Source organism: Streptomyces sp. NPDC048197 (assembly GCF_043202395.1).
Taxonomy (GTDB): Bacteria; Actinomycetota; Actinomycetes; order Streptomycetales; family Streptomycetaceae; genus Streptomyces; species Streptomyces siderophoricus.
In genome coordinates, this window is the sequence record NZ_JBIDAJ010000020.1 from 1 (window position 1) to 55,629 (window position 55,629).

The following is a 55,629-nucleotide window of genomic DNA, read 5'->3' on the forward strand; positions in this document are numbered from 1 at the left end:
CTGGGGGGGGGGGGGGTTTTGGGGGGGGGGGCCGCTGGTTTTGTTTGGGGGGGGGGGGGGGGCCCCGGGGGGCGGGTTTCCGGACGTAAAGCGAAGCAGTCCGGAAACCCGCCCCCGGAGGACCGAACCCGGCACCCACCACCCACCAGGCGCCCCCGGCCCTAAACCCACCCCCGCCGAAGGCGGAAAAGACAGCAACCACCACGGTGGGAAAGCCGAAAACGTACGGCGCTAAATAAAGAGCGCCGCGACCCGATCCGGCGCTACGGGGCGGGAGTAGAGCCACCCCTGCCCCGTGTCGCAGCCGATGCGGCGAAGCCGCTCCGCCTGTTCGGCGCTTTCGACGCATTCGGCGGTGACCGTGAGCCCGAGGCGGTGGGCCAGTGCCACCAGCGCCTCGACGATCATCTCGTCGGCCGGATTGGGGTGTTCCTGGGAGCGGAAGCCGCGGACGAACGACCCGTCGAGCTTCAATACGGAAACCGGGAGGCGGCTGAGGTAGGCGAGGTTGGAGTAGCCGGTGCCGAAGTCGTCGATGGCGATCCGTACGCCCATGTCGCTCAGCGCCTGCAGGGCCTGGAGCGGGCGGCCGGCGGAGCCCATCACCGCCGACTCGGTCAGTTCCAGCTGGAGCAGCTGCGGCGGCAGCCCGGTCTCGGCGAGGATCCCGGCCACGTCCGCGACCAGGTCGGAGTCCCAGACCTGACGTACGGCCACATTGACGCTGACGAACAGCGGCCGGTCGCCGGGGTGCGCCAGCTGCCAGGCGCGGGCCTGGTGGCAGGCGCGTTCCAGCACCCACCGGCCCAGTTCGACGATCGCGCCGTTCTCCTCCGCCAGCGCGATGAACCGATTCGGCGACAGCGTCCCGAACTGCGGGTGCCGCCACCGCACCAGCGCCTCCACGCCCTGCGCCCGGCCGTCCCCCAGTCCGACCAGCGGCTGGTACTCCAGGGTGAATTCGCCCCGGTCGACGGCCGGGCGCAGGGTGCTGGAGAGGGCCTGCCGGGTCATCCGGTGGGCGTTGCGCTCGGGGTCGAAGAGGGTCCAGCGGGCCTTGCCGTCCTCCTTGGCCCAGTACAGCGTGGTGTCCGCGGCCTGCATCAGGCCGGTCGCGGTGGTGCCGCCGGCGGCCCGTTCCACCACGCCGATGCTGGCCGACACCGACAGCCGCTGTCCGGCCAGGTCGAACGGGCGCTGCAGCGCGTCCAGCACGCGCTGGGCCAGCTCGGCCAGCTGGTCGGTGCCGGTGGAGTCCTCCACCAACAGGGCGAATTCGTCGCCGCCGAGCCGCGCCACCAGATGCCCGGGGCGGCCCGTACCGCGGTCGTCGTCGGTCTCCGCGCAGCGCATCAGTCGCTGTGCCACCGCGCTCAGCAGCCGGTCGCCGACCCGGTGCCCGAGGGTGTCGTTGACGGCCTTGAAGCCGTCCAGGTCGAGGTAGCAGAGCCCGATCCGGCCGGTGCCGGTCGCGTCGAAGGCGGCCGTCTCCAGGGCGGCGGCGAGCCGCTCGAAGAACAGCGCCCGGTTGGGCAGCCGGGTCACCGGGTCGTGCATCTGCAGGTGCCGCAGCCGGGCGAGCAGGTCGTGGCGGTCGCTGATGTCGGCCACCGACAGCAGCATCCGTTCCTCGCCGCTGAGCGGTTCCGGCGTCAGCGGCTCGACCGTCACCTCCACCCAGACGGAGTGCCCCTCGGGGTGTTTGAGGCGGCGGGTGCAGCGCAGCCGGTCGCTTCTGCCGCACAGCACCTCGCGGTAGGCGGTCCACACCCGGGGGTCGGCGCCCAGGTCGGTGAGGTCGGCCGCGGTCGCCGCCACCAGGCCGTCGGGGTCGGCGCCGACCAGCTCGCCGAAGGCGGGGTTGGCGGCCAGGACCAGTCCGTCGCGGTTGAGCACGGCCATCGCCAGGCGCCCCGCGTGGAAGGCGGCGCGGTAGTCGCCGAGGGAGGCGGCGGAGTCGTCGTGGCGGCCGGCCGGGGTGGGCCGGGCGTCGTCGGATTCTTTGGGGGTGCCGTTACGTTCCGTCACTGAGGGCAGCGTCGCTCCGGGCGTGCGGCCCGGGCCGTCGGGGTGTCCGCTCACTGCTCGCTCCCGCTTGGCGCTTGTCTCGTGATGGAGGGGGGGTCCCGCGCTGGAAAGTGTGGCGATCATAGAGGCTGGCACGAGGGCCGATCCAGCGACGCAGCCGTGCTCCCCGGCCCACATGACGGAACTTCAGCCATTTCTGCCCGGCTCTGTTCGCGGCGATTGCCCTCTTGGTCGATTGTGACTGTCCGTTACGGCACGCGGAGACGCGCCGGTCACTCGTCCGGGCCCCGGAAACAGGACGAATAGCATTAAATCGCCACAGGGTAGATGAGGTCCCCGAATCCGTCCCTGGAGGTACGTGTGCCGCGCGCCCAGACGCCCGACGGGGGCGATCGCCGTCGCCTGCGGCGCCTGGCGGCGATCCTCACCTCGCTGAGCGCGCTGATCGCCACGTCCATCGTCGCCGGGCCCGCCACCGCCTCGGAGGCCGCCCTCCCCTGTGCCCTGGGCCGCAGCGAGGCCCATCACTCCGAGGGCCTGGACAACTGGAACGGCTCCTACACCCGCCCGGACCGCCCGCTCGACGCGGTGCTGATCTACCTCTCCTTCCCGGACTCCCGGCCGGCCGCCACCCCGCAGACGCTGGCCCGCGACTACTTCCCCGCCACCTCCGCCTTCTTCGAGCGCGCCTCCTACGGCCGCTTCCGGCTGCGCCCGCACGTCCACCGCCCCTGGGTGCGGATGCCGCGCTCGTCCGTCGCGTACGGCATACGGCGCGACTGGGACGCCGGACGGCGCGCGGCCTATCTGCGCGACGCGGTCGCCGCCGCCGATCCCTCGGTGGACTTCGGCCGCTACGACGTGGTCTATTTCGTCGCCGATCCGGAAGCGCCCGGCGTCGATTCGGACGCCACCAAAGTGGTCAACCTCGATCAGCCGATGCACGCCGACGATCACGAGCTGCGCCGGTTCGTCACCGTCTTCGAGCAGAGCCCGCCGGACCGCAACGTCCTCGCGCACGAGACCGGTCACGTTTTCGACCTGCCCGATCTGTACCACCGGCCGCAGAGCGGCAAGGGTGACTGGGACACCTATGTGGGGGACTGGGACCTCATGGGCAGCCAGTTCGGACTGGCGCCCGACCCCTTCGCCTGGCACAAGTGGAAGCTCGGCTGGATCGCCGACAACCAAGTTGACTGCGTCGACCTCGCGCGCCCCGGCCTGTACTCGCTCCGCACCCTGACCGCCCCCCTCGAACCCCGCGGCCAGCGCCGCCCGCGGCTGCTGGTGCTCCGTACCGGCCCCGACAGCGCGCTGGCCATCGAGGCACGCAGCGCCCAGGGCAACGACCGCGCGCTGTGCAGCGAGGGCGTCCTCGCCTACCGCGTCGACAGCGCGACCGCCTCCGGCTCGGGCCCGGTCCACGTCCTCGACGGCCACCCCGCCACCTCCGCCTGCTGGGGCACCTCCGTCTACCCGCCGCTCGCGGACGCGCCCCTGGGCGTGGGGGAGAGCATGGACGACGCCCGGGACGGCGTACGGATCCAGGTGGCCGGGCGGAGCGGCGACGGCGACTGGGCGGTCAAGATCGGCCACGGCTGACGGCCGGGGCGCATCGGTCCGTGCCCATGACGAAGGCCCCCACCTGAGGTGAGGGCCTTCGACCGTCTGTGCGCCGCCAGGGACTCGAACCCCGGACCCGCTGATTAAGAGTCAGCTGCTCTAACCAACTGAGCTAGCGGCGCCTGCTGACGGGGAAAACATTAGCATCCTGATCGGGGAGGACAAAAATCGGTTTCCCAGGGGCCTGGGCCAGCGCCGAAACGCGGGGCTGACCTGCGGCTTCCCCTGCGGCCGCGGCTGCCTCCCCGGCCGCCGGGCGGGCCGCGCGGACACAGGCCCACAGCAGCACGTCCGGCCCCGGCAGCCAGGGCCGGCGGACGTCCGGAGCCACCAGCCACCGGGAGCCCGCGACGGCGTCGTCGTCGGCCGGCGCGGTGATCGACTGCGGGGCGCCACGCGGGCGCGTACGGGCGGCGGGGGCGGGGTGCGGGTGCAGCGGCGGGATGGTCACCGCGTCCCCGGTGCCGTGGCACAGCAGCGGCGGGACGGCCGCCGCCCACTCCTCCCAGACCAGCAGTGCCGGCAGCCGCTGGGCGGTGCCCGGCGCGGCGAACAGCAGGATCCGCCCGCGGTGCGCGGCCACCGGCCCGGAGCCGGGGCCGGCGGACCACAGCCGGTCCACCATCCGCCGCCCGAACAGCGCCGGGGCGTTGATCACGTCGAAGGCCGTCCCGCACGGCAGCACGCTCGGCGCGTCCGGGTGCAGCGCCCACTGGGCGTGCAGATCGTCCGGGTGGGGGCCGGCCGAGGCGAGCCAGTCGGCGCCGGCGAGGGTGACGTACGACGTGGCGGCGTGGGCGGGGGTACGGGCGAGGTCGGGCAGCCGGTCACTCATGGGGACAGGTCTATCGATACGGCCCGTACCGGCTCGGCTGATTGCCGGAAATCGGGACAGCGTGGCACGGGACCCGGTACCTTGCCCCTTCGCATATGCCAGCGGCTCATGGTTGGTGACCATGAGCCGTCGTGGGGCGTCTGTGGCGGATGTGAACGAGCGGACGGGTCGGTCCCGCGGCGGTCGGTCGACGGGCAGGGTCCAGGGACAGGTCAGGGCCAGGGCAGGGACCGGGTCAGTCCATGTCGCCGAGCAGCGTGCTGCCGCTCCGCATCAGGCTGCGGCCGAACTCGATCATCTTCTGCGCGTAGTCCTCGGTCCACTCGGCCTGCTCCGCGAGCACGGCCAGCGGCAGCCGGTCGAACCGGCTCGGATCGGCCAGCTGGGCGGCGGCCAGCGCCTGGAACTCCGTGGCGCGGTCGGCCGCGGCGCGGAAGGCCAGGGTCAGCTCCGTCGCGCGGCTGAGCAGCTCGCGCGGGTCCTCTATCGACTCCAGGTCGAAGAAGTGCTCGGGGTCGGCAACGGCCTCGGGTGGTTCGAAGAGCAGCTGCGCGGGCTTCATGCGCCGTGGCCTCGGTGCCGTACCACGGGGGTCGGGAGCCGGTCGCGGCTCGGACATGTACGTACCTCCAGATCGTGTGCCGCATTCCATTGTCCCGCCTCGCGCAAGTGCGCCCTGGGGCGTGAGGTGCACGGAGGGGGTGCCGGTGGCCCGCGGGCCCTTTCCGCCCGGACCGCGGGCCGGGGTTCTCAAGGCCGCCAGGCCACCCGGTGCTCCTGCAGGTGCGCGAGGACGGCGTGGTTGGCCTCCCAGCCGTCCGGGAACTTCACCGTGACGCCCAGGCTGACCGGCTCGGTCGAGGGGTGCTCGTCGAGGAGGTCCGCGACGCCGGCCCGGCAGACCACGATGCAGGCGTGGCGGTGCCGGGAGGCGAGTACGCACAGCCGGCCGGTCTCCAGATGGAACGCGGTGGCGTCGGGGCGCCCGGAGAGCGGGTGCAGGACGACGGTGACGTCGAACTCGCGGCCCTGCAGGCGGTTGGCGGTGTCCACCGTGACGTCGGACACGCCCAGCTCGGCGAGCGCGGCGCGGACCGCGGCGGCCTGGTCGCGGTGGGCCGTGCCGACCGCGATCCGGGCGGCGGTCAGCGGCCTCGGCTCCGGCGCGTGCTCACCGCTCGCCGCGCCGCCGCGGTCCAGCAGCCGCCGCACCACCAGGGCCACCGCCCGCACCGCTTCCGGGTCCGTCCGCGGCGTCCGGCGGGCGGGCAGCTCCAGCAGGCCCCACCCGGACCCGGCGGCCTCGTCCAGGACCCGGTCCACGCCCGAGCCGTCGCCCGGCACCCCGAACGCCAGCCGGCGCTCACCCGGCCCGGTGCCGCTGCGGAACGGTGTGTACGGGTAGAACGCGGCGGAGACCAGGGGCGCGGCCGAGGCGGGCAGCCGCCAGGAGACCGGCAGGCGGTGCTGCGGCAGGTCGGGGTTGTGGGCGAGGAGGGTGGAGACGGCACTGGCCGACGGGTCGTACGTCAGCCCGGCCCACTGCTCGGCGCCGACCACGCTGAACGGGTCCAGCTGGCCGGGGTCGCCCACGAACAGCGCCCGCTCGAAGAGCCCGGCCACGCTCAGCAGCGCGTCCGACCGCATCTGGTACGCCTCGTCCACGATGGCGTGCCGCCACGGCTCCTCGACCTTGGTGTAGGCCCACTTCGCGGCCGTCGACACCACGACGTCCAGCCCGGCCAGATCGGCGATCTTGGCGGACGTCCGGACCGCCGGCAGCTCGGCCAGCGCCGGGTCGAACGCGCCGGGCTCACTGCTGTGCAGCCGGCCGACCGGCAGCTCGGGGTCCTTCTCGGCGAGCCGCAGCACCAGGTCGTCGACCTGCGCGTTGGTCTGCGCGACGATCATCAACGGGCGCCCGGCGGCGGCCAGTTCGCGGGCCGCGCGGACCACCAGGGTGGACTTGCCGGCACCCGGCGGGGAGTCGACGACGACGCCGCGGCGGGTGCCGTGCAGAGTGTCGCGCAGGATCGCGGCGGTGGCCGCCGCGGCCGCCACGGAGGGATCGGCGTCCCGGGTACCGGCGCCGGCGGCGGTGGGGGGCGGGTCCTGAAGGGCCGTCATTCCGCGGTGATCTCCCAAGGCGTGGCGGGCGGGGCGGTCCGGGGGCGGGTGTGGGTGCGGGTCACAGGAAATCCTCCGCGGTCACCGGGTCGGCGGTCTCGTGCGGGGCGTCGGCGGTGGCGGACGGCGGGCCGCCGTGCGTCCACGGGATGTCCTCCGGGTCCGGGAGTTCCGGACCGCCGCGCGGGGCGTGCTCGAACAGCGTCCAGCAGACCGGGTCCGCGGGCTCGGGGACGGAGCCCGGCTCCGGGGTCCGGCCCCGGCCCATCCCGCCGGTCAGCCGCACCACCAGCACCTCCGGCTCGCCCGGCGCGTACGCCACGAACTCGGCGGGCTGGGTCCGGCCGTCCGCCAGCGGGCGGTAGAGCTTGGCGCCGGCGGACAACAGCGGGCGGTCGGCGGTGCGCAGCGTCACCAGGGGGCGCGGCATCGGGCGCTTGCCCTCGGACATCGCCATCTCCACGGCGGTCACCGTGCCCTCGAACGCCTCCCCGGCCAGCCGGCGCCCCGCCATCACCAGCGGGTCGTCCAGGGCCTCCTGGGCGTCCAGCTGCGCCTGCGCGGTCTCCCGGGCGGCCAGCTTCTGCGCGGCGGTGACCGCGTCGTCCCGCCGGGGCTGCGGGGGTTCACCGGCGCGCACCCGGTCGCGGTGCGCCGTGTACGACCAGCGGTCGCGCTTCCAGCGGTCGGCGACCCGGGCGCCCTCGGGGAGCGCCCGCAGCAGGTCGATGCCGCGCCAGACGGCGTCCCAGGTCGGCCGCAACTGGCCCTCCAGCAGGGCGCGCAGCTCCTCCTCGGCGCCCGGCAGACCGGCGTCGTAACGGGCCATCGCGGGCGCGAGCAGGCGGTTGTCGAACGCCGGGTCCGTGGCCGGTCCGGCGGGCGGGCACCGCAGCTGGCCGGCCGCGTCACGCGCCGACTCGGCGAACTCGGCGGCCTCCCGGCCGGACCTCCCCGGCGGCGGGTCGATCCAGGCCAGCAGCGCCCCCAGGTGCTGGTCCTCCAGCACGCTCTGGCCGGTCGCCCAATGGCGCGCCAGCAGCCCCGTCATGGGCAGCAGCAGACCGGCGCCGGGGACCCGGGCGCGCTCGCCGAAATGCGTCAGCCAGCGGCCCAGCAGCGGGACGTGCGGCGGCGCCGGATGGGGCGCCTCCGGATCCTGCTCGGCGGTCCGCCGGAACCGCATCGAGCGGCCCAGCAGCCGGACGTACTCCACACCGGCCGCGCTGGGGACGATCAACTGCGGGGCGTCCGCGCACAGTTCGACCTGCACCGGGACCTTCTTGCCGGTCTCGGGGTCGGTCTCCTTGCGCTCCTCCCACTCCACGGCGTCGGCGAAGCCGTCCACGTACGGGAGCACGGTCTCGGCCAGCTCGGCCAGGAACGCGAACCGCAGATCGCGGTTGCGCGGCTGCGGGACGGCCAGCAGGGCGGGCTTCTCGCGGTCGGTGCCGACCAGCGCGCCCAGCGGGGCACCGGCCTCGCCCGCGGTCGTCAACGGCACGAGGACCAGCGGGTTTTCGGAGAGGTGGCGGTGCCGGACCGTACAGCGCGGGCGGGCGCGCCCGGCGGCCACCGCCTCCATCCGGGCCAGCGTCTCGATCAGCGACATCTACGCCTCCTCCGCTCGCGGGCGGGGCACACCGGGCTCTTCCGCCGTCGCCCGCGGTACGTGGCCCCCTCCCGCCGGCGTCTGCGGTACGGCGGCGGCCGCCAGGGCTTCGGCGCGCAGCGCGGCGGCCCGGCGCAGGGCGAGGACGGCCGGGTCGTCGGGGCCGGCCGGGTCGTCGCTGCCGTCGCCGGTCCGGTCCTTGGGACGGGCCGCCGCCAGCACCTCCTCGATGGTGCGCAGGGCGCCCAGCTCACCCCGGACGCCGCGGCCCAGTGCCTCCACCGCGCCCTCCTCGCGGGCCTGCTTCCGGCAGTGGAAGGCCAGCTCGCAGGCGGCCAGGCACTCGGGGGCGTAGGCCGCGCCGACCGCCTCCACCGCCGCGGCCAGCTCCTTCGCCGGGCGGGTCGGGGTCTTGCCGTCGTCCGCCATCCGCAGATCGAAGGTGGTCCCCTCCGGGAGGGCGGCGGCGATCTCCTCGACCCGGGTGAGCCGGCCCAACTGCCGCCGGGTCGTGGACAGTTGCTTGCGGACGTCGACGGCAGCGGCCGTGGGGAGGTTGGAGAAGTCCTTCGGGCACACCAGCAGCACCCGGTCACGGACCCGCACCGCGCGGCCCGTGTGCGCGGCGGTGTGCCCGGCGACCTGTTCCAGGGCGAGCACGTACACCGCCGCCTGGCGGGCCGCGGCGCCCACCTTGGCGGCGTCCGCCGAACCGTCGATCATCGGGAAGGACTTGATCTCCACGACCGTCCAGCTGCCGTCCGGATGCACCACCACCGCGTCCGGCTCCACATAGGCGGGCGAGCCGGCCACGTCGACCGCCAGCATCGGATGGTCGAGCAGCGTCCACCCGCCGGCCGCGGTCGCCTCGCGCAGCGCCAGCGCCGTACGCGCCGCGCGGCCCTCCGGCCCGGCCGCGGACAGGTCCGGCGTGGCCGCTGCCCCGGGCCCTTCCGGCTCGGGCGGTGGGCCCCCCGGGTCGAGCCGCTCCCGCACCAGCCGCAGCAGCTCCGCACCGCCGTCCGCCTTCACCCGGGCCTCGAAGGCGTTGCCCCGCACGAACGCGAACTGCGACTGCCCGTACCCCGCGGGCGCACCGAGGGCCCCGGCCAGCGCGCCCTTGTCGACGCCCGCACCGTCCAGCAGCGCCCGGCGCCGGCAGCCGGGATTGGCGGCCAGCGCGGCGAGCGCCCGGGCGTCGAGCGACCGGGGGCGTACGCCGGGGCCGCGCAGCTCGCTGAGCCGCTGGCGCAGGCTCGATGACGGCGGCGCCTGCCCCGCCGGAGGACCGGTCGCCACGGCTCGACTGTCGCGGAAAACGTTCACCTGCCGAAGTCTCGCATCCGGCACCGACATCCAGCACCGGCATCCGGCACCGGCATCGACACCGACCTCCGGGACGGGCATCGGGAGCGGGGGCCCGGAGCGGCGGAGGCGGCCGCGGCAGTGGGGGTGGGTTCGGACAAAACGCCCCCATGGGCGATGATGGAAGGCCCGCGGTCAATGCCGCCCGCGCCGAACGACGAATGAGTGAGTGGCCGAGAGATCGGCGAAAGGTGCGACCCATGGCAGCGCGCATAATCCTGGCCCGGCACGGGAAGACCGAGTGGTCCGTTTCCGGCAGGCACACCGGGCGTACGGACATCCCGCTGCTGGACGAGGGCCGGCGCGGCGCGAAGCTTCTCGGGGAGCGACTGCACCACGCGCCCTGGGACGGCCTGCCGGGCGTCGAGGTCCGCACCAGCCCCCTGGTCCGCGCGAAGGAGACCTGCGAGCTGGCCGGTTTCGGTGACCGGGCGCAGGAGTGGGACGCGCTGATGGAGATCGACTACGGCGCGTACGAAGGGCTGACGCCCGCCCAGATCCAGGCGGCACGGCCGGGGTGGCTCATCTGGCGGGACGGCGTGCCCGAGGGCGAGACGCTGGCCGAGGTCTCCGCGCGGGCGGACGAGGTCGTCGCCTGGGCGCGGTCGGCCGACCGGGACGTGCTGGTCTTCGCGCACGGGCACATCCTGCGCGCCCTCGGCGCCCGCTGGCTGGGCCTGGACATCTCGTTCGGCGCCCGCATCCGGCTGGAGCCGACGTCCCTGTCGGTGCTCGGCTGGGCCTACGGGGAGCCGGCGATCGAGCGCTGGAACGACACGGGCCACCTGGGCTGACGCCGGTCACCTCCGACTCGGCCGGGGATCGGCGCCACGGCCGGCCCGCACACCGGCTCCCCCGGCCCCCGACCCCCGGCCCGCTAGTCCGCGCCGACCACGCCGACCGCCTCCACTGCCCCCACCGCCCCCACCGCCTCACCTTCACCTTCACCCTCGCGCTCACCCTCCCCCGCCGCCGCGTGCCGGGACAGGAAGTCGGCGACCGGGGGGAGGGTGTGGTGGGGGCGGAGGGTGTGGGCGGTGGTGGCGAGCAGGGTGCGGATGCGGGCGGAGCGGACCTGGGTGAGGAGGGCCAGGACGCGCAGGCCGGCCGCGGCGGCCTCCTCGGGGGCGCCGTCGGCGGCGAGGTCGGCGGCCAGTTCCGCGGTGAACAGCGCGATGTTGCGGGTGAAGTGCGGGTCCTGGAGGGCCACCGCGCGGTGCGCGTGCTCGGCGGCGCGCCCGGCGTCGCCGAGGGCCGACCAGCACTGCGCCTCCAGGCCCGCCAGTTCGGCCTCGCCGTAGAACGTCATCCACTCGGGGTCGCCGTCCCGCGGCCCGCCGGCGAACAGCCGCTCGGCGCGGGCCAGTGCCTGCTCGCAGCCGGAGCGGTCGGCCAGCCCCGCCCAGCCGCCCGCCTCGCGCAGCGCCAGCAGGGACAGCAGCCGCGGCGAGGCGAGGTGCTTGGCGGCCTGCTGCCCGGCCTGTGCGGCGCGCACCGCCTCGCGCGGGCGGCCGGCGTCGCGGGCGAGGAAGGCGGTGTTGCAGAACGCGTGCGCCTCCAGGGCGGCGTCGCCGCAGACCCGGGCGGTGGCCAGCGCCTCGGCGTAGTGGGAGCGGGCGTCGTCGAAGCGGCCGGAGTCGTGGGCCAGCCAGCCGACGCTGATGGCGAGTTCACCGGCGCCGGTGTGCAGCCGGTCGGCGACCGAACGGTGCCGGACGTCGGCCTCCAGCAGGTCGTAGGCGGCGCGCAGCGGCTGGGTGGCGCGGTGGTAGATGCCTTCCGCGCCGTGCCGGTCGTCCAGCAGCCGGATGTGCCGGACGGCCTGTTCGACGGCGGTGGCCTCGGCCGCACCGGCGCGGCCGCCGGCGGGTGGGCGGGGCGGGGGCACCCGGTCGGATGCGGCGGCGGCAGCGGCCTCGATGGGGTGCAGGGCGGCGAAGCCCAGGGCTGCCGCCGGGCCGCCGGTGATGAACGCGCGACGCAGCACGTCGCTCTCCTCGCAGATCTGGATACGGGTATCGCGGTGGTCGGGGTCGGTTGCCAGGGGCGCGGCGCTGACCGCCGCCGTACGCGCCCCCCGTCCGCGTACCGCCTCGCGCGGCGCGAAGCCCATGTCGGGCAGCGTCAGCCCGGGGAACATGTGCCGGAACACCCGCTCGTAGGCGTAGTTCGGACACCGGATCTCCCCGGACTCGACGCGCCCCACATAGCGGGCGTCGCACGAGACCTGCTCACCGATCTCACGGGCGGACCGTCGGACCGCCGCCGCGAACTCGCCCGGGGACAGCCGGCCGCGCAGCTGTCGGAAGGCGGTGTTCGGGCGGGCGGGTACGGTACGGGACGACGCTGATCGTGCTGCTGGCGACGCCATGGCGGACCCTCTCCGTGCCCTCTCCGTGCCATCTGTGTGGCGATGCCGCGTCCTGGCGGTGCGGCGGGACGACCGTACCGGCTGTGACGACACCGATACGCACAGTTTGGCTACAAACCGGATATCTCACGCGTGATCTGCCATGAACTGCCATCCTTTGCAGCGTTACGCCGCCGTAGCTGTTGACACCCCCGACCGTTGAATTCGGTGTAAAGGGACTGCGGCTGCAGGAGGAGGGGTTTTCCGTGTGGGAGACCGGCGTGAGCAGGGGCGGCAACGGGTCCGCGGGCCGGGCCGGCGGCCGGCGGCGGCAGGTCGTGCCGGGCGGGGCGCCCGCCGTTCCGGCGCAGCCCTGCGACCTCGTGACGGTGCCCGCCCGCCAGGGGCTGGAGGCCGTGGACATCCTGCGGCTGCGGGACGGCGTGGGCCCGGTGCTGCACGACGGGGCCTGCGACACCCTCGGTTTCCTCGTACCGCCGGGCACGGCCGCGGGCTGGGACGTGCCGGGCAGTGCCTGCACCCAGACCTACGGCCGCGGGATCGTGCCGGGGGCCGCGGGCGGTGACGGTGTGCCGGACGGGCCGCCGGTGACCGGGAGCGGCTGGCTGGTGTCGCCGGAGGGCGCGGGGGCGGCCGCCACGGACCCGGCCGTGCTGCGGGCGGCGCTCGGGGAGGCGGCGCGGACGATCGCGGCGGTCGACCGCTGTCAGTGACCGCCCGGAGGCGACGGAACGACGTGCGGGGGGCCGCCCGGTGAGTGCCGGGTGGCCCCTTCGGTGTGCCGTTCCGGTGCCCCGGTGCGGGCCGGCCTAGAAGGCGGGCTCGTCGGCCGGGGCGTCCGGGGCCGGGCCGCCCGCGGGGGCCGGGGTGCCGGCCCCGGCCGGGCGGGGGATGGTGGCGGTGCCGGGCCGGTCGCCGAGCCTGCGCCGGACGCCGCGTACCACCCGCGCCGCGGTGAAGGCCGCGCCGTGCACGAAGCGCATCGAGGGGCCGAAGGACGGCGCGGTCAGCAGGCCGGCGAAGAACAGGCCGGGCCAGGAGGACTCGAAACCGGCGCTCAGTTCGGGGGCCCGGCTGCCGCCGACCGTCCGCAGGGCGGTGCGCACCCGGGGGTGCAGCAGCCGCAGCCGTCCCACGTCAGGGGTGAAGCCGGTGGCGGCCACCACATGGTGGGTGTCGAGGGTTTCGGTACTCCCCTCCGTATGGGTGAGATGGAGCCGTACGCCGTCGCCGTGCGGGACCGCGGCCCGGAGCCGGTGGTGGAGCAGGAGCGGTACGGCGGATTCGAAGCGTTCGCGCAGCCACCAGGCGCCGGCCGGGCCCAGCGCGGTCTCGGTGAGCCGTACCCGGGTCGGCGCCGGCAACCGGCGTACCGCGCCCGGGAGTTGGGACCAGGCCCAGTTGGGCCAGCCGGTGCCGAGGGCGCTGTGCGGGTCGCGCAGGGCGCGCAGCCGGCCGCGGCCGAGGGGCTGCGGCGGGGCGTTCCAGCGCAGCCGGTCGGCGCGGGCGACGACCTTGGCGCGGGCGCCCTGTTCGGCGAGCAGGGTCGCGGTCTCCAGGGCGCCCTGGCCGGAGCCGATGACGGTGACGTGCCGGCCGGTGAAGCGGGACAGGTCGCGGTGGTCGCTGCTGTGCGAGGCGAGTGCGGCGGGGAGGTCGAGCAGCGGCCAGGGGCGGTGGGCGAGCGGCGGCAGGCCGACGGCGAGGACGACGGTGCGGGCCGCGATCAGCTCGCCGGTGTCCGTCGCGACCTGGAAGCCGTCGTCGCCGTCCGGGACGACCGCGGTGACGGTGGTCTCGTCGATCTGCGGGACGGCCCGTTCGGCGAACCAGCTGCCGTACGCGGTGAAGGTGTCGAGGGGCAGCGGGACGCCGTGCTCGGCGGTCAGGTCGTGGGCGGCGCAGTAGTCGGCCAGGGTGTGACCGCCGGCGGGGGAGGAGAGGCTGGCGGCCCAGGGCTCGGATGTGAGGAGCATGCCGGCGGGCATGTGGTCGCGCCACGAGGCCATCGGCCGGCCCAGGACCCGCAGCCGTAGTCCGGCCGCCGCCGCGTGTGCGGCGACCGAGAGTCCGTAGGGGCCGGCGCCCACCACCACGAGGTCGTACATGGGTGTCTTCCTTCGCTTTCCGGTTGCTGGTCGTCGATTGCTGGTCGTGCGGTGCGGTGCGGAGGCGTGCGAAGCGCGCGGATGGGCCGTGCGGGGGATGGGAGGTCGCCAATGGGCTACCGGAATGCGTTCCGGTGCGGCGTCCGGGCTATCTCCTTGGTGCCGTCCCGGGCCGCGTCCTGAACGGCCGTCATGTGTCAGCGCACCGGACCGCGGGCGTCCGCGGCGGAGCCACCGGAGGCACCATGTCCCAGCGCAACCGGCGGAGGGCGGCAGCCACCGCGGCCGGTGCGCTGCTGACGTGCCTGCTGGCCGCCGCCCCGGTGGTGTCCGCGGCCGGCCCGCCGCCACCGGTGCCGCTCGGGGCGTTCCTCGGGTCCGACGCCCGGGGGGTGCGGCGGATGACGGCCCTCCGGCAGTGGCTGGGCGGCACCGACGTCCGGGTGGGCCACACCTACCTGCCCGGCAACAACTGGTCGGACATCGAGGGCGATCCGGTGTTCCTGTGGCCGTGGGCGGTCTGGCGGCACGGGGCGCCCGGCCGGCTGTTCGTGCTGAACGTGCCGATGCTGGCGCCCGACGAGGCGCGGCTGCCGGACGCCGAGGTGCGCCGGCTGCTCGGCACGGCAGCGGCGGGCGGCTTCGACGGGCACTTCCGCACCCTCGCCCGGCGCCTGGTCGGGGTGGGCCTGCCGGACGCCGTGCTCACCCTCGGGTGGGAGATGAACGGCATCACCTACACCCACCGCTGCGCGCCCGACCCCCGGGCGTGGAAGGCGTACTGGCGGCGGATCGTCGCCGTGATGCGGTCGGTGCCGGGGCAGCGGTTCCGGTTCGACTTCGCGCCGAGCCGGGGGCGGGACGCGATCGGCTGGACCCGCTGCTACCCGGGCGACGACGTCGTGGACGTCCTCGGCATGGACTCCTACGACCAGCCGGCCGGGGAGAGCTTCGACCGAATGGTCCGCGAACCGTACGGGCTCCAGGCCCAGGTGGACTTCGCGGCCGCGCACCGCAAGCAGATCTCGTACCCGGAGTGGGGCCTGTTCCGCAACGGCGACAACCCCGGCTTCGTGACCCGCATGCTGGACTGGATGGCGCGGCACCCGCCGCTCTACCAGACGATCACCGACTACTGCCCGCACGGCGTGTGGCAGTGCCGGGCCAACCCGCGCGCCGCACAGGCGTACCGGCGGGTGCTCTACGGCGTGCCGGACGGGGCCGGGCCCGCCGGGACGCCGCCGCCCGTGCCGGCGCGGCCCGTCCGCTGAGCGGTGGTTCGGGCAGGTCATGGCCGGCCGGCACCCCTCGCGCGTACGGTGCCCCGCCGGGCCCGCAGGCCGCGCAGCGAGGTCATCCGCTCACGGGCCAGGCGGGCGGCGAGCGCCCGGCCGGCGATCCGGGCCGCGTACAGCCCGAGGGCGGGTGCCTGCGCGCGGCGGGCCAGCAGCAGCCGCTGGTTGGTCACCGGCACCGGCCGCCAGTGCAGCTTGTACGGCTCGGTGCCGCGCAGCAGGCTCAGCGCGCCGCGGCCGGTGTCCACCACGTGGCGCGCGTCGTGGCGCATCAGCATCGCGGTGATGTCGACCTTCCGGTCGCGGAGTTCGGGGTCGGCGCCGTAGAGGTAGCCGCCGGCCAGGTCGGCGGACATCAGCAGGATGTCGGCGGCCATCACCCGGCCGTCCATCCGGTACTCGGTCAGCACCGCGTCGCCGCTGCCGACCATCTCCCGGGTAGCGCGCGCCAGATGGGCGGCGAACCGGGGCCGCAGGTGCTCCGGCGTCACGCCCCGGCCCTGCCACTGCAGGCCGTGCAGCCGCAGCATGTTCCGCACCGCGGAGGGCACGTCCCCGGCCGGGACGGTGCGTTCCTCGATGCCCAGCGCGTCGAGCTTGCGGAGCTTGGCGCGGACCCGGCGGGCCCGGGGGCCGGCCAGCCGGCCCACCAGGTCGTCCATCGGCAGGCCGGGCAGTTCCAGGGTGACCGAGTCGTCGAGCCGGCGGCGCGGGCCCGGCCAGGCCGCGTAGAGCCGCTCGGCGGCGGCGCCCGGTCGCACCTCACGCAGGTCCACCAGCGCGCCGCGGGCCGCCCGGTGCACCCCGGCGGCGAGCTCCGCGGCCGCCGGGCCGGGGCAGGAGTCGTCCAGCAGGACGTCGGAGAAGTCCGAGATGGCGCCGCCGAGCGGCACCAGCACGGGCAGCGGACGGTACGTCAGCATCAGCGGCGCCGCCGCCACCAGCCGCCCGCCGCGGTGCACCAGCACGATCCGCAGCCGCCCCGGCGTCCCGTACGACAGCCACCACGAGTGCAGCCAGGAGTGGCTCTGGAACGGGGTGGCCGCCCGGCAGCGGCGGTGCAGCGCTCGCCAGTCGGCGGCCAGCGCGGCGAACGCGGCCGGGTCACGGCAGACCGTCGTGGTCATCGCACCGCGTCCTCGGCGGCCGGTACGGCGCCCGCCTCGACCGCGGCGACGGCCGGGGCCGGGACCGATCCGCCGGCCCGTACCGCGGGGCGCCGCTCGCGCGGCCGGACCAGCAGCACCAGCCCGCCCAGCAGGCCGCCCGCCGCGCCGCCCACCGCGGTGGCCAGCGGCGCGGACGGCGAGACCGGCTCGTCCGGGGCCGAGGCGCGGGCGAGGACCAGCAGGTGGGCGCCGGTGCGGGCGGCGGTGCGGTTGCCGGTCCCGGCCAGCGCGCGGGTCACCGCGTTGGCCAGGCCGGCGGAGCCGGCCGGGGTGCGCGCGGTGCCGGTGACCTCGATCATCGGGGCGTCCGGTGAGGTCGCCGCCCGGATGCCGCCGCGCAATGTGCCGAGCGGCAGTCCGGAGGCCCGGTGCGCATCGGCCAGCACCGCGCCGCTGGTGGCGATCCGGCCGTAGGCCTGGGCGAAGCCGAGCGCGGCGGCCGGGTCGGCGCCCTTGCCGGGCACCACGACGACGTAGCCGGTCGCGGCGTAGCGCGGCGGCTCGACCGCCTGGTACACCGCCCCGCCGGCCGCGCCGAGCAGGGCGGCGAGCGGCACCGGCCACCAGCGGGGCAGCCGGCGCATCCGGTCCCGCAGCCGGCCGAGCGCGGCCCGCGGACCGGTGGGGGCGTGGTTCACGGTACCGAGCACGGCGCCGCTACCGGTTGGTGAGCGTGGACGGGGCGGGTGCCGGGGACGGGTCCGGCAGCGAGACCACCCCGGAGGGGTGGCCCGGGGCGGGCGCGGTGGCGCGCCATCGTGCCGCGGCGGTGGCCAGGGCCTCCTCGTAGACGGCCATCAGGGCCTCGGCGCTGCGGGCGATGTCGTAGCGGCGGACCACCGGCGGGACCGGCAGCCGGCCCGGCCCCTGGCGCCTCAACTCCCGGAGCGCGGTGGCGAGTTCGTGTACACCGGGACTGAAGCGGCGGGCGCCGGGGGCCTGGTCCTCGGGCAGTTCGTCGACCGCCGGGCAGCTGCCGTACAGCACGTGCAGCCCGGACGCCAGCGCCTCCAGGACGGCCAGGCCGAACGCCTCCTCGGGGGAGGGCGAGACGAAGACGTCGATGGCGGACAGCAGCCCGGGGATGTCCGGCCGCGCGCCGGGCGGTGCGGCGTCCGTGCCGCCGGTGCGGGCCCAGGCGTCGGCCCGGCCCGCGGCCAGTGCGTCGAACGCCCCGTCCCGCGCGCCCAGCAGGTGGATCCGGTCGCCCGAGCCGAACTGCTCGGCCATCCGCCGCAGCATGTCCCGCTCCGGCCCCTCGCCGGCCAGCAGCAGGTGCACTCCGGGCAGTTGGGTCACCGCGCGGACCAGTACGTCGAACCGTTTGCCGGGCACCAGCCGGCCCACCCCGCCGACCACGAACGCGTCCACCGGCAGTCCGAGGCGGGTGCGGACCAGCGCCCGGGCGGCCGGGTCGAAGGCGAAACGGTGCGCCTCGATGCCGTTGGGAACGACATGGATGCGCTCCCCGGGCACGCCCCAGCGGCGCAGCCGGGCGGCGACGGTGTCCGAGACCGCGACGGTCGCCGAGCCCAGCCGCTCGGTGGCCCGGTACAGCGCGCGCACGCTCCGGGTGAGCCGGCGGCCCTCGATGACCGCGTCGCCGAGGGAGTGCTCGGTGGCGACCACCGCCCGGACGCCGGCCAGCCGGGCGGCGATCCGGCCGTAGACGCAGGCCCGGTAGAGATGGGTGTGGACGAGGTCGTGGCCGCCGGCGCGGATCAGCCGGGCCAGCCGGGGCAGGGCGGTCAGATCACGGTTGCCGGTCATGCCGAGGTGGGTGACGGGGATGCCGTCGGCCTCGATGCCCGCGGCGACCGGGCCGGGATCGGTCAGGGTGACGACCTCGCACGTGGCGGGCAGCCGGCGCAGCATCAGCCGCAGCTGCTGCTCGGCGCCGCCCACGTCGAGGCCGGTGATGACGTGCAGGACTCTCACCAGGTGCCTCCAGGGGTAGCGGTAGCGGCCGGGGATTGCGGGTGGTTGTTGCTGCCCGGGCCGGACGGTGTCGCGGGCCGGGGCAGGGGGGTCTCGTCGGGGAGCGGGGCGCGGCGGCGCAGCGGGTGCAGGGCCCGTTTGAGGGAGAGCCGCCAGGGGGTGTCGGCGGCGCCGATGTGCACCCGCGGCAGGGCGTGCCGGCCGGTGAGCGGGCCGGGGGCGAGGGCGCAGGCGTAGCCGTAGCCGGCCGCCCGCACCGCCGCGACGGCCCGGGCGTCGACCCCGCCGTACGGGTAGCAGAAGCCGTCCGGGGCCCGGCCGGTGAGCTCGGCGAGCCGGGCCCGGCTGACCGCCGTCTCCCGCTCCCGGGTGACCGGGTCGGCGGTGGTGAGGTCCTGGTGCAGCAGCCCGTGCGAGCCGACCTCCATGCCGGCGGCGGCGACCGCGCGGATGCCGTCCTCGGTCAGCAGCGGTTTGCGCGGGCCCCTGGGGTCCCAGGAGTTGAGCCCGCCGGCCCGGCCGGGCAGCACGAACACCGTGGCGGTGCAGTCGTGGCGGCGCAGCAGCGGAAGTGCGCCGGTGAGGAAGTCGGCGTAGCCGTCGTCGAAGGTCAGCCCGACCAGTCCGGCGTCGCGCCCGGCGGCCCGGGCGCGCAGCAGCTCGCCGACCGCCACCCCGCGCAGCCCGCGGTCGCGCAGCCAGCGCAGCTGACGGTCCAGCAGGCCGGGGGAGACGGTGATCCGGTACGGGTCGTCCGCGCGGCCGGCGGTGTCGGCGACCGAGTGGTACATCAGGATCCAGGGCGGGCCGCCGCGGCCGGGGCGGCGGCGGACGGCGGTGCGGCCGGGGGCCGGCGGGGCGGGGGCGCGCTGCGGCGGCGGTTCAACGGGCATGGGCGAGCTTTCCTTTGACGACGACGAGCAGGTGCCGGACCTCTGGGGCCCGAACGGCGAGGGCGGTGCCGGCGAACACGGCGGGCACCAGCAGCGCACCGGCCGCCGCGCCGAGCAGCGGGTCGGCGGGCAGCGCGGCGAACGGGCCGCCCACCGCGACCGCCGCGGCGGCGGCGAGGGCCAGCCGGCCCAGCCCGGCGGCGAGCCGGCGCACCCGGACGGCGACGACCCGGGTGCCGAGTCCGTGCAGCAGGAGTGCGGCGGTGGTGGTGATGCCCGCGGCGTTGGCGGCCGCGAGGCCGGGCGCCCCCCACCAGCGGACCGCGGGCAGCCCGGCCCCGGCGGTGACCAGCAGCCCGGCGGCCATCGCGCCGGCCGGGTACCAGGTGGGCCGCCCGGCCGCGCAGAACGGCCGGATCAGCGCCCCGGCCAGGCTGTGGCCGAGCAGCCCGAGCGCGTACACCCGCATCACGGCCGCGGTGGCGGCGGTGTCGGCGGCGGTGAACGCGCCGCGTGCGAAGAGGACGCCGGTGATCTGCGGGGCGCAGGCGGCCACGTACGCGGCGCCCAGCAGCACCACCAGCCCCGCCAGCGACAGGTCCCGGGCGATCCGGCGGCCGGCCCGCGCGGCCTGCCCGTCGGCGACCGCCCGGGCCACCACCGGGAAGGTGACGGTGCAGACCATGAGGGACAGCACCATCGGCAACTGCGCGACCTTCTGCGCGTAGTTGAGGTGCGAGATGGCCCCGGCCGGCAGACCGGAGGCGAGGAACCGCTCGACGAGGACCTGCGCCTGCCGGCCGGCGGTGAAGCAGACGACCGGTGCCAGCAGCCCGGCCACCGGCAGCGGAGCCGTCCCGGCCGCGACCGCCCGGAAGAGTCGCGGTGGCGGCAACACCCTTACGAAAGCCGGGAGTTGGACCGCCACCATCAGGGCGCCGCCGAGCGCGACCCCGGCCGCGGCGGCCCGCACCCCCCAGTCGGCGTGCAGCGCCAGCATCGTGCCGATGATCGCGAGGTTGTACGCCAGGTAGATCGCGGCGGGCGCGGCGAAGCTGCGGTGGGCGCGCAGCGCCGCGCTGAGGTAGCCGGCGACGCCGAAGGTGAGGACGGTCAGCGCGGTCAGCCGGGTGCAGTCGACCGCCGCGGCCGGGTCGGCGAGCCCCGGCGCCAGCAGCCGGACGAGCCACGGTGCGCCGGCCGCGAGCAGCGCGGCGCCGCCGGCCAGCGCGGCGGACAGCCGGGGCAGGGTGGCGCCGAGCAGGGCCCGCACCGGGTCGGCGGGGTCGTCCGGCGATCCAGGGGCCGCGGCCCGCGTCGCCAGTGCCCGGCTGAACGCGGGCACCAGCAGCAGCGCCATGCCGTCCTCGATCAGCAGCGTGGCCGCCATCTCCGGCACCGTCCAGGCGACCAGGAACGCATCGGTGGCGCGGCCCGCGCCGAACAGCCGGGCCATGGTCTGGTCGCGCAGCAGACCGCACAGCGCACCGGCGGCGGTCAGCCCGGCGGTGAGCGCGGCGGCCCTCGTCAGGAAGCGGCCGAGCGGGGCGGCCGTACCGGGTGCGGCCGGCGCGCCGCCATGGCGTACGGCGGCGGGGGCCCCGGTCACCACGCCGCCGTCCCGCCGCCCGGCACCGGCCACCGGCCGGGCGCCAGCGCCCACCGTCCGACCAGCCCGAGCGCCACCGCGGTCAGCACCGTCGACGGCCCGCCGATGTCGGCGGAGAGGAAGTCGACGGCCTGCCAGACCAGCAGCCCCGTCGCGGCGAGCCCGCAGTCCGTGGCGCGGCGGGCGCGCCGGGCCGCGCGCAGCCGCCGCACCCCGCACACCAGCAGCACCGCCCAGCCGCCCACCAGCGCGGTCGCGCCGATCAGCCCCTGCTCGGCGAGCGCCAGCAGATAGACGTTGTGCGGGGAGAGCAGCGGCTCGCGCCGGAAGGCGACCCCGGCGCCCGCGGTGTCGCCGCCGGACGACAGGCCCAGCGAGGCGTGGCCGTCGCGTTCGGCGGGGAACTGCTTGAGCCCGGCGCCGGTCAGCGGATGGTCGCGCCAGATGCCGGCCGCTGCGGCCCAGAGCGCATAGCGGTCGGTGACCGAGCGGTCCGGTGCGTCGGAGACCGCGCCGATGCTGGCGACCCGTTCGCCGAGCAGATCGGAGCCCGCTCCGGCCCCGCCGGCCAGCACCACCGCCGCGGCGGTCAGCACGGCCAGCGCCGGTACGGCGACCCGGGCACCGGCCGTCAGCAGGACGGCCGCGCCGGCCGCCGCCGTCGCGAGCCAGGCGCCCCGGCTGAACGACACCGCGAGCGGCACGGTCAGCACCGCCGCGCAGACCAGGGCGGCCGGCCGCTGCCAGCGCGGGGCCCGCGGTCCGGGCGCCAGGCCCAGGGCGAGCGCCGCGATCAGGCCGTACCCGACGGCCGTGGCCATCCCCATGACGTCCAGCGGCCCGAAGGTGCCCACCGCCCGCACCTCGCGCCCCCTATAAGAGGCACCGGTCGCGGTCAGGTACTGGTGCACGCCGATCGCGCCCTGCACCAGGGCGAGCAGCACCAGCGCACCGGCCAGCACCCGGAAGTCCCGGGCGTCCCGCAGCGTCAGCAGCAGCGCCGCCGGTACGAGGACGAAGACCTGCAGATGGCGGACGAGACCGGGCAGGCTCGCGGCCGGGTCGGCGGAGGTGACGGTCGCCAGCGCGAGCGCGGCGACCGGCGCGCCCAGGACCAGTGCGGCGGTCCGGCCGAGCGGCCGCGGGCGGTGCCGCAGCAGCCGCAGCCCGCACACGGCCACCAGGACCGCGGAGGCGGCGTCGGCCGGGGTGACCGTGCCGAGGGGGGTGACCCGGGCGGCATCGGCGGGCGCGCACAGCAGCAGGACCGTCGCCAGCGCGGGGAGCAGCGGCGCGCCGTGCCGGGCCGCCGTCCGGGCCCGGTCCGCGGCGCACCACGGCCCGGCCGGGACGGACGCCGCCGCGCCCGCGCTCATCCGCGCTCCCGCCGCAGCAGCGCGCCGGCGGTGCGCAGCAGGATCCGCAGGTCCTGCCCCACCGACCAGCTGTCGATGTAGAGGTTGTCGAAGCGGGCCCGGTCCTCGATGGAGGTGTCGCCGCGCAGCCCGTGCACCTGCGCGAGCCCGGTCAGCCCGGCCGGCATCCGGTGCCGGGCCGCGTACTCGGGGTACTGCCGGCTGAACCGCTCCACGAAGAAGGGGCGTTCCGGGCGCGGCCCGACCAGGCTCATGTCGCCGCGCAGCACGTTCCACAGCTGGGGCAGCTCGTCCAGCGCGGTGCGCCGCAGCAGCCGGCCGACCCGGCTCGTCCGGCCGTCGTCGTCCGGCACCGTCCAGCTGGTGGCGGGGTCGTGGTCGTCGTCCGGGCGCAGGGTGCGGAACTTCAGCAGGGTGAACGGGCGGCCGCCGCGCCCGATCCGCTCCTGCCGGAAGAGCACGCCGGGCCCGTCGGCGAGCCGTACCGCCAGCGCACAGCCCAGCAGCAGCGGGACCGCGGCCAGCAGCGCCGGCCCGGCGAGGACCAGGTCCAGGGCCCGCTTCCGCCGGCCGCCGGGCCGCGGCGGGGTGGTGTCCAGCGGGCGGCAGGCGAACCCCCACAGGTGGTCGGTGCCCGGCTCCGGCGGCCGGCCCTCCCGGCCCGCCGCGGCGCCGGCCAGCCAGATCGCCGAGCCCTGGTCGACGAAACGGCGCAGCAGCGCGGCGGTGTGCGGATCGCCGTACGGCGGCACGGTGAACACCGCGTCGCGGACGGTGTGGGCGATGACGGACCGGGTGATGTCCTGGAAGGACGTCAGGCGGGGCAGCGCACGGGCCGCGCCGCCCGTGGGCACTTCGGCCGGGCCGGGCACCACCGGGGCCGGCGGGACCAGCCCCACCGGGCGCATGCCGTACTCGGGGTGCGCCAGCAGCGCCGCGGCCAGCTGCCGGGCGGCCGGATCGGGGCCGACGACCAGCGTGGCGCGCGGCCGGCGGCGGGCCAGATTGCGGCGCGCCCGGTGGACCATGGACCGGCCGCCGCACACCAGCAGGGAGTGCGCGGCCACCGTGCCCCCGAGCGTGGTGAGCGGCAGCGCCTGCCCGGGCGTGACGGCGGCGAGCAGTCCGGCCGCCGCACACCAGCACACCAGGGCCCGGCCCAGCAGCGCGGGCAGGTCCTGGATCACGCTCGGGGCCGGGCCGGGGCGGTAGAGCCCGGCCTGGAGGTGGAGCAGCAGCAGCGCCGGTACGAGGGCGCCGAGCGCGGCCGGCCGGAGGCCGGGGCCCAGCGCGAGCGGTGCCGCGCCGGCGACGGCGAGCGCGTCGACGGCCACCAGCCAGGCCACCCTCCGCCGCCGGCCGCGGCCGGCCCGGGGCGGGGGCAGCGGCTGCCACCGGGGGCCGCGCGGCGGGTGGACCACGGGCGCCGCCGGCCGGGCCGCGGCGGGCGGCCGGACCTGGGCGAAGGGGTGCGTGTCCGCGCTCTCGGTGGTCATCGTCCGCTCCGCTCCGCGCGCTCCGGACCGGCTGCCCCGAGCAGTTCGCGGTACAGCGCCACGACCGCGGCCGCGGTGCGCCGTACGTCACCGGTCGCCCGGGTGTGCGCCAGGGCCCGGCGGCCCAGCTCGGTGCGCAGTTGAGGGCGGGTCAGCAGCCCGCGGAGCGCCTGCGCGAGCGCCGCGGGGTCGCCGGGCGGCACCAGGCAGTGCGGCGCCGCGCCCGGCGGCAGGGCCTCCCGGGCGCCGCCGACATCGGTGACCACGACGGGCCGGCCGCAGGCCATCGCCTCCAGCGGGGCCAGCGCCATGCCCTCCCAGCGCGACGGCAGAACGGCCACATCGGCCGCCCGGTACCAGGGGACAGCGTCCGCCGCGGCGCCCGCGAACCGCACGCCGGGCGGCGCCCCGGTCCGCAGCCGTGCCTGGTCGGGGCCGTCGCCGACCAGCACCAGCACGGCGTCCGGGACCGCGGTCCGCACCGCCGGCCAGGCCCGCAGCAGCGTCCCCTGGTCCTTCTGCGGGCACAGCCGCCCCACGCACACCACCAGCGGGGCCTGGGGCGCGAGCCCGGCGAGGGCGGGCAGTGAGCGGCGCAGCGCCTGGCGGGCCGCGGCGTCGTCGTACGCGGGGGAGCAGCGGTGCAGGTCCACGCCGTTGCGGACCACCGCCCACCGGCCGGGCACGCCGGCCGCTTCGCCCCGCTGCCGCTCCGCCTCGCTCACGCACAGCACCCGGTGCGTCCAGCGGGCCGCGTACCGCTCCCAGCCGACCGCGAGCCGCGCCGCCGTCCCGCCGACCGCCTCGAAGGACCAGGCGTGCGGCTGGTGGACCGTGGGGATCCGGCCCCGGACGGCCAGCCGGGCGGCCAGCCCGGCCTTGGCGCTGTGCGTGTGCACGAGGTCCGGGGCCAGCCGCCGGATCAGCCGGGCCAGCCGGCCGGTCTCGCCGGGCAGCGCCGGACCCGGGGCGCGGCGGGCCGGCCAGGGTGCCGTCTCGGCGCCGGCCGCCGCGGCGTCCCGCAGCAGCGCGCCGCCGGGCGGCGCGGCCACCACGGTCCGCAGGCCCGCGGAGACCTGGGCGCGCACCAGGTCGGCGACGACCCGGGCCACCCCGCCGTCGACGGACTGGGAAACGTGGAGCACCGTGGGCCGCTCACCCGACCTCAGCTCTTGCGCCGCCACGCACCGCTCCCCTGATCACCGGGCCGACAGAACTCTTTTCCGGCGGAATTCGCCGTGGAATTCCCGCAGCGCGCCGCTCAGCGCCGGGTATCGGTCCGCACGAAGAGCGCGCCGAGCAGATATCCCGGCCGGTGCGGAGAGAAGCGGAAAGTGAGCCGGTCACCGCCGGACCGCCGGGCGGGCCGGAGGCCGAATACATCGGAATCCGGACCGAGGGCGTGGCGAGGGGCCGGCTGCCGCGCCGACCCCCGGCCGGATTCGGTGACAAGCCGGTCGGGGCCGCTGCCCCGGTCGCCGTCGTAGGCCACGACATCCGCCCGGTTCTTGGTCCCATACAGCCGGGCGTAGCTGATCCGTGAGCCGGCCGGGATCCGTAGCCGGGCGCGGCCGGAGTGGCAGGTGTTCCGGTCGGCGTCGACGTCGACGTACGCCGTCCGGTACCGGCCGTCGGCCCCGGCGCCGCCCTTCCGGGCCGTCGCGCACCCCCCGGCCGCCGAAGACAGGGTGGCCGGCCATGCCAATGCCGCCGGCGCGCACACGAGGCCGCGCCCGGTGCGGTCCATCGACTTCCGCATGTCTTCCTCTCCGACGTCTATCAGTCAAACAGGAGAGCACTCTGACAGAAATCATGTTGGAAACCACGGCAGGCACGCCCGGTGCGGAGCCGGTGATCCCGAACGGCGGAATGCCGCACTGAAATGGCGGAACGATCTTTATGCCAATAGGGTTAACCAGTCCCTGCAGGGGTGGACGCCCGCGTCTTTGACGTATTTCGTTCGTTGTGACCGGTGCCCCATTCGCGAACTGAAAGGAGAATGGGATGAAGCGGTTTATCAAGACCGCCGCAATGGCCACGACCAGCTGCGCGCTGGTGCTCAGCGGCGCAGGGATGGCATCCGCCAGCGGGGACGGCCACAACGGCCACAACGGCCGCCACGGCCACCACCGCCACCACCACCACGGTCGTCACTTCGAGCGTTACGACCACCGTGGCTTCGTCTACGGCCACCACGGTGGTGCCAACGCATATGGCGTCGCTGCGAACTCCCCGGGCATTCTGAGCGGTAACAATGTCCAGGTTCCGATCAACATCCCGATCAACATCTGCGGCAACAGCCTCAACATCGCCGCGCTGCTGAACCCGGCATTCGGGAACGTCTGCATCAACAGGTGACCCGTCCGCCGGTCCGGACGGACCTCGGACCGGCCCGGGTCGTGGTGTAGTTGGCGGACCTCCCCTGACTTCGGTCTCGGGTGGTCCGCCACTCCCTCCTCTCCACCGCCCGCCTCGCCCGACCTGCGTCGGAGTCCTCGGGGGCACCGGCGATACTTGAGCGCATGGCGAAGAGCAGGCGCGGGCGCGGCGGCGTGGAGACCGTCACCGAGACGGTGGACGGCGGGCTCGCCGAGCTGCGGCCCGACCGGGACCGGCCGCGCGGCTGGACCCTGCTCCTCGACGGCGCCCCGCAGTCCCACGTGGACCTCGACGACCCCCGGCGCCTGGACTTCTCGTACCAGCGGCGGCTCGGCCACATCGCCGATCTCGCCGCACCGCCCGGACAGCCGCTGCGCGTCGTCCACCTGGGCGGCGGCGCGCTGACCCTCGCCCGCTACATCGCCGCGACCCGGCCGCGCTCCACCCAGCAGGCCGTGGAGATCGACACCCCGCTGGTGGAGTTCGTCCGCCGGCAGCTGCCGTGGGACCGCACCTGGCGGATACGGATACGCGGCGGCGACGCCCGCGCGGGCCTGGCGAAGGTCCCGGACGGCTGGGCCGACCTGGTCATCGCCGACGTCTTCCGCGGGGCCCGCACCCCCGCGCACCTGACCAGCACCGAGTTCGTCGCGGACGTCCGCCGCGCGCTCGGCCCCGGCGGCCATTACGCGGCCAACCTCGCCGACGGCCCGCCGCTTTCCTTCCTGCGCGGCCAGATCGCCACCGTCCACACGGTCTTCCCCGAGCTCTGCCTGATCGCCGACCCCGCGGTGCTGCGCGGCAAGCGCTTCGGCAACGCCGTCCTGCTGGCCGCCGACACCGCCCTCCCGGTCACCGAGCTGACCCGCCGCGCGGCCACCGACCCGCAGACCGGACGGGTCGAACACGGCCGGGCGCTGGCCGACTTCACCGGCGGCGCGGCCCCGGTCACCGACGCCACGGCCGTCGCGTCCCCGGCCCCGCCGGCCGGCACCTTCGGCTGAGCGGGCCCGCGGGCGACCGGGCCGGCTCAGGTCGCGTTGTTGCTGGTCTCCACCGTCGGCGGATGGCCGTTCCAGGTGCAGATCACCGAGGTGTGCCCGCCGCCGCCGGTGAAGTCGACCCGGATCCACCCCTGCTGCTTCCAGACCTGCATCTCCCAGCCCGAGTTCGGCGTCGCCGACACCAACTCGGCCGCGGAGCCGCCCAGATCGAAGACCACCCGGCCGCCCGAGGTGGCGTAGCTCCTGACCCGGCCGTCCAAGGCTCCGTACGGGCCGCCCGGCACCGTGGTGGGCGGGCGCTGCGCGCGGGTGCTGCCGGTGTGCGAGGGCACCGACGACGGGCCGGTGGCGGACGGCTCGGGGGCCGGGGTGGACGGTCTGGGGCGGTGCGTGGAGGAGGCGCGGGGCGTTCCCCCGCCGTCGGCCTGCGCCCCCGAAGAGGCCACCTGGTCGGAAAGGGGCAGCGCGCGCGGTGCGTCGTACGCGGTGCCGGACAGCACGGTGTGCACGCCGAACCACGACAGCGTGACCGCGGCGCCGGTCGCCAGCGTCCAGGCCGCCGCGTGAACCAGTCCTCGTTGCATTCGGCTCATACTGCACCACCGGCCACCCCCGTCGCAGCCCGCTCGAGCGGGCCGAACGCACCGATCCGCCGTCAACCTCCGGTGAAGAACCGTCCCCCCGATGGCGTACGGTGCCGCCCATGGCACGTGTGCTCGTGGTCGAGGACGACCAGTTCGTACGCTCGGCCCTCATCCGGCATCTGACCGAGGCGGCCCATACGGTACGCAGCGTCGGCACCGCCCTGGAGGCGCTGCGCGAGGTGGCGCACGTCGGTTTCGACGTGGTCATCCTCGACCTGGGCCTGCCCGACCTGGACGGCGGTGAGGCGCTGAAGATGCTGCGCGGCATCACCGACGTCCCGGTGATCATCGCCACCGCCCGGGACGACGAGGCCGACATCGTGCGGCTGCTGAACGACGGCGCCGACGACTACCTCACCAAACCGTTCTCCGTCGAGCACCTCTCGGCGCGGATGGCGGCCGTACTGCGCCGCTCCCGGGCCGGTGCGGCCGGCGCGGAACCCCCCTCACGAGTGATCCGGGTCGGCGGGCTGTCCATCGACCCGCTGCGCCGCCAGGCCGAACTCGACGGCGCCGCACTGGACCTCACCCGCCGGGAGTTCGACCTGCTGGCGTTCCTCGCCGGGCGGCCCGGCGTCGTCGTCCCCCGCAAGGAACTGCTCGCCGAGGTCTGGCAGCAGTCCTACGGCGACGACCAGACCATCGACGTCCATCTCTCCTGGCTCCGCCGCAAATTGGGCGAAACCGCGGCCAAGCCCCGCTATCTGCACACCCTGCGCGGTGTCGGCGTGAAGCTGGAGCCACCGCGATGAAGGGCCGCGCGCTGTGAGGTGGGCCCTGGTCAAGGTCGCGCTGGCGGTCACCACGATGGTCGTGGTGGCGTTCGCCGTGCCCCTCGGACTCGTCGTCAAGGAGATGGCCAGCGACCGCGCCTACGGAAGCGCCGAGCGGCAGGCCGCCACGATCGGCCCGGTGCTCGCCATCACCACCGACCGCACCCAGCTGGAACGGGCCGTGGCCAGCGCCGAGACCGGCGCCGGCGGCCGCATCGGGGTCCACGTCCCGGCGAGCGGCAAGAACGGCACCCCCGCCGAAATAGGCACCCGGCGCGCCGCCCCCGCCGACGTGGCCGCCGCCGCCAAGCTCGGCCGGGCCTCCATCTCCCCGGTCCCCGGCGGCACTTCACTGCTCCAGCCCACCGCCGTGGCCTCCGGCATCGCCGTCGTCGAGGTGTTCGTCCCGGACGACGCCCTCACCAACGGTGTCACCACCTCCTGGGTCGTGCTGGCCGGCGTCGGCCTGGCGCTGGTCATCGGCTCGGTCGCGGTCGCCGACCGGCTCGGCACCCGGATGGTGCGCCCCGCCGAACGCCTCGCCGGCGCCGCCCACGACCTCGGCCACGGCCAGCTCGGCGTCCGCGTCCAGGAGGACGGCCCCAAGGAACTGCGGGCCGCGGCCACCGCCTTCAATTCCATGGCCGACCAGGTCGTCCAACTCCTCGCCAACGAGCGCGAGTTGGCCGCCGACCTCTCGCACCGGCTGCGTACCCCGCTCACCGTCCTCCGGCTCAACGCCGCCTCCCTCGGCGACACCCCGGCCGCCGAACAGACCCGCTCCGCCGTCGCCCAACTGGAGCGCGAGGTCGACCAGATCATCCGCACCGCCCGCGAACAGAAGGCGCACACCCAGCAGGCGGCGGCCGCGGCCGGCTGCGACGCCGCCGAGGTGATCCGCGAGCGGATGGCCTTCTGGTCCGCGCTCGCCGAGGACCAGGGACGCACCGCCCGCGTCGCCGGCGCCGACCGCCCGGTCCGCGTCCCGGTCGCCCGCCCCGACCTCGCCGCCGCCCTCGACGCGATGCTCGGCAACGTCTTCCGGCACACCCCCGAGGGCACCGCCTTCGCCGTCGACGTCCACAACGCGGAGGACGCGGTGATCGTGCTGGTCTCCGACGCCGGACCGGGCATCGCCGACCCCGAGGCGGCACTGCGCCGCGGTCACGGCGGCGGCGGAGAAGGCTCCACCGGCCTCGGCCTGGACATCGTGCGCCGGCTGGCCGAGTCCACCGGCGGCGACGTCCGTATCGGCCGTTCCGTCCTCGGCGGCACCGAGGTGCGCGTCTGGCTCGCCCTGGACGGCCGGCGCGGTCCGCAGGGCGCCCGCCGCGGCCACCGGCTGCGCCGCAGGCTGCGCACCGGCGGCCGGCGGGCCGCCCGCACCGGTTCCTGAGCGCCCGTCACGGGGCATAGGCCGGTGGTCTTAACCACCGCCTTCCGCTTCCTTAAGGCCGCCATAATTCCCCCAACGTCCGTACGGATCACGGCATTTGTCCGTTTCGCTGTCGCTAGCGTGCGGGGCACACCGACTTCCCCCGGTGCACCCCCAGCCACCCCCCACGTGACGACAGGCAGGACCAGATGAGTTCCTCCGCACACCGCCGGCGCAAGAGCCGTACCACCAAGCTGATCCTCACCGGCACGGCCGCCGCGGTCGCGGCCGGCGGCGCGTTCGCCGTCGCCGGCGCAGCACTCGCCGAAAAGGCCCCGCGCACCGCCGGCACCAGGGCCGCGGCCGGCTTCGCCCCGTACGTCGACACCTCCCTGACGCCCGCTTACGACCTGGCCGGCACCGCCCGCAAGACCGGCGTGAAGCACTTCAACCTCGCCTTCATCACCTCCGGCGGCGGGTGTACGCCGAAGTGGGGCGGCTCGGTCGACCTCGGCAGCGACCCGGTGGCCAAGCAGATACCCGCGCTGCGCAAGGCCGGCGGCGACGTCCGGGTCTCCTTCGGCGGCGCCAACGGCTCCGAGCTCGGCGTCGCCTGCACCTCCGCCGACCAGCTGGCCGCCGCGTACGGCAAGGTCATCGACCGGTTCAAGCTCACCCGGGTCGACTTCGACATCGAGGGCGGCGCGCTGGCCGACACGGCCGCCAACACCCGCCGCGCCCAGGCCGTCGCCCGCCTCCAGAAGAGCCACCCGGGCCTGGACGTCTCCTTCACCCTGCCGGTCATGCCTGAGGGCCTGACCCAGGACGGCGTGAACCTGGTCGCCGACGCCAAGAAGAACGGCGTGAAGATCTCCGCCGTCAACATCATGGCGATGGACTACGGCTCCTCCTACAACGGCGACATGGGCACCTACGCCACCCAGGCCGCCACCGCCACCCAGGGCCAGCTCAAGAAGGCCCTCGGGCTCGGCGACGCGGCCGCCTGGAAGACCGTCGCGGTGACCCCGATGATCGGCGTCAACGACGTCCAGAGCGAGGTCTTCAAGGTCGACGACGCCACCCAGCTGGTGACGTTCGCCAAGAGCAAGCACCTGGGCTGGCTGTCGATGTGGTCCGCGACCCGCGACAAGGCCTGCGAGGGCGGCGGGTCGAACTCCGCCCAGCCGACCTGCAGCTCCATCGCACAGCGCCCGCTGGACTTCACCAAGGCCTTCGGCGCCTACACCGGCTGACCCCCACCGGCGGTCCGGCCCCCCGACCGACCCGGACCACCGCCCCTCGGGGGTGTCTCCTTGATCCCGCCGGGCTGACGGAGGAGACACCCTCACGCGGGGCGCAGCGGGCCTCCCCCCACCCGCTGCGCCCCGCCCCGTACGGCGTCCCGGAAGGCGATCGGGGTGCAGCCCGCCCAGCGCCCCGAACTCCAGGTGCAGCTGGCCCATCGCCGCGGCCACCCGGCGCGCCGCCGCACCCCGCGGATGCCGTACGGGCGGTCCGTACCAGTCCTCGATCCGGGCCGCGGCCGCGGTCGCCGGGTCCAGGAAGCCCGCCTCGAAGAGCACCAGCCGCCCCTCCGCGCCCGTGAGATCGCCGAAGTGCTGCACCTGCCCGGGGCGCGACCACAGCAGATCACCCGGCGCGAGTACGTGCTCGCGGAAGTCGACGCTGTGCACCAGCCGGCCGCGGTCGAGCAGCAGCAGATGGTGGAAGCCGGGCCGGTGCGGGGTGGCCAGTTGGCAGGCGTCCGCCCGCTCCCGCAGCTCGGCCAGGGTCAGCACCTCCACACCCGACGGCCGCCCGGCCGGCGCGGAGAACGCCACCTCCCGGATCTCCGGAACCGGCTCCCCACCCCCCTGTCGCTTTCTGACCATCCCCGGTCCCTTCGCTACCCCGGAAACCCCCGCCGGCGGCCCTAGCGTAGGAGAGGTCGGCGAGACCGCTGACCGAAAACGGAAGTCCCTCGAGGACCCGCCCCCCCATCGACCGGCCCACCCCGGTCCACCGCACAGCTGGGAGATCCACCATGTCCACGATCGCTCTCTACGGCGCCACCGGCACGATCGGCAGCCGCGTCCTCGACGAGGCGCTGCGGCGCGGCCACCAGGTCACCGCGGTCGTCCGCGATCCGGCGAAGCTCACCACGAGCCACCCGGCCCTGACCGTGACCACCGGGGACGTCCTCGACCCGGGCTCCGTCGCCGCGGTCGCCGAGGGCAAGGACGTCGTGGTCAGCGCGGTCGGCGGCGGCGACGGCCCGGGGCACCTCGCCACGATCAGGCCCGCCGCCGAGTCCCTCGTCGCCGGCCTGCGCACCCTCGGCGCGGCGGCGCCCCGGCTGATCGCGGTCGGCGGGGCCGGCTCGCTCCGTACGCCGGACGGCAGGCAGGTCTGGGACGCCGAGGGCCTGCCGGAGTTCCTGCTCCAGATCATGCACGCGCACGGCGACGCGCTGGACCTCTACCGCTCCGTCTCCGACGTGCGCTGGACCAACCTCAGCCCGGCCGCCACCATCGCACCCGGCGAGCGCACCGGCACCTACCGCACCGCCACCGACGACCTGATCACCGACGCCGGGGGCGACAGCCGGATCTCCGCCGAGGACTACGCGGTCGCCCTCGTCGACGAGATCGAGCGGCCCCGGCACATCGGCGAGCGCTTCACCGTCGGCTACTGAGCGCCCCGCCGCTGCCCGGGCAACACGAAGGCCCCCGACCAGAGGTCGGGGGCCTTTCAGTGGGGTGAGTAACGGGACTTGAACCCGCGACATCCTGGACCACAACCAGGTGCTCTACCAGCTGAGCTATACCCACCATGACCGGTGCTGTGTGGTTCTTTTTCCCCACCGGCTGAGAAAAAGTGTACAGGGTCTTCAGGGGTGCTCGCGCCCAGGTTTCCGGCCGGGGGAGCGTGGGCGTGTCTTCCGGGTCACCGCGGCTGCGGCGACGACCCGGAAGACGGCCCGGGGTGGATCACGACGACGGCGCGGACTGCGGCGTCACCGGCGGCACCGACTGCGGCGTCACCGGCGGCGCGGCGGCCGGTGCCGGCTCGGCCGGCAGTACGTGCTTGGCGGCGATGGCCTTCGCGGTGTCCGAGTCGGGGCCGGGCTGCGGCACGAAGACCGCCTCCCGGTAGTAGCGCAGCTCCGCGATGGATTCACGGATGTCCGCCAGCGCCCGGTGGTTGCCGTTCTTGTCCGGACTGTTGAAGTAGGCCCGCGGGAACCAGCGCCGGGCCAGCTCCTTCACGGACGACACATCGACGATCCGGTAATGGAGATGGCTCTCCAGCGCCGGCATGTCGCGCAGCAGGAAGCCACGGTCGGTGCCGACGGAGTTGCCGCACAGCGGCGCCTTCCCCGGCTCCGGCACATGCTGCCTGATGTACGCCAGCACCTGCGCCTCGGCCGCCTCCAGCGTCGTTCCGCCGTCCAGCTCCGCCAGCAGCCCGGAGGCGGTGTGCATCTGGCGCACCACCTCCGGCATGGTGCGCAGCGCCTCGGCCGGGGGGCGGATCACCACATCCACCCCGTCGCCCAGCACATTCAGCTCCGAGTCGGTGACCAGTGCGGCCACCTCGATGAGCGCGTCGTTCGCCAGCGAGAGACCGGTCATCTCGCAGTCGATCCACACCATGCGATCGTTCATACATCTCACCCTACGGGGCGCTCGCGCTGTCCGGGGAGCACGGGGCGGCCCGCAGCCCGGCCGACCGCGGTCTCCGGCATCCGGGGGGCGTAGGCGTCCGAGGTCGGTTTGGCCGCCTCTGCCGCCTCCGCCAGGCCGTGACCGGCCAGCGCGGACGCGGAGAACCCCGCACCCGCCCCCAGCGCCGCCCGCTCGCGCTCCGGCCGCTCGGCCCGCTCGGGTTTGAGCGCGGGCTCGGGCGCACCGTTCTGCGGCCGGCGTGCGCGGTAGGCCGCGCGGTAGGCGGCCGGCGAGGCCCCCAGCTGGCGCCGGAAGTGGCCGCGCAGCGCGACCGGCGACCGGAACCCGCAGCGGCCGGCGACCTCGTCCACCGAATAGTCGGAGGTCTCCAGCAGCCGCTGGGCCTGCAGCACCCGCTGGGTGATCAGCCACTGCAGCGGCGCGCTCCCGGTGAGGGAACGGAACCGCCGGTCGAAGGTGCGCCGGCTCATGTACGCGCGCGCGGCGAGCGTCTCCACGTCGAACTGCTCGTGGAGGTGCTCCAGCGCCCAGGCGACGACCTCGGCGAGCGGGTCGGCGCCGATCTCCTCCGGTAATGACCTGTCCAGGTAGCGCTGGTGGCCCAGGTCGGAGGCGGTGCGCCGGGGCGGCACCACCAGCCGGCGGGCCAGCGCGTTCGCGGCGTCCGCGCCGTGGTCGGTGCGCACGATGTGCAGGCACAGGTCGATGCCGGCGGCGGTGCCCGCGGAGGTCAGTACGTCGCCGTCATCGACGAACAGCTCCCGCGGGTCGACATGGACGGACGGATAACGCTTGGCGAGCGTCGGCGCGTACATCCAGTGGGTCGTGGCCGGTCGGCCGTCGAGCAGTCCGGCCGCGGCGAGGACGAACGCCCCCGTGCACAGCCCGACGATCCTGGCCCCTTCTTCGTGCGCCCGGCGCAGCGCGTCGAGCGCGGCGGGCGGCGGGGCCTGGGTGATGGAACGCCAGGCCGGTACGACGACCGTCCCGGCACGGGAGATCGCCTCCAGCCCGTAGGGGGCGGACAGCTCCAGCCCCCCGGTCGTGCGCAAAGGCGCATCTTCGCCAGCGCACACAAGCAGCCGGTACCTCGGAACCCCGGCGTCCTGTCGGTCGATGCCGAAGACCGAGAGCGGAATGGAGCTCTCGAAAATAGGGCCGCCGCTGAAGAGGAGCACCGCGACTATTTCGCGGCGCCGTCGGGCGGCGAGCTTGCGTGCGGCATCTGGTACGGCAGCGGAGTCCTGGCTCATGGCACTTAAGCCCCCCTCGGTCGTCTCGCCCTCTCGGTCCTGCACAGTTCCCCCGCCGTCACTACCAAGATCGAATCTACTGTGTCCCGTGAGGATGGAGTGCCAAGTTCACCACCCGCTGGTATGTCGATATGGCAACTTGGCGCGAAGCATTCGATCACGAAGCGTTCCACTCGTCGGCCCTGCAAGGGAAGTACGCGTCTCGGCTCTGCCCGTTCGCAGGAGGACACAACCATGCCCAGCGGTCCTTTCCGCCCTGCTCACACCGGGGTTGGGGGGTGCCGGGGGCAAGGTGCGGGCCCTGTCCGGAAGTTGGCTGAAAACGGTCGTGCGCGGACTTGCGGACGCCTCAGTCGACCGGCGTACGCCGTTCGACGTGCCGCCCGCCTCTGCGCGCCCGCGCCCCAGAACGTCCGCTTCTGTCCCGTTGTCGTCCGGCGGTGCGCCTGCGGAGTCCGGCCGCGGAGCGTTCGGACCGCCGCAACAGCGCGCGGCAGGCGCAGGTCACCGCGGCCAGACCGGCGGCGGTGCCGGCCGCGCCGGCCCACGAGGCGCCGCTGATGATCAGTACGAAGGGGACCAGGGCGCAGCTGAACGCGCCCCAGCGCACGACGTCGCTCACTGGGTCGGGTGATCTGTCGGGCGGCAACGGCACCTCGTGCTCCCCTCGGGCGGGCTGCTACTACAACGTCACCGACGATCTTGGGTCACCGCGAGGGGTACGTACGGGGGCAGGACGGGGCATTGCCATCCGCGCCACGCTCCGGCATGCTCCGGGGAACGTTCGAGGCCCCGTCCACCTCGTCCGGGCACCCGGTGCCCGCGGCGGGCTCTGGGCAGCGGGGGAGTGGCGCCGTACTCTTGGGGTATCGGCTTGGGAAGATGATTCCCAGTCGTATCGTTCCTCTTTGAACTATGGCTCCCGAGCCTCGATCGAGCCAGCTCAGTCAACTGCCGGATCAAGTCAATCGCCGTTCCCCGTTCGCCCCTCCGCAAGAGGACGTCCTCGCCGAGACACCAATGGCCGGTCACGAAATCCCCGAACCCGCGGACCGCAAGCAGGTCGCCGATCCGATGGCGGACCTGGAAGCGGCGGAAAAGACGCGCCACTCCTGCGATCCGGCATTCCGGCACGGCGTCGTGGTCGGCTTCGACGGCTCCATGTCGAGCGAACGCGCGTTGGCGTATGCAATCGGTATCGCGCGGCGGCACAGCGCCGGACTGATCATCGTCCACGTCGCCAACCGGCTCCCGACGACGGTCTGGGCGGGCTGCGAGCCCCCGGTCTTCGTCGACGTACCGGACCACCGCACCGAGGTGCTCGGGCTGGAGCTGGCCTGCGCGGACCACCTCTCCGAGGTGCCCTGGATCCTGGTGGAGCGCGGCGGGGACATCTGCCACGAGTTGGAGGAGGTCGGCCGGGAGTACGAGGCCGACGCGATCGTGGTGGGCTCGACGCACGGCATCGTCGGCCGGATCTTCGGCTCGGTCGCCGGCCGGCTGGCCCGCCGGGCGCAGCGCCCGGTCATCGTGATCCCCTGACGGATCGCTTCTTCTCCCCGCCTCCCGCGCACAGTTGAGGAGGCGTCAGGGACCGCCCGGGCCGGCGTACTCCTCATCTCTTGTGAAGCGAAGAGGTGGATTGTGCGCCAAAGAAGGGTAGAAAACGGTCACGTGGGCGCGCCGCACACGGGCCCGGCGGCCGCGCGCACGGCAACTGCGTGCTGCCGGCCGGGAGGTGACGGTTCCCAGGCGGTGGCATCCCGCCGGCGTTTTGGGCGACGCCGGCACAGGGGAGGCGGCGGCGTCGCGCGCGTCAGGTGGCACGCGCGCGACGCGGCTGCTTTTTGCGCCTAAGCCGGCGCCGCTCCCACGGAGGTGCTTGCTCGCCGCGGGGGTTGCTCAATTGTCGCTTCGGCGGAACGGGCGAGGACCTACTCCACCGTTACGGACTTGGCGAGGTTCCTGGGCTTGTCGATGTCCCGGCCGAGGGCCAACGCCGTGTGGTAGGCGAGCAGTTGGAGCGGGATGCCCATCAGGATCGGGTCCAGCTCGGGCTCGTTCTTCGGCACGAGGATGGTGTCGTCGGCCTTCTCCTGGTCCTGGTGCGCGACGGCCAGGATGCGGCCGCTGCGGGCCTTGATCTCCTCCAGGGCGGCGCGGTTCTTCTCCAGCAGGTCGTCGTCCGGGACGATCGCGACGGTCGGCATGGCGGGCTCGATGAGGGCCAGCGGGCCGTGCTTGAGCTCGGAGGCCGGGTACGCCTCGGCGTGGATGTAGGAGACCTCCTTGAGCTTCAGGGACGCCTCACGGGCCACCGGGTAGCCGCGGACCCGGCCGATGAACATCATCGACCTGGCGTCCGCGTAGCGCGCCGCCAGCTTCTTGATCTCGTCCTCGCCCTTGAGGATCTCGTCGATCTGGCCGGGCAGCCTGCGCAGGCCCTCGATGATCCGCTTGCCGTCCGCGACGGACAGGTCGCGGATGCGGCCGAGGTGCAGGGCGAGCAGCGCGAAGGAGACCACCATGTTGGTGAAGCACTTGGTGGACACCACGCAGACCTCCGGGCCGGCGTGGACGTAGATGCCGCCGTCGGTCTCCCGGGCGATCGCCGAGCCGACCACGTTCACCAGGCCCAGGACCCGCGCGCCCTTGCGCTTGAGCTCCTGGACGGCCGCCAGCACGTCGTAGGTCTCACCGGACTGGGAGACCGCGACGTAGAGCGTGTCGGGGTCCACGACCGGGTCGCGGTAGCGGAACTCGGAGGCCGGCTCGGCGTCCGAGGGGATGCGGGCCAGCTCCTCGATCATCTGCGCGCCGATCTGGCCGGCGTGGTACGAGGTGCCGCAGCCGAGGATCTTGACCCGGCGGATGGTGCGGGCCTCCCGGGCGTCGAGGTTGAGGCCGCCGAGGTGCACGGTGGAGAACCGGTCGTCGATCCGGCCGCGCAGCGCGCGGTCCACAGCGTCCGCCTGCTCGGAGATCTCCTTGTGCATGTAGGTGTCGTGGCCGCCCAGGTCGTAGGACTCGGCCGCGTACTCGACGGTCTCCGGCGTCGCCGTCGTGCGGGAGCCCTCGGTGGTGTACGTGCGGTAGTCGTCGGCCTTCAGGGTGGCCATCTCGCCGTCGTCGAGGGTGACGACCTGGCGGGTGTGCGAGACCAGCGCGGCGACGTCGGACGAGACGAACATCTCGTGCTCGCCGATGCCGAGCACGACCGGGGAGCCGTTGCGGGCGACCACGATCCGGTCGGTGAAGTCGGAGTGCAGCACGGCGATGCCGTAGGTGCCCTCGATGTGCCGCAGCGCCTCGCGGACCTTCTCCTCCAGCGTCTCGGCCTTGGAGCGGCCGATGAGGTGCGCGAGGACCTCGGTGTCGGTCTCGGAGGCGAAGGTGATGCCGTCGGCGGTCAGCCGGGCGCGCAGCTCGGCGGCGTTGTCGATGATGCCGTTGTGGACGACGGCGACCTTGCCCTCGGTGTCGAGGTGCGGGTGGGCGTTGTCGTCGGTGGGCGCGCCGTGGGTGGCCCAGCGGGTGTGCGCGATGCCGGTGGTGCCGGCGAACCGCTTCGGCAGCCGGGCCTCCAGGTCCCGCACCCGGCCCTTGGCCTTGGCGGTCTTCAGGCCCGCGGACTTGCCGGTGCCGCTCGCGTGGAGGGCGATGCCGGCCGAGTCGTAGCCGCGGTACTCCAGGCGGGCCAGGCCCTCCAGGAGCAGCGGAGCAACATCACGTTTGCCGATATATCCGACGATCCCGCACATACAGTGACCCTCCGAGAAAGACGTGTGTCGGTTGTGGTGTGCCCGGTGCCGGCCGGGCGCCGGCCGTGGCCCGGCCGGCGGTGGGCCGGTCAGCCGTAGACGAGGCGGCGCAGCTGGCGGGCGGAGAGATCGGGCGGGGCCACGGCGCGGTGCGGCATCTCGTGGCGGATCCGTTCGAAGATCTCCTCGTTCCGCAGACCCTGGGACTGCAGCTCCCGATGGCGCCGGCGGACGAACTCCTCCGTCGTCTCGTCGAAGTACGCCAGCACGTCCAGCACCACCCGGGCGGCCTCACCGCGCTGCAGCGGTGTGCTGCGCACCAGGTGGTCCACCAGGTCTTCGTGTGGCGCATCCGCGCGGTTCCGGCGTTCGAGCACCCGTCGATATTGCGGGGCGCCGCCAAGATTCGCAAGAAATCTGCCCGATATCGGGCAGGTACCCGGTTTGGGTGCGGGAAAGTGGTCTACACCTTGACCCCGTTCCAGGCTCGCGGTACGCATGGTCACCGCTCGGTCGCTCCATGCCATGACATGCCCGACGCTCGCCGAAGGGACCGTCGATGAGACGACGCAGACTACTGGGCCCGCTGCTGCTGACCGTGGCCACGGCGCTGGGAACCGCCGCCGCACCGCCGCCCGCCGCCCGGGCCGCCACCCCCACCGTCCCCCTCGACCGCATCGTGCCCGCGCCGGCGTCGGTGCACGAGGGCGGCGCCCCGTACACGATCGGCGCCGGCACCCGCATCCGGGTGCCCGGCGGCTCCGGCGACGTGCGGCGGATCGCCGGCTATCTGGCGGGCCTGCTGCGCCCCTCCACCGGCCAGGCCCTGCCGGTCACCACCAAGGACGGCGACGGCATCGTGCTGCGGCTCGGCGGCCGGGGCACCGCGGACCTCGGCGCGGAGGGCTACCGGCTGCGCGTGGACGGCCGCGCGGTGACCATCGGCGCCCGCCGGCCCGCCGGCCTCTTCCACGCCGTCCAGACGCTCCGCCAGCTGCTGCCCCCGGACGCCGGCGAACACCGCGCGCAGGCCGGGCCCTGGCGGATCGCCGGCGGCACCATCGCCGACACCCCGCGCTACGGCTACCGCGGCGCGATGCTCGACGTGTCCCGGCACTTCTTCACCGTCGGCCAGGTCAAGCGCTACATCGACCAGCTGGCGATGTACAAGATCAACAAGCTGCATCTGCACCTCTCCGACGACCAGGGCTGGCGGATCGCCATCCGCTCCTGGCCGCGGCTGGCGACCTACGGCGGTTCCACCCAGGTCGGCGGCGGCAAGGGCGGCTACTACAGCCAGGACGACTACCGCGAGATCGTCCGCTACGCCGCCGACCGCTATCTGACCGTCGTCCCCGAGATCGACATGCCGGGACACACCAACGCCGCACTCGCCTCCTACGCCGACCTCAACTGCAACGGCGTCGCGCCGCCCCTCTACACCGGCACCCACGTCGGTTTCAGCTCGCTGTGCGTCCCCAAGAAGGTGACCTACGACTTCGTCGACGACGTCGTCCGCGAGCTCGCCCGGCTCACCCCGGGCCCGTACCTCCACATCGGCGGCGACGAGGCGCACTCCACCAGCCACGCGGACTACGTCGCCTTCATGGACAAGGTGCAGCCGGTGGTCGCCAAATACGGCAAGACCGTGATCGGCTGGCACCAGCTGACCGGCGCGCACCCGGCGAAGGGCGCCCTCGCCCAGTACTGGGGCTACGACGCCACCGGCGCGGCCGAGCGGCAGCAGGTCACCGACGCGGCCCGGAACGGCACCGGGCTGATCCTCTCGCCCGCCGACCGCGCCTACCTCGACATGAAGTACGACAAGGACACCCCGCTCGGCCTGAACTGGGCCGGCTACGTGGGCGTCCGGCGGGCGTACGACTGGGACCCGGGCAGCTATCTCCAGGGCACGCCCGGCGAGGCGATCCGGGGCGTCGAGGCGCCGCTGTGGTCCGAGACCCTCTCCACCTCCGCGCACATCGAGTACATGGCCTTCCCGCGGCTGCCGGGCATCGCGGAGCTGGGCTGGTCCCCGCGCGAGGCCCACGACTGGGACTCCTACCGGGTCCGGCTGGCCGCCCAGGGGCCCCGGTGGGACGCGCTGGGCATCCACTACTACCGCTCGCCGGAGGTGCCCTGGCCGGCGGCGCAAGGGCGCGCGGCATGACGTAACGGCGCGCGGCACGCGGCGTGAGGGCGCCGTGCGCGCCACGTGCGCCATGGGTGCCACGTGCGCCATGTGCGCCACAACGGAGGTGGGCCCCGGAATTCCGTCGGAGCCCACCCCGTTGTGGCCCACAAGGGGCGCTCGCACCCCCTACGGGATCTGTTCGACCGCCCCGTAAGGGATCTAGAACCCCAGCTCCCGCGCGATCAGCATCCGCTGCACCTCGCTGGTGCCCTCGCCGATCTCCAGGATCTTGGCGTCCCGCCACATCCGGGCCACCGGGTACTCGTTCATGAAGCCGTAGCCGCCGTGGATCTGGGTGGCCTCGCGGGCGTTGTCCACCGCGATCTCGGAGGAGTACAGCTTCGCGAGCGCCGCCTCCTTCTTGAACGGCTCGCCGTGCACCAGCCGGGAGGCGGCGTCCCGCCACGCCAGCCGGGCGGTGTGCGCCCGCATCTCCATGTCGGCGAGCTTGAACTGGATCGCCTGGTTGGCGCCGATCGGCTTCCCGAAGGCGTGACGTTCCTTCGCGTACTTCACCGACTCGTCCACGCAGCCCTGCGCCAGGCCGGTGGCCAGTGCCGCGATGGCGATCCGGCCCTCGTCGAGGATCCGCAGGAACTGGGCGTAGCCGCGGCCCTCCTCGCCCAGCAGGTTGCCGGCCGGCACCCGGACGTCCGAGAAGGACAGCTCCCGGGTGTCCGAGGCGTTCCAGCCGACCTTGGAGTACGGGGCGGCGACCGTGAAGCCGGGGGTGCCGGACGGCACGATGATCGAGGAGATCTGCGGGGAGCCGTCGGCCTTGCGGCCGGTGACCGCGGTGACCGTCACCAGGCCGGTGATGTCCGTACCGGAGTTGGTGATGAAGCACTTGCTGCCGTTGATCACCCAGTCCCCGCCGTCCCGCACCGCGGTCGTGCGGGTCGCGCCGGCGTCCGAGCCGCCGTCCGGCTCGGTCAGGCCGAACGCGCCGAGCATCTCCCCGCTGCACAGCTTGGGCAGCCACTCGCGCTTCTGCTCCTCGGTGCCGAAGCGGTACAGCGGCATGGCGCCCAGCGAGACGCCCGCCTCCAGGGTGATCGCCACCGAGGAGTCGACCCGGGCCAGCTCCTCCAGGGCGATGCCGAGGGCGAGGTAGTCGCCGCCCATCCCGCCGTACTCCTCGGGGAACGGCAGGCCGAACAGGCCCATCCGGCCCATCTCCTGCACGATCTCGTACGGGAACGCATGCTGCTCGTAGTACTCGCCGATCTTCGGGGCGACGACGTCATGCGCGAACGCCTCGACCGTGCGCCGGAGTTCCTCCAGCTCTTCGGGCAGACGGTGGTCCAGTGACATGGTCACTCCTTGTGGGAGAGGGCACGCAGGGTGCGCGAGGGGCTCGGGCGGCCCAGGACACCGGCCATCCACACGCTCGTGGCGGTGAGCCGGTCGAGATCGACGCCGGTGTCGATACCGAGGCCGTGCAGCATCCACACGAGGTCCTCGGTGGCGAGGTTGCCGGTGGCGCTCTTGGCGTACGGGCAGCCGCCGAGGCCGCCCGCCGACGCGTCGACGGTGGTGACGCCGTGCTGCAGCGCGGCGAGGGTGTTGGCGAGCGCCTGCCCGTAGGTGTCGTGGAAGTGCACGCCCAGCTTCGGGGTGGGGACGCCCGCCTCGTTCAGGGCGGCGAGCAGGTGCTGGACGTGGCCGGGCGTGGCCACGCCGATGGTGTCGCCCAGGCTCAGCTCGTCGCAGCCCATGTCGAGCAGCGCCCGGCACACCCGGACCGTCTGCGCGACCGGCACCGGGCCCTCCCAGGGGTCGCCGAAGCACATCGACAGATAGCCGCGGACGTGCACCCCGGCCTCCTTGGCGCGGGCGACGACCGGGGCGAACATGGCCAGCGACTCGTCGACCGTGCGGTTGAGGTTGGCCTTGGCGAACGACTCGGTGGCGCTGCCGATCACCGCGATCCGGCGCGCGCCCAGTGCCAGCGCCCGGTCCAGGCCGCGGTCGTTGGGCACCAGGACGGGCAGCCGGTGCGGGTCGAGGTCGCCCAGCAGCGGGAACAGCCGCTCGGCGTCGGCGAGTTGGGGCACCCACTTGGGGTGCACGAAGCTGGTCGCCTCCACCACCGGCAGTCCCGCGTCGACGAGCCGGTGGACGAACTCGGCCTTGATCTCCGTGGGCACGACGGTCTGCTCGTTCTGCAGGCCGTCGCGCGCGCCGACCTCATGGATGCGCACCCGGGCGGGCAGGCTCTCCGCGGCGACCTCCATCGGGAGTCCGGTGACGGTCATGACGCCACCTCCGCGTCGGTGCCGTCGGTGCCGTCGGTGCCGTCCGCGCCGCCCGAGCCGTCCGTGTCGCCGGCGCCGTCCAGGGGGGCGACCACGGCCAGCACCTGGTCCATGGCGACGGTCGTGCCGACCGTCACGTCCAGTTCGGTCACCGTCCCGGCATGCGGGGCGGAGATCATGTGTTCCATCTTCATCGCCTCCACCACCAGCAGGCCCTGGCCCGCGGTGACCTCGTCGCCGACCGCGACCTTGACGACCGTGACGGTGCCCGGCATCGGGGCGGCCAGGGTGTCCGCGCCGTGTGCCCCGGCGGCGCCGCGCAGTGCGGCCGCCACCGGGTCGTGGTCGGTCACCTGCCAGGCGTCGCCGTCCCTGCCGAGCCAGTCGCCGCTGCGGTGGAAGGTGTGCACCAGCCCGTCGAGGGTGATCCGGACGTGGTCCGGCGTGACCTCGGCGGTGTCCTCCGGGCCGCCGGGCAGCACCTCGCGGGCCACCGGGTCGTGGCCCGGCACCCGCAGCCAGTGGCGCACCGGGGCGGGCCGGCCGCCGAGCCGGAAGCCGCTCGGCGCGGCGAACGGGTCGCGCCAGCCGGCCGCGTCCACCGCCGGCGCGAGGGCGGCCTGCCGCACCGCCGCGGCCGCCGCGTACACCTCGTCCGGGACGCCCGCCTCGACCAGACCGGCCGCCTCCCGCTCCACCAGACCGGTGTCCAGCTCGCCGGAGACCACGTCGGGGTGGGCCAGCAGCCGCCGCAGGAACCCGGCGTTGGTCGTCACGCCGAGGGTGACGGTGTCGGCCAGCGCGGCCCGCAGCCGGCGCAGTGCGCTCGCCCGGTCCGGGCCGTACGCGATGACCTTGGCGAGCATCGGGTCGTACCGGCTGCCGACCTCGCCGCCCTCGGTGAGGCCGGAGTCGGTGCGCACTCCCCCAAGCTTTCGGCTTCGCTCAAGCAGGGGGGACCCCCACTCCCCGTCGACCTCGTGGAGCGAGCGGACCGTGCCGCCGGTCGGCAGGAAGTCGCGGGACGGGTCCTCGGCGCAGAGCCGGGCCTCGACCGCGTGCCCGGTGAGGGTGATGTCGTCCTGGGCGTAGGGGAGGTGCTCGCCGGCGGCGATCCGCAGCTGCCACTCCACCAGGTCCAGGCCGGTGACGAGCTCGGTGACCGGGTGCTCCACCTGGAGGCGGGTGTTCATCTCCATGAAGTAGTACGCCGAGGGGTCCTTGCCCGGGACGATGAACTCGACGGTGCCGGCGCCGCGGTAGCCGCAGGAGCGGGCCGCCTGAACTGCCGCCTCGCCCATCGCGGCCCGGGTCGCCTCGTCCAGGAGGACCGAGGGGGCCTCCTCGATGATCTTCTGGTGGCGCCGCTGGAGGGAGCACTCGCGCTCGCCGAGGTGGAGGACGGTGCCGTGGCCGTCCGCCAGGACCTGGATCTCGATGTGCCGGGGCCGGTCGATCCAGCGCTCGACGAGGAGGGTGTCGTCGCCGAAGGAGGAGCGGGCCTCGCGGCGGGCGGCGGCGATCTCCTCGGCGAGCAGCGCCTCCTCGCGGACCAGCCGCATGCCCTTGCCGCCGCCGCCCGCGGACGGCTTGAGCAGGACCGGCATGCCGATCTCCCGGGCGGCGGCGGCCAGTTGGGCGTTGTCCAGGCCGCTGCCGGAGGAGCCGGGGACGACCGGGACGCCGGCCGTGCGGACCGTCTCCTTGGCGCGGATCTTGTCGCCCATCAGCTCGATGGCGTCGGCCGGCGGGCCGATGAAGACCAGGCCCGCCTCGGCGCAGGCCCGGGCGAAGCCGGCGTTCTCGGCGAGGAAGCCGTAGCCGGGGTGGACCGCCTGGGCGCCGGTGCGGGCGGCCGCGTCCAGCAGCCGCTCGACGGACAGATAGCTCTCGGCGGCCGGGGCCGGGCCGATCCGCACGGCCGTGTCGGCCTCGCGGACGTGCCGGGCCCCGGCGTCCGCGTCGCTGAAGACGGCGATGGAGCGGATGCCGAGCGTACGGAGCGTGCGGATGACGCGGACCGCGATCTCGCCGCGGTTGGCGATCAGGACGCTGTCGAACATGGTCGTGGGCATTCCTCTCACATCCGGAAGACGCCGAACTGCGGCTCGCCCAAGGGGGCGTTGGCACAGGCGGTCAGGGCGAGGCCGAGGACCTGGCGGGTCTCGAGCGGGTCGATGACGCCGTCGTCCCACAGTCGGGCGGTGGCGTAGTAGGCGTTGCCCTGGGTCTCGTACTGGGCGCGGACGGGGGCCTTGAAGGCGTCCTCCTCCTCGGCGCTCCACTCCTCGCCGCGGGCCTCCATCTGGTCGCGTTTGACGGTGGCGAGGACCGAGGCGGCCTGCTCGCCGCCCATCACGGAGATCTTGGCGTTGGGCCACATCCACAAAAAGCGGGGGGAGTAGGCCCGGCCGCACATGGAGTAGTTGCCGGCGCCGTACGAGCCGCCGATGACGACCGTGAGCTTGGGGACCCGGGTGCAGGCCACGGCCGTGACCATCTTCGCGCCGTGTTTGGCGATGCCGCCCGCTTCGTAGTCCCGGCCGACCATGAAGCCGGAGATGTTCTGGAGGAACACCAGGGGGATGCCGCGCTGGTCGCACAGCTCGATGAAGTGGGCGCCCTTCTGGGCGGATTCGGAGAACAGGATGCCGTTGTTGGCGACGATGCCGACCGGGTGGCCGTGCAGGTGCGCGAAGCCGGTGACCAGCGTCGTGCCGTACTCGGCCTTGAACTCGGCGAACCGTGAGCCGTCCACGATCCGCGCGATCACCTCCCGCACGTCGTAGGGCGTGCGGGAGTCCACCGGCACCGCGCCGTACAGCCCCGCCGGGTCGACCGCGGGCTCCTCGACGGGCCGCACCGTCCAGGGCAGCGCGGGCCGCTCGCCGAGGGTCGAGACGATGGTGCGGACGATGCGCAGGGCGTGGGCGTCGTCCTCGGCGAGGTGGTCGGTGACGCCGGAGGTACGGGAGTGGACCTCGCCGCCGCCCAGCTCCTCGGCGGTGACGACCTCGCCGGTGGCGGCCTTCACCAGGGGCGGCCCGCCCAGGAAGATCGTGCCCTGGTTGCGGACGATCACGGCCTCGTCGCTCATGGCGGGGACGTACGCGCCGCCGGCCGTGCACGACCCGAGGACAGCCGCGATCTGCGGGATGCCGGCGCCGGACATCCGCGCCTGGTTGTAGAAGATCCGCCCGAAGTGCTCGCGGTCGGGGAACACCTCGTCCTGCATCGGCAGGAAGGCACCGCCGGAGTCCACGAGGTAGACGCACGGCAGGTGGTTGTCGAGGGCCACCTCCTGGGCGCGCAGGTGCTTCTTGACCGTCATCGGGTAGTACGTGCCGCCCTTGACCGTGGCGTCGTTGGCGACGATCACCACCTCGCGGCCGGAGACCCGCCCGATGCCGGCGATCACCCCGGCGGCCGGCGCGGCCCCGTCGTACATCCCCTCCGCGGCGAGCGGCGCCAGCTCCAGGAACGGAGAGCCGGGGTCGAGCAGGGCGTCGACCCGGTCGCGGGGCAGCAGCTTGCCGCGGGCGGTGTGCCGGGCCCGGGCCTTCTCGCCGCCGCCGAGCCGGGCCGCCGCGAGCCGTTCGCGGAGTTCGGCGGCGAGCTCGCGGTGTGCGGCCTCGTTGGCCCGCCAGGAGTCGGAGGCCGGATCGTCCCTCGGACTCCGGCCGAGGGACGCCCCGTCGCCTCCCAGCACCGGTGCCTGCTCCATCACTACGAGCCCCCTTGCTCGGTCGTCCGCCCGGCCGCCGCGGTGCGCGGCCGCCGGGCATCCGGGTTAATGGGCGTTAACGTCATTTCCTCCAGGTTAACGACCACTAACCCGGCTGTCTACAATCGACGGCATGAGTAATGCGCAGGCCCCCGCCCCGACCAGCCGCCGCGAGCAGATCCTGAAAGAGGCCGCCCGGCTCTTCGCCGAGCGCGGGTTCCACGGCGTCGGCGTGGACGAGATAGGGGCGGCCGTGGGCATCTCCGGCCCCGGGCTCTACCGCCACTTCGCCGGCAAGGACGCGATGCTCGCCGAGCTGCTGGTGGGGATCAGTGAGCGGCTCCTCGCGGGCGGCCGGATGCGGGTCGCGGAGGGCGGCGAGGACCCCGAGGCGGTGCTGCACGCGCTGATCGACGGCCATATCGACTTCGCGCTGGACGACCGCCCGCTGATCACCGTGCACGACCGCGAGCTGGACCGGCTGCGCGAGGCCGACCGCAAGCGGGTCCGCCAGCTCCAGCGGCAGTACGTCGAGCTGTGGGTGGAGGTCGTCCGCCGGGTCCACCCGGGCCCCTCGGAGTCCCAGGCCCGGGCCGCCGTGCACGCCGTCTTCGGCCTGCTGAACTCCACCCCCCACCTGGGCCGCCCCGGCGCCCTGCCGGGCCGCACGGAGATGGCGGAGCTGCTGCACCGGCTGGCACTGGGGGCCTTCGGCGCGGTGGCCGGGGCGCCGGCGGCGGATGGACCGGTGGCCGGGGGCCCGGTGGCCGCGGGCGCGTAGTGCGCTGCCGCACACCTTGTCGTTGAGGTCTGGACAGTCCAGGTGACCGGCCGGTAGCTTTCGCCTGAGCAAGCGCTTAGACAGCGCTTGGTCTGGCATTTGGGCCGGTGACCTGGAGGAGGCGACGTAGCAATGCGCCGTACGGTGTTCAACGAGGACCACGAGGCGTTCCGCGAGACGATACGCGCCTTCATCGAGGCCGAGGTCGTACCGGTCCACGACGAGTGGTTCGCGGCCGGCCAGGTCCCGCGCGAGTTCTACTACAAGCTCGCCGAGCTGGGCGTCTTCGGCATCCGCGTGCCCGAGGAGTACGGCGGCGCCGGCATCGACTCGCACAAGTTCGAGGCCGTGATGTACGAGGAGACCGCCCGCGCCGGCGTCACCTTCGGCGGCTCCGGCGTGCACGTCCTCCTCGGCCTGCCGTACATCGAGATGCTCGCCACCGACGAGCAGAAGAAGCGCTACCTGCCGAAGTTCGTCTCCGGCGAGGAGATGTGGGCGCTGGCGATGACCGAGCCGGGCACCGGCTCCGACCTCGCCGGCATGAAGACCACCGCCAAGCTGAGCGAGGACGGCACGCACTACGTCCTCAACGGCTCCAAGACCTTCATCACCGGCGGCGTGCACGCCGACCGCGTCATCGTCTGCGCCCGGACCGCCGCGCCCACCGCCGAGGACCGCCGCCACGGCATCTCCCTCTTCGCCGTGGACACCACGTCCGAGGGTTACTCCATCGGCCGCAAGCTCGACAAGCTCGGCCTGCGCACCTCCGACACCGCCGAGCTGGCCTTCGTCGACGTCAAGGTCCCCGTCGAGGACCTGCTCGGCGAGGAGAACAAGGGCTTCTACTACCTCGGCCAGAACCTCCCCTCCGAGCGCTGGGGCATCGCCTTCGGCGCGTACGCGCAGGCCAAGGCCGCCGTGCGGTTCGCGCAGCAGTACGTCCAGGACCGCACCGTCTTCGGCAAGACCGTCGCGTCCTTCCAGAACACCAAGTTCGAACTGGCCGCCTGCCAGGCGGAGGTGGACGCCGCCGAGGCCGTCGCCGACCGCGCCCTGGAGGCCCTGGACGCCGGCGAACTGACCGCCGCCGAGGCCGCCTCCGCCAAGCTCTTCTGCACCGAGGTCGCCCACCGCGTCATCGACCGCTGCCTCCAGCTGCACGGCGGCTACGGCTTCATGAACGAGTACCCGATCGCCCGCCTGTACGCCGACAACCGCGTCAACCGCATCTACGGCGGCACCAGCGAGGTCATGAAGTCCATCATCGCCAAGTCCATGGGCCTGTAAGGCCGTTGGGGCCCAGGCACGTGAACGACGCACTCCGGTCCCTGCTCGATCTGCTCGACCTGGAGCGGATCGAGCAGGACATCTTCCGCGGCCAGAGCCGGGCGGCGCTGGTGCCCCGGGTCTTCGGCGGCCAGGTCGCCGCCCAGGCCCTGGTCGCCGCCGGCCGCACGGTCCCCGAGAACCGGCCGCCGCACTCCCTGCACGCGTACTTCCTGCGCCCCGGCGACCCCGGCGCGCCCATCGTCTACACCGTCGACCGGATCCGCGACGGGCGGTCCTTCACCACCCGCCGGGTCGTCGCCGTCCAGCACGGCCAGCCGATCTTCCACCTCTCCGCCTCCTTCCAGGAGTACGAGGAGGGGCTGGACCACCAGACGGACATGCCGGCCGCGCCCGACCCGGAATCCCTGCCGACGGCAGCCGAGATGCTGCCCCGGCACCTCCCGGCGGACATCGCCGAACGGCTGGTCGAGGCCCGCGCCGCGGTCGACCTGCGGTACGCGGACACCCCGCCCTGGGGCACCGTCGGGCAGCCGCGCGCCCCGCGCTCCCAGGTCTGGTTCAAGGCGGGCGGCAAGGTCGCCGACGAGCCCCTGCTGCACGTCTGCCTGGCCACCTACGTCTCCGACATGACGCTGCTGGACTCCGTCCTGCTCGCCCACGGCCGCGGCGGCTGGGCCGTCGGCGACGTCGTCGGCGCCTCACTGGACCACGCCATGTGGTTCCACCGCCCCTTCCGCGCCGACGAATGGCTCCTCTACGACCAGGAGTCCCCTTCCGCCTCGGGCGGCCGCGGCCTGGGCCAGGCCCGCATCTGGACCCAGGACGGCCACCTCGCGGTCTCGGTCATCCAGGAGGGGGTCGTGCGGGTGCCTCGGGGGTGACGGAGCGGGGCGGCACGGCTGGGCGGGGGCGGGCGTCGGTCGGGCAGTGGCTGGCGTCGCGTCTTGACGCGGTCGTACGGCCCTAGGGGTGTCATCGGCCGCTTAGGGCATGGCACCCCCACCACCCACCCCCACCACCCACCCCGGCCGCGCGGCTCAGCACTGCCGCAGCTTGCTGGTTGAGCTGTGGGCCTCATCCGCCTCGTGGGAGCAGCGTGCCGAGGGAGCCGGACGTGCCTTCAGAGGAAATCCCCAGCCGCAATCCGCTCAACTCGGGTCCGCCGCACCGTCAAGGAGGCCGGGTCCTTCACCGGCCACTCCTTGACTCCCGGCCGCCGCAGGTAGAAGACGCCCTTGCGGATATCGGTGACGACAGCCAGCCGCTCCGGGGCGTACTCGACCTCATCGCCAACTCCCGGCAGTTTCCTGGGATTCATAGGGCGGCCTCCGCTTCCGTGCAGACGCCGAGTCGGTCGGCGCACGGCCGGCACACGTGTAGGCCGTCCTGGCCGGTGGTCTTCTCCCGCGCCAGGCTGTAGCCGAAGTGACAGCAAGGGCAGGCATTACCGGTGATCTCGTCGACCGTCCACGTCTTCGTGGGCGGAATGGCGTCCCACCCAACGTTTTTCATGACGCACCTCCGAGACCGAGATAGGCGGCCCATTCACCGGAGTCCCAGCCAATGGGGTCGCCGTGCCGGTGGCGAAATGCGCGGGCTTCGGGCGGAAGGGATCTTGCGTCGATCCGTACGGCGGCGGGTGCCGAACGGGGGCGCGAAGCGGTATCGACGAGAGTGCGGCGAGCGTTTGATGCAGTCGGCATCGTGGTCAGTCCTCCAGATCGCTGCTGGCATGACCAGCTAACGCGGCACGGAGGCAGTGTTCTGAGGGAGATCAGGAGCCCTCTTTCGCCCGTCGCCTAGGGCGATTTGAGAACTCCTTTAGCTGACGTCACAGTGAGTGCGGAGTTACCGTGCGTGCATGAACACCTCGCGGAACAGGACGCTTGAGGCGTGGATGCAGGAGCACGGATACAGCTCCAATTCGCTGGCGGAGGCCGTGAATTCGGCCGTAGGTGACCTCACCGGCAGATTCGGTGGACTGGACGGCTCATCGATCCGGGACTGGAAAGCGGGCCGCGTACGGTGGCCGAAGTCCGCGACCCGCGTTGCGCTGGAGAAGGTCACCGGTCTGCCCGCCACCGCTTTAGGGTTCGTACCGCGGGGCCGGGCCCCGTCGTCCACCCTCGCCCCACCGCCGGAGGACCCCGTGGAACGCCGTCGCTTCCTCGCCGCCGGGACGGCCCTGGCTGCCGCCTCCGCCGCACCAGCTTTAACCACCAACCGCCGCGTGGGTATAAGCGATGTCGTCCGGCTCCAACAACGTTTCACCGAGATCATCGCGAGTGACCACCGCCACGGCGGCCGACTCGGCATCGAGCAGCACGCCACGTCGCTCGCCGATGAGGCCCTGGCCCTGCAGAACTCAGGGAGTGCCAGTCAGCGGGTACGTGCCCACGTGTACGGATGCGCGGCGGCCTTCCGGTCCTCGGCGATGTGGGCGGCGATCGACGGACGCCGTTACGACGACGCGATCGTCCACATGCGGGAAGCGCAAGCACTCGCCGAATTGGCAGCCGACCCGGCCATCAAATTCCGCATTTGGTCACACGCGGGGACGTTGTACCGGCACATGGGCCGTCCCGGCGAAGCTATTGCTGCAAATGACGTCGCCCGAGGGCTGTCCATCACGCGTCGTGATCCGTTGTTCGCGTCCTTGGGGCTCGCCAGGCAGGCCGCCATCCATGGCCTTGCCCGGAATCTCAAGGCTGCTCGACGCAGCTTCGACCAGGCCCAGGACGCGATGAATCGCGCAGATCCGGCCGCCAATCGTCCCGTCTGGATGATCTCGTTCTACGACCAGGCGGAATTGGATTCTCTCGCGCTTACCGGGTACCTCGCACTGGGCGACTACGAGACAGCCGAGGCGCACGCGCATCGATGTCTGGCCGCTCTCCGGCCCCACATGCGGCGGTCGAAGGCCATCGCCACCACTCGCCTGGCATGCGCCCAACTCGGCCAAGGCGATGTAGAAGCGGCCGTCGCGACTGCCATGACTGTCCCGGCAGATGCCGCCGCTCATCACCCCCGCGTCGCCGGAATGCTCCACACCTTCAACGCCAGGATCAACACCGTGGCGCCGAACAGCTCCACCGCCCGGATGTGGAATCAGCACGTACACACCATGTGGAAGGAACCGGTATGACGTCCACCATCGAGCTCCGCACATTTCACTCGCTGGAACCGGCTCGGCAAGCTCTTCTGGACGTCTACGCGGATGTCCGGGCAGACCTCCTGCACCTGCCCAACTACGCGGTCGCGACTTTCGCCGAGCGCCTAGATCGCCATTCCGAGGAGCCGGGCTGGGTGGCGGTCCTGGCCTACGAACAGGGTGAGCCCGTCGGCTATGCGTACGCCAACACCGTGGATTCCGAGGACCGTTGGTGGAAGCGTGTCTCGCCCGCCCCGCCGGCCGAATACACCAACAGGAACGTCGTAGCTCTGAAGGAAATCGGCGTTCGCGTTCCCTGGCGCGGTACGGGCACAGCGCGGCGCATGCACGACGCCCTCCTCGCCGAGCGCAGCGAGCCGTACGTCAGCCTGATGGTCAATCCCCTGGCCGGGGACGGAAAGGTGCACCGTCTCTACGAGAGCTGGGGTTACGAGGACATCGGCCGTAGCCAGCCCTCAGCGGCCTCACCGGTCCTTACCGCGATGATCAGGCCCGTGCGCTGATTCCGACGCGGGATCGGGCCGAGGGACTGACCGGCCGGTCGCCTGGGCAAGCCGCCGGTCCAGCTCGCTGTCCAGCTCCTGCTGTTCACTACCGCAGGGCGGGCGGTGCGGTGAGGTCCTGGAGTGGGCGCGTAGGGGCTGGCCGTGGTCAGCGAGCGTGCTGTCCGTGGCGTCACTCCGAGCACCGGAATCATCGTTACGTGCGATGTCGACAGCAAAAGGTGGATGCAGAGCGGTGGCCGCACTGGTCTATTTCAGAAAGATCGCTGAGGACGTCGACGCCGTTGTCTATTTGTTCGGCGAAGATGCCTCTGGGATGACACGGAAGCTGATCATGGATAAGGGAAATCGCCGGGCGTGGTCAGGCGACGGGAACGTTGACTATGCGTTCCTCAAGGCGTCGCGAAGGATCAGCTCGATGCGCGACCGGGCAAGTGAATGGCCCGAACGTGGAATGAGTGCCAGCTGATTTTTCGTCCACCGGGACGGCGAACGTCGCGCCATGGCAGAAGCGGCGGCCGGAGCCACCAGGCGGGCACGTTCGTAGAGTTGACGCGCGGCGTCTGTGCAACGCGCTTGCTTCAAGTGCACTTGAAGGTCCTAGCGTTGCCGGCATGACGGTGATCGACAGCACGCCCGTGACATCCCCGCCCGTTGACGCCTGTGTGGTGGCGGGGACGGAGCATCCGCGGCCCGACGGCCAGGACCGTTACACGATCAGTGAGGTGGCGGCGTACACCGGCCTGAGCGCGCCCACGCTGCGTTGGTACGAGGAGATCGGTCTGCTGCCGGACGTGGAGCGGTCGCACAACGGTCAGCGCCGCTTCGGCAACCGGGATCTGGACTGGCTGGCCTTCGTGCGCAGGTTGCGGATGACCGGGATGCCGGTCGCGGACATGGTGCACTTCGCGGAGCTGGTGCAGCGGGGCGAGGCCACCTTTGACGAGCGGCGGGAAATTCTGGAGCGGACCCGCCGCGAGGTCCTCGCGCGGATGGCTGAGCTGCAGGACACCGTCGCCGTACTCGACGCCAAGATCGACTTCTATGCGGGCGCCCCCCGGGCGTCGGAAGGGGCCTGAGCGCCATCATGAGCAACGTCATTGTGAACGACCACATTGAGCAGATCCGGAAGGTCGAGCTGGGCGCCGGCGGACCCCTCGTCGGGGTCCAGGGCTTCGGGGCCATGGGCATCAGTGCCGCCTACGGGCAGACGGACGACGTGGCGGCCCGCGAGACCCTGGAGGCGACGGTCGAGGCGGGCGTCACGCTCATCGACACCGCTGACATGTACGGCGTCGGGGCCAACGAGGAGTTCCTCGCGCCGTTCGTCGCCGCGCACCGCGACGAGATCACCCTGGCGACCAAGTTCGGCATCGAGTACCGGGCGGACGACCCGAGCTACCGGGCCATCCGTAACGATCCCGGCTACATCAGGAAGGCCGTCGAGGCGAGTCTGCGCCGGCTGAACGTCGGGGTCATCGACCTTTACTACATGCACCGGCGGGATCCTGCCGTTCCGCTGGCCGAGTCCGTCGGGGCCATGGCCGAGCTGGTGCGGGAGGGGAAGGTGAAGTACCTGGGGCTGAGTGAGGTCACCGGTGCCGAGCTGCGCGAGGCGCACGCCGTGCATCCGATCACCGCCCTGCAGACGGAGTGGTCGGTCTTCAGCCGGGACGTCGAGCGCAGCGCGGTGGGCGCGGCCGCCGAGCTCGGGGTCGCCTTCGTGCCGTACTCGCCGCTCGGCCGGGGATTTCTGACCGGGGCCTTCACCGACGCGGGCAAGGAGCTCTCCGGCAGCGACTTCCGGCAGTTGATGCCGCGCTACACCGGGGACAACGCCAAGGCGAACGCCGCTCTGCTGGAGCCGCTGCGCGAGATCGCCGTCGATCACGGCGCCACCACGGCGCAGATCGCGCTGGCCTGGGTGCAGCACCGGGCCGAGGTGCACGGCCTGACCGTGGTGCCGATCCCCGGGACCCGTAAGCGCAGCCGTCTGCTGGAGAACGCCGCGGCCACCCGGATCAGCCTGACCGCCGAAGAACTGGCGCTGCTGGAGCCGCTCGCCGGCCAGGTGGCGGGCGAGCGCTACGCGGACATGTCCCTCACCTCGGCGGCGCGGGAGGGGGAGGCCCGTCGGTCGTAGGACGGTTCAGGGCGGTGCCGGCCGGCTGGCCCGCATGGAGCAGGTTCCGATTGCGAGCCCGGGCAAGATCGGCTGTTCTGGTCCGAGACGCGTTGGTCCGTCCCGCAAGCAGACGAGGAGCGTCCATGCTCAAGGGCTTCAAGAACTTCCTGATGCGCGGTGACATCGTCGTCGTGGCCGTGGGGCTGATCATCGCGCTGGCGCTCAGCACGCTGATCAAGGCGTTCACCGACAACGTCATCGACCCGATCATCGCCCGTGCGCAGGGAGGTGGGTCGGTCGGGCTCGGCTGGCAGCTCGGTGATCCCGGGAACGCGTCGACCTATGTGAATCTCGGTGCGTTCATTTCCGCCGTGATCTACTTCGTCATCTTCATGGCTGCCGTCTACTTCTTGATCGTCGTTCCGTACAAGGCCGTCCAGGCGCGCCGTGGGGTCACCGTCTTCGGTGACCCCACACCGGCCACCACCTGCCCGGCCTGTCTCGCCGACGACATTCCGACGGGTGCCGCCAAGTGCCGCTACTGCGGGACCGACCAGCGCGCGACGCCCGCAGCCCCATGAACGCCGAGGGCGAGCAGGCAGCCGAAGAGGACCTCCCCGCCGGAGAGCCGGTCCCCGGCAGGAGTCAGGCCAGCCCCGCCGCGTCCAGCAGGTACGCCGTCAGCGGGTCGTAGTAGCGGGGGCTGCGGACGTGGTCGTCGAGGGGGACGGTGACCTGGAGGGTGCCCTCGGCCTCGGCGAGGAAGAGGGCCGGGTCGTTGGAGTCGGCGAAGCCGATCGCGTCCAGGCCGCGCTGGGCCGCGCAGCCCGCCCAGCCGTGGTCGGCCACCACCAGG

General features: G+C 73.8%; 50 protein-coding genes, 2 tRNA genes and 2 pseudogenes (1 of these 54 only partly in view). 21 read left to right on the forward strand and 33 right to left on the reverse strand.

Annotated features, from left to right (window positions below; all coding sequences use genetic code 11):
• Positions 1-231 precede the first annotated feature (231 nt).
• Positions 232-2,028 (reverse strand): putative bifunctional diguanylate cyclase/phosphodiesterase, encoded by a 1,797-nt coding sequence (locus ACGF4C_RS24640; RefSeq protein WP_393568985.1) that lies wholly within the window; start codon positions 2,026-2,028, stop codon positions 232-234.
• A 360-nt stretch (positions 2,029-2,388) separates the two neighbouring features.
• Here ACGF4C_RS24640 and ACGF4C_RS24645 point away from each other — a divergent pair, with 360 nt between their 5' ends.
• The gene (locus tag ACGF4C_RS24645) at positions 2,389-3,630 is read left to right on the forward strand and encodes a M6 family metalloprotease domain-containing protein (protein WP_393568986.1); all 1,242 of its coding nucleotides are present in this window, start codon (positions 2,389-2,391) and stop codon (positions 3,628-3,630) included.
• 69 nt (positions 3,631-3,699) lie between these two features.
• Here the strand turns inward: ACGF4C_RS24645 and ACGF4C_RS24650 are convergent.
• The 6 genes from ACGF4C_RS24650 to ACGF4C_RS24675 form a co-directional block, all read right to left on the reverse strand.
• A tRNA-Lys gene (locus ACGF4C_RS24650) sits at positions 3,700-3,773 on the reverse strand.
• Entirely contained in the window at positions 3,764-4,486 is a 723-nt protein-coding gene (locus ACGF4C_RS24655; RefSeq protein ID WP_393568987.1) for a hypothetical protein, read from the reverse strand. Before ACGF4C_RS24655 ends, ACGF4C_RS24650 begins: the two co-directional genes overlap by 10 nt.
• A 235-nt stretch (positions 4,487-4,721) precedes the next feature.
• Complete coding sequence (locus ACGF4C_RS24660) at positions 4,722-5,105, reverse strand: hypothetical protein (RefSeq protein ID WP_030414020.1); 384 nt, start codon at positions 5,103-5,105, stop codon at positions 4,722-4,724.
• Positions 5,106-5,236: 131 nt separating this feature from the next.
• On the reverse strand, positions 5,237-6,613 hold the full coding sequence (locus tag ACGF4C_RS24665; protein ID WP_393568988.1) for an AAA domain-containing protein: 1,377 nt from the start codon (positions 6,611-6,613) through the stop codon (positions 5,237-5,239).
• Positions 6,614-6,674: 61 nt separating this feature from the next.
• Positions 6,675-8,225: a hypothetical protein gene (locus tag ACGF4C_RS24670; RefSeq protein ID WP_393568989.1), complete on the reverse strand. Its 1,551-nt coding sequence runs from the start codon at positions 8,223-8,225 to the stop codon at positions 6,675-6,677.
• The gene (locus ACGF4C_RS24675) at positions 8,226-9,581 is read right to left on the reverse strand and encodes a hypothetical protein (protein ID WP_393568990.1); all 1,356 of its coding nucleotides are present in this window, start codon (positions 9,579-9,581) and stop codon (positions 8,226-8,228) included.
• A gap of 209 nt (positions 9,582-9,790) precedes the next feature.
• Here ACGF4C_RS24675 and ACGF4C_RS24680 point away from each other — a divergent pair, with 209 nt between their 5' ends.
• Entirely contained in the window at positions 9,791-10,384 is a 594-nt protein-coding gene (locus tag ACGF4C_RS24680; RefSeq protein WP_393568991.1) for a histidine phosphatase family protein, read from the forward strand.
• Positions 10,385-10,467: 83 nt separating this feature from the next.
• Here the strand turns inward: ACGF4C_RS24680 and ACGF4C_RS24685 are convergent, their stop codons facing one another.
• A complete protein-coding gene (locus ACGF4C_RS24685) occupies positions 10,468-11,961 on the reverse strand; it encodes a tetratricopeptide repeat protein (RefSeq protein WP_393568992.1) in 1,494 nt (497 codons plus the stop codon).
• Positions 11,962-12,206: 245 nt separating this feature from the next.
• Between ACGF4C_RS24685 and ACGF4C_RS24690 the strand changes: the two genes are divergently transcribed.
• Positions 12,207-12,674, forward strand: a complete 468-nt coding sequence (locus ACGF4C_RS24690; protein WP_393568993.1) for a hypothetical protein — start codon at positions 12,207-12,209, stop codon at positions 12,672-12,674.
• A 96-nt stretch (positions 12,675-12,770) separates the two neighbouring features.
• Here ACGF4C_RS24690 and ACGF4C_RS24695 read toward each other — a convergent pair whose 3' ends face one another.
• Positions 12,771-14,069 carry an NAD(P)-binding domain-containing protein gene (locus ACGF4C_RS24695; protein ID WP_393568994.1) on the reverse strand — a complete coding sequence of 433 codons (1,299 nt, stop codon included), beginning with the start codon at positions 14,067-14,069 and terminating at the stop codon, positions 12,771-12,773.
• A gap of 245 nt (positions 14,070-14,314) precedes the next feature.
• Between ACGF4C_RS24695 and ACGF4C_RS24700 the strand changes: the two genes are divergently transcribed.
• Positions 14,315-15,340, forward strand: a complete 1,026-nt coding sequence (locus ACGF4C_RS24700; RefSeq protein ID WP_393568995.1) for a glycoside hydrolase family 26 protein — start codon at positions 14,315-14,317, stop codon at positions 15,338-15,340.
• A gap of 17 nt (positions 15,341-15,357) precedes the next feature.
• Here ACGF4C_RS24700 and ACGF4C_RS24705 read toward each other — a convergent pair whose 3' ends face one another.
• The 9 genes from ACGF4C_RS24705 to ACGF4C_RS24745 form a co-directional block, all read right to left on the reverse strand.
• Positions 15,358-16,491 carry a GNAT family N-acetyltransferase gene (locus ACGF4C_RS24705; protein ID WP_393568996.1) on the reverse strand — a complete coding sequence of 378 codons (1,134 nt, stop codon included), beginning with the start codon at positions 16,489-16,491 and terminating at the stop codon, positions 15,358-15,360.
• Positions 16,488-17,171: a lipopolysaccharide biosynthesis protein gene (locus tag ACGF4C_RS24710; RefSeq protein ID WP_393568997.1), complete on the reverse strand. Its 684-nt coding sequence runs from the start codon at positions 17,169-17,171 to the stop codon at positions 16,488-16,490. The genes ACGF4C_RS24705 and ACGF4C_RS24710 overlap by 4 nt, the downstream gene beginning before the upstream one ends.
• A 19-nt stretch (positions 17,172-17,190) precedes the next feature.
• A complete protein-coding gene (locus ACGF4C_RS24715) occupies positions 17,191-18,471 on the reverse strand; it encodes a glycosyltransferase (protein WP_393568998.1) in 1,281 nt (426 codons plus the stop codon).
• Positions 18,468-19,364: a polysaccharide deacetylase family protein gene (locus ACGF4C_RS24720; RefSeq protein ID WP_393568999.1), complete on the reverse strand. Its 897-nt coding sequence runs from the start codon at positions 19,362-19,364 to the stop codon at positions 18,468-18,470. The genes ACGF4C_RS24715 and ACGF4C_RS24720 overlap by 4 nt, the downstream gene beginning before the upstream one ends.
• Positions 19,354-21,027 (reverse strand): lipid II flippase MurJ, encoded by a 1,674-nt coding sequence (locus tag ACGF4C_RS24725; protein ID WP_393569000.1) that lies wholly within the window; start codon positions 21,025-21,027, stop codon positions 19,354-19,356. The genes ACGF4C_RS24720 and ACGF4C_RS24725 overlap by 11 nt, the downstream gene beginning before the upstream one ends.
• Positions 20,970-22,349, reverse strand: coding sequence for an O-antigen ligase family protein (locus ACGF4C_RS24730; protein ID WP_393569001.1), 1,380 nt, complete (start codon positions 22,347-22,349; stop codon positions 20,970-20,972). Before ACGF4C_RS24730 ends, ACGF4C_RS24725 begins: the two co-directional genes overlap by 58 nt.
• On the reverse strand, positions 22,346-23,845 hold the full coding sequence (locus ACGF4C_RS24735) for an exopolysaccharide biosynthesis polyprenyl glycosylphosphotransferase (protein WP_393569002.1): 1,500 nt from the start codon (positions 23,843-23,845) through the stop codon (positions 22,346-22,348). Before ACGF4C_RS24735 ends, ACGF4C_RS24730 begins: the two co-directional genes overlap by 4 nt.
• The gene (locus tag ACGF4C_RS24740) at positions 23,842-25,029 is read right to left on the reverse strand and encodes a glycosyltransferase family 4 protein (protein ID WP_393569003.1); all 1,188 of its coding nucleotides are present in this window, start codon (positions 25,027-25,029) and stop codon (positions 23,842-23,844) included. The genes ACGF4C_RS24735 and ACGF4C_RS24740 overlap by 4 nt, the downstream gene beginning before the upstream one ends.
• 77 nt (positions 25,030-25,106) lie before the next feature.
• Positions 25,107-25,604 carry a hypothetical protein gene (locus tag ACGF4C_RS24745; RefSeq protein ID WP_393569004.1) on the reverse strand — a complete coding sequence of 166 codons (498 nt, stop codon included), beginning with the start codon at positions 25,602-25,604 and terminating at the stop codon, positions 25,107-25,109.
• A 245-nt stretch (positions 25,605-25,849) separates the two neighbouring features.
• Between ACGF4C_RS24745 and ACGF4C_RS24750 the strand changes: the two genes are divergently transcribed.
• Together ACGF4C_RS24750 and ACGF4C_RS24755 are read left to right on the forward strand one after the other, a co-directional pair.
• Positions 25,850-26,203 (forward strand): chaplin, encoded by a 354-nt coding sequence (locus ACGF4C_RS24750; RefSeq protein WP_393569005.1) that lies wholly within the window; start codon positions 25,850-25,852, stop codon positions 26,201-26,203.
• A 164-nt stretch (positions 26,204-26,367) separates the two neighbouring features.
• On the forward strand, positions 26,368-27,228 hold the full coding sequence (locus ACGF4C_RS24755; RefSeq protein ID WP_393569006.1) for a spermidine synthase: 861 nt from the start codon (positions 26,368-26,370) through the stop codon (positions 27,226-27,228).
• Between the two features lie 26 nt (positions 27,229-27,254).
• On the opposite strand, the gene ACGF4C_RS24760 is transcribed toward ACGF4C_RS24755, so the two are convergent.
• Entirely contained in the window at positions 27,255-27,821 is a 567-nt protein-coding gene (locus ACGF4C_RS24760; RefSeq protein WP_393569007.1) for a hypothetical protein, read from the reverse strand.
• A gap of 110 nt (positions 27,822-27,931) precedes the next feature.
• Between ACGF4C_RS24760 and ACGF4C_RS24765 the strand changes: the two genes are divergently transcribed.
• The 3 genes and pseudogenes from ACGF4C_RS24765 to ACGF4C_RS24775 all read left to right on the forward strand — a co-directional run.
• On the forward strand, positions 27,932-28,624 hold the full coding sequence (locus tag ACGF4C_RS24765; RefSeq protein ID WP_030414041.1) for a response regulator transcription factor: 693 nt from the start codon (positions 27,932-27,934) through the stop codon (positions 28,622-28,624).
• 13 nt (positions 28,625-28,637) lie between these two features.
• Complete coding sequence (locus tag ACGF4C_RS24770; RefSeq protein ID WP_393569008.1) at positions 28,638-30,041, forward strand: ATP-binding protein; 1,404 nt, start codon at positions 28,638-28,640, stop codon at positions 30,039-30,041.
• Positions 30,042-30,367: 326 nt separating this feature from the next.
• Positions 30,368-31,273 (forward strand): annotated as a pseudogene (locus tag ACGF4C_RS24775) (chitinase); the annotation flags it as partial.
• Positions 31,274-31,594: 321 nt separating this feature from the next.
• Here ACGF4C_RS24775 and ACGF4C_RS24780 read toward each other — a convergent pair.
• A pseudogene (locus tag ACGF4C_RS24780) lies at positions 31,595-31,912 on the reverse strand (AraC family ligand binding domain-containing protein); the annotation flags it as partial.
• 152 nt (positions 31,913-32,064) lie between these two features.
• On the opposite strand from ACGF4C_RS24780, the gene ACGF4C_RS24785 reads away from it, so the two are divergent.
• A complete protein-coding gene (locus ACGF4C_RS24785; protein ID WP_393569009.1) occupies positions 32,065-32,715 on the forward strand; it encodes an NAD(P)-dependent oxidoreductase in 651 nt (216 codons plus the stop codon).
• A gap of 60 nt (positions 32,716-32,775) precedes the next feature.
• On the opposite strand, the gene ACGF4C_RS24790 is transcribed toward ACGF4C_RS24785, so the two are convergent.
• The 4 genes from ACGF4C_RS24790 to ACGF4C_RS24805 form a co-directional block, all read right to left on the reverse strand.
• Positions 32,776-32,851: transfer RNA gene (locus ACGF4C_RS24790), tRNA-His, on the reverse strand.
• A gap of 159 nt (positions 32,852-33,010) precedes the next feature.
• Entirely contained in the window at positions 33,011-33,688 is a 678-nt protein-coding gene (orn, locus tag ACGF4C_RS24795) for an oligoribonuclease (RefSeq protein ID WP_234442172.1), read from the reverse strand.
• Positions 33,689-33,693: 5 nt separating this feature from the next.
• The gene (locus ACGF4C_RS24800) at positions 33,694-34,962 is read right to left on the reverse strand and encodes a helix-turn-helix domain-containing protein (protein ID WP_393569010.1); all 1,269 of its coding nucleotides are present in this window, start codon (positions 34,960-34,962) and stop codon (positions 33,694-33,696) included.
• A gap of 349 nt (positions 34,963-35,311) precedes the next feature.
• Positions 35,312-35,584, reverse strand: coding sequence for a hypothetical protein (locus ACGF4C_RS24805; RefSeq protein WP_393569011.1), 273 nt, complete (start codon positions 35,582-35,584; stop codon positions 35,312-35,314).
• A gap of 398 nt (positions 35,585-35,982) precedes the next feature.
• On the opposite strand from ACGF4C_RS24805, the gene ACGF4C_RS24810 reads away from it, so the two are divergent.
• Positions 35,983-36,504 carry a universal stress protein gene (locus ACGF4C_RS24810; RefSeq protein ID WP_030414048.1) on the forward strand — a complete coding sequence of 174 codons (522 nt, stop codon included), beginning with the start codon at positions 35,983-35,985 and terminating at the stop codon, positions 36,502-36,504.
• A gap of 392 nt (positions 36,505-36,896) precedes the next feature.
• On the opposite strand, the gene glmS is transcribed toward ACGF4C_RS24810, so the two are convergent.
• Complete coding sequence (glmS, locus tag ACGF4C_RS24815) at positions 36,897-38,723, reverse strand: glutamine--fructose-6-phosphate transaminase (isomerizing) (protein WP_393569012.1); 1,827 nt, start codon at positions 38,721-38,723, stop codon at positions 36,897-36,899.
• 89 nt (positions 38,724-38,812) lie between these two features.
• Positions 38,813-39,100, reverse strand: coding sequence for a hypothetical protein (locus tag ACGF4C_RS24820; protein ID WP_030414050.1), 288 nt, complete (start codon positions 39,098-39,100; stop codon positions 38,813-38,815).
• A 182-nt stretch (positions 39,101-39,282) separates the two neighbouring features.
• On the opposite strand from ACGF4C_RS24820, the gene ACGF4C_RS24825 reads away from it, so the two are divergent.
• Positions 39,283-40,893, forward strand: a complete 1,611-nt coding sequence (locus ACGF4C_RS24825; RefSeq protein ID WP_393569013.1) for a beta-N-acetylhexosaminidase — start codon at positions 39,283-39,285, stop codon at positions 40,891-40,893.
• Positions 40,894-41,076: 183 nt separating this feature from the next.
• On the opposite strand, the gene ACGF4C_RS24830 is transcribed toward ACGF4C_RS24825, so the two are convergent.
• The 4 genes from ACGF4C_RS24830 to ACGF4C_RS24845 are packed head-to-tail and all read right to left on the reverse strand — an operon-like array spanning position 41,077 to position 46,899.
• On the reverse strand, positions 41,077-42,231 hold the full coding sequence (locus ACGF4C_RS24830; RefSeq protein ID WP_393569014.1) for an acyl-CoA dehydrogenase family protein: 1,155 nt from the start codon (positions 42,229-42,231) through the stop codon (positions 41,077-41,079).
• 2 nt (positions 42,232-42,233) lie between these two features.
• Complete coding sequence (locus ACGF4C_RS24835) at positions 42,234-43,175, reverse strand: hydroxymethylglutaryl-CoA lyase (RefSeq protein WP_393569015.1); 942 nt, start codon at positions 43,173-43,175, stop codon at positions 42,234-42,236.
• Positions 43,172-45,250, reverse strand: a complete 2,079-nt coding sequence (locus tag ACGF4C_RS24840) for a biotin carboxylase N-terminal domain-containing protein (protein WP_393569016.1) — start codon at positions 45,248-45,250, stop codon at positions 43,172-43,174. Before ACGF4C_RS24840 ends, ACGF4C_RS24835 begins: the two co-directional genes overlap by 4 nt.
• A 5-nt stretch (positions 45,251-45,255) precedes the next feature.
• A complete protein-coding gene (locus tag ACGF4C_RS24845) occupies positions 45,256-46,899 on the reverse strand; it encodes a carboxyl transferase domain-containing protein (protein ID WP_393569017.1) in 1,644 nt (547 codons plus the stop codon).
• A gap of 133 nt (positions 46,900-47,032) precedes the next feature.
• Here ACGF4C_RS24845 and ACGF4C_RS24850 point away from each other — a divergent pair, with 133 nt between their 5' ends.
• The 3 genes from ACGF4C_RS24850 to ACGF4C_RS24860 all read left to right on the forward strand — a co-directional run bounded on the left by ACGF4C_RS24850 (position 47,033) and on the right by ACGF4C_RS24860 (position 49,854).
• A complete protein-coding gene (locus ACGF4C_RS24850; RefSeq protein WP_393569018.1) occupies positions 47,033-47,680 on the forward strand; it encodes a TetR/AcrR family transcriptional regulator in 648 nt (215 codons plus the stop codon).
• A gap of 132 nt (positions 47,681-47,812) precedes the next feature.
• Positions 47,813-48,970, forward strand: coding sequence for an acyl-CoA dehydrogenase family protein (locus ACGF4C_RS24855; protein WP_362149151.1), 1,158 nt, complete (start codon positions 47,813-47,815; stop codon positions 48,968-48,970).
• Positions 48,971-48,990: 20 nt separating this feature from the next.
• Entirely contained in the window at positions 48,991-49,854 is an 864-nt protein-coding gene (locus ACGF4C_RS24860; RefSeq protein ID WP_393569019.1) for an acyl-CoA thioesterase, read from the forward strand.
• Between the two features lie 239 nt (positions 49,855-50,093).
• Here ACGF4C_RS24860 and ACGF4C_RS24865 read toward each other — a convergent pair whose 3' ends face one another.
• A complete protein-coding gene (locus ACGF4C_RS24865; protein ID WP_037810120.1) occupies positions 50,094-50,291 on the reverse strand; it encodes a hypothetical protein in 198 nt (65 codons plus the stop codon).
• The gene (locus ACGF4C_RS24870) at positions 50,288-50,485 is read right to left on the reverse strand and encodes a hypothetical protein (RefSeq protein WP_393569020.1); all 198 of its coding nucleotides are present in this window, start codon (positions 50,483-50,485) and stop codon (positions 50,288-50,290) included. Before ACGF4C_RS24870 ends, ACGF4C_RS24865 begins: the two co-directional genes overlap by 4 nt.
• A gap of 349 nt (positions 50,486-50,834) precedes the next feature.
• On the opposite strand from ACGF4C_RS24870, the gene ACGF4C_RS24875 reads away from it, so the two are divergent.
• The 6 genes from ACGF4C_RS24875 to ACGF4C_RS24900 all read left to right on the forward strand — a co-directional run bounded on the left by ACGF4C_RS24875 (position 50,835) and on the right by ACGF4C_RS24900 (position 55,354).
• A complete protein-coding gene (locus ACGF4C_RS24875) occupies positions 50,835-52,118 on the forward strand; it encodes an XRE family transcriptional regulator (RefSeq protein ID WP_393569021.1) in 1,284 nt (427 codons plus the stop codon).
• On the forward strand, positions 52,115-52,648 hold the full coding sequence (locus ACGF4C_RS24880) for a GNAT family N-acetyltransferase (protein ID WP_393569022.1): 534 nt from the start codon (positions 52,115-52,117) through the stop codon (positions 52,646-52,648). Before ACGF4C_RS24875 ends, ACGF4C_RS24880 begins: the two co-directional genes overlap by 4 nt.
• Before the next feature lie 235 nt (positions 52,649-52,883).
• Positions 52,884-53,117 carry a hypothetical protein gene (locus tag ACGF4C_RS24885; protein ID WP_393569023.1) on the forward strand — a complete coding sequence of 78 codons (234 nt, stop codon included), beginning with the start codon at positions 52,884-52,886 and terminating at the stop codon, positions 53,115-53,117.
• 145 nt (positions 53,118-53,262) lie between these two features.
• A complete protein-coding gene (locus ACGF4C_RS24890) occupies positions 53,263-53,727 on the forward strand; it encodes a MerR family transcriptional regulator (RefSeq protein ID WP_393569024.1) in 465 nt (154 codons plus the stop codon).
• 8 nt (positions 53,728-53,735) lie between these two features.
• Entirely contained in the window at positions 53,736-54,791 is a 1,056-nt protein-coding gene (locus tag ACGF4C_RS24895) for an aldo/keto reductase (protein WP_393569025.1), read from the forward strand.
• A 125-nt stretch (positions 54,792-54,916) separates the two neighbouring features.
• Complete coding sequence (locus ACGF4C_RS24900; protein WP_393569026.1) at positions 54,917-55,354, forward strand: MscL family protein; 438 nt, start codon at positions 54,917-54,919, stop codon at positions 55,352-55,354.
• A 64-nt stretch (positions 55,355-55,418) separates the two neighbouring features.
• On the opposite strand, the gene ACGF4C_RS24905 is transcribed toward ACGF4C_RS24900, so the two are convergent.
• A protein-coding gene (locus ACGF4C_RS24905) for a phosphatase (protein ID WP_393569027.1) crosses the window boundary here: on the reverse strand, positions 55,419-55,629 show its 3' end. 587 nt of this gene lie beyond the right edge of the window; only the last 211 of its 798 coding nucleotides appear in the window; its start codon lies off the right edge, out of view; its stop codon occupies positions 55,419-55,421.

Bases quoted from the DNA above. Each gene is read 5' to 3' on its own strand.
- ACGF4C_RS24655 (WP_393568987.1), bottom strand. From the start codon at position 4,486: ATGAGTGACCGGCTGCCCGACCTCGCCCGTACCCCCGCCCACGCCGCC.
- ACGF4C_RS24660 (WP_030414020.1), bottom strand. From the start codon at position 5,105: ATGTCCGAGCCGCGACCGGCTCCCGACCCCCGTGGTACGGCACCGAGG.
- ACGF4C_RS24665 (WP_393568988.1), bottom strand. From the start codon at position 6,613: ATGACGGCCCTTCAGGACCCGCCCCCCACCGCCGCCGGCGCCGGTACC.
- ACGF4C_RS24670 (WP_393568989.1), bottom strand. From the start codon at position 8,225: ATGTCGCTGATCGAGACGCTGGCCCGGATGGAGGCGGTGGCCGCCGGG.
- ACGF4C_RS24675 (WP_393568990.1), bottom strand. From the start codon at position 9,581: ATGTCGGTGCCGGATGCGAGACTTCGGCAGGTGAACGTTTTCCGCGAC.
- ACGF4C_RS24680 (WP_393568991.1), top strand. From the start codon at position 9,791: ATGGCAGCGCGCATAATCCTGGCCCGGCACGGGAAGACCGAGTGGTCC.
- ACGF4C_RS24685 (WP_393568992.1), bottom strand. From the start codon at position 11,961: ATGGCGTCGCCAGCAGCACGATCAGCGTCGTCCCGTACCGTACCCGCC.
- ACGF4C_RS24695 (WP_393568994.1), bottom strand. From the start codon at position 14,069: ATGTACGACCTCGTGGTGGTGGGCGCCGGCCCCTACGGACTCTCGGTC.
- ACGF4C_RS24700 (WP_393568995.1), top strand. From the start codon at position 14,315: ATGTCCCAGCGCAACCGGCGGAGGGCGGCAGCCACCGCGGCCGGTGCG.
- ACGF4C_RS24705 (WP_393568996.1), bottom strand. From the start codon at position 16,491: ATGACCACGACGGTCTGCCGTGACCCGGCCGCGTTCGCCGCGCTGGCC.
- ACGF4C_RS24720 (WP_393568999.1), bottom strand. From the start codon at position 19,364: ATGCCCGTTGAACCGCCGCCGCAGCGCGCCCCCGCCCCGCCGGCCCCC.
- ACGF4C_RS24730 (WP_393569001.1), bottom strand. From the start codon at position 22,349: ATGAGCGCGGGCGCGGCGGCGTCCGTCCCGGCCGGGCCGTGGTGCGCC.
- ACGF4C_RS24735 (WP_393569002.1), bottom strand. From the start codon at position 23,845: ATGACCACCGAGAGCGCGGACACGCACCCCTTCGCCCAGGTCCGGCCG.
- ACGF4C_RS24745 (WP_393569004.1), bottom strand. From the start codon at position 25,604: ATGCGGAAGTCGATGGACCGCACCGGGCGCGGCCTCGTGTGCGCGCCG.
- ACGF4C_RS24750 (WP_393569005.1), top strand. From the start codon at position 25,850: ATGAAGCGGTTTATCAAGACCGCCGCAATGGCCACGACCAGCTGCGCG.
- ACGF4C_RS24755 (WP_393569006.1), top strand. From the start codon at position 26,368: ATGGCGAAGAGCAGGCGCGGGCGCGGCGGCGTGGAGACCGTCACCGAG.
- ACGF4C_RS24760 (WP_393569007.1), bottom strand. From the start codon at position 27,821: ATGAGCCGAATGCAACGAGGACTGGTTCACGCGGCGGCCTGGACGCTG.
- ACGF4C_RS24765 (WP_030414041.1), top strand. From the start codon at position 27,932: ATGGCACGTGTGCTCGTGGTCGAGGACGACCAGTTCGTACGCTCGGCC.
- ACGF4C_RS24785 (WP_393569009.1), top strand. From the start codon at position 32,065: ATGTCCACGATCGCTCTCTACGGCGCCACCGGCACGATCGGCAGCCGC.
- orn (WP_234442172.1), bottom strand. From the start codon at position 33,688: ATGAACGATCGCATGGTGTGGATCGACTGCGAGATGACCGGTCTCTCG.
- ACGF4C_RS24800 (WP_393569010.1), bottom strand. From the start codon at position 34,962: ATGAGCCAGGACTCCGCTGCCGTACCAGATGCCGCACGCAAGCTCGCC.
- ACGF4C_RS24810 (WP_030414048.1), top strand. From the start codon at position 35,983: ATGGCCGGTCACGAAATCCCCGAACCCGCGGACCGCAAGCAGGTCGCC.
- glmS (WP_393569012.1), bottom strand. From the start codon at position 38,723: ATGTGCGGGATCGTCGGATATATCGGCAAACGTGATGTTGCTCCGCTG.
- ACGF4C_RS24825 (WP_393569013.1), top strand. From the start codon at position 39,283: ATGAGACGACGCAGACTACTGGGCCCGCTGCTGCTGACCGTGGCCACG.
- ACGF4C_RS24830 (WP_393569014.1), bottom strand. From the start codon at position 42,231: ATGTCACTGGACCACCGTCTGCCCGAAGAGCTGGAGGAACTCCGGCGC.
- ACGF4C_RS24835 (WP_393569015.1), bottom strand. From the start codon at position 43,175: ATGACCGTCACCGGACTCCCGATGGAGGTCGCCGCGGAGAGCCTGCCC.
- ACGF4C_RS24840 (WP_393569016.1), bottom strand. From the start codon at position 45,250: ATGCCCACGACCATGTTCGACAGCGTCCTGATCGCCAACCGCGGCGAG.
- ACGF4C_RS24845 (WP_393569017.1), bottom strand. From the start codon at position 46,899: ATGGAGCAGGCACCGGTGCTGGGAGGCGACGGGGCGTCCCTCGGCCGG.
- ACGF4C_RS24850 (WP_393569018.1), top strand. From the start codon at position 47,033: ATGAGTAATGCGCAGGCCCCCGCCCCGACCAGCCGCCGCGAGCAGATC.
- ACGF4C_RS24855 (WP_362149151.1), top strand. From the start codon at position 47,813: ATGCGCCGTACGGTGTTCAACGAGGACCACGAGGCGTTCCGCGAGACG.
- ACGF4C_RS24865 (WP_037810120.1), bottom strand. From the start codon at position 50,291: ATGAATCCCAGGAAACTGCCGGGAGTTGGCGATGAGGTCGAGTACGCC.
- ACGF4C_RS24870 (WP_393569020.1), bottom strand. From the start codon at position 50,485: ATGAAAAACGTTGGGTGGGACGCCATTCCGCCCACGAAGACGTGGACG.
- ACGF4C_RS24875 (WP_393569021.1), top strand. From the start codon at position 50,835: ATGAACACCTCGCGGAACAGGACGCTTGAGGCGTGGATGCAGGAGCAC.
- ACGF4C_RS24880 (WP_393569022.1), top strand. From the start codon at position 52,115: ATGACGTCCACCATCGAGCTCCGCACATTTCACTCGCTGGAACCGGCT.
- ACGF4C_RS24890 (WP_393569024.1), top strand. From the start codon at position 53,263: ATGACGGTGATCGACAGCACGCCCGTGACATCCCCGCCCGTTGACGCC.
- ACGF4C_RS24895 (WP_393569025.1), top strand. From the start codon at position 53,736: ATGAGCAACGTCATTGTGAACGACCACATTGAGCAGATCCGGAAGGTC.
- ACGF4C_RS24900 (WP_393569026.1), top strand. From the start codon at position 54,917: ATGCTCAAGGGCTTCAAGAACTTCCTGATGCGCGGTGACATCGTCGTC.